Source organism: Acidovorax sp. LjRoot117, assembly GCF_964252695.1.
Taxonomy (GTDB): domain Bacteria; phylum Pseudomonadota; class Gammaproteobacteria; order Burkholderiales; family Burkholderiaceae_C; genus Acidovorax.
The window spans coordinates 57672-111748 of sequence record NZ_CAXUPO020000013.1 but is presented as its reverse complement, the minus strand read 5'-3'; the positions used below and the strand labels follow the sequence as shown (position 1 = coordinate 111748).

Below are 54077 nucleotides of genomic sequence, written 5' to 3'. Positions count from 1 at the left end.
GCGTGCCGGACGGTGAGCGTGCGCTGCATCAGGTTGAAGTCCAGTCCCTGCACGCCGGGCATGCCTTGAAGCTTGCCGCGGATCAGGCTTTCCTCAGTCGGGCAATCCATTTTTGCAATGCGCAGCAGTGTGGTGACCGTTTGCAGGTCCTGCCGCTCGGCCCGCATGCCGATGGAAACGAGCGCCTTCTCGATCGGTGTCGTCGAAGGGAGGGTGTGCTGGACGCCCAGCACCCGTTGCATCAGGTTGAAGTCCAAGGCAGTGACGCCTGGCTCCTTGCCCAGGCGGTTGCGGATCAGCGCTTCCTCCGTTGGGCAATCCATGTTCTCGATCCGGTACGTCACGCGCTCTCCGGCCGGCATCGCGGAGACCGGGGCGGGCGACTGGGGCTGCGGGGGTTGGGCCGCCGGGGATTCGACCAGTGCCGCAGTTGCCACCGGGCTCCCGGGGGTTGCGGTCTGCTCCTTGGCACGCATGCCGATCGAGGCCAGCACCTGCTCCATCTGCGCGCGCGCCTCGGCAAGGTGCTTCACTGACAGGGTGCGCTCGGCCAGATCAAAGTCCAGGTCCTGGACTCCCTCGACCGCGCCGAGGTACGAGCGAATGAGTTTCTCCTCGCTCGGGCAGTCCATGTTCTCGATGCGGTAGGTGGTCAGCACCGGGGCATCCCGGACGGCCAGCGCCTTCATACCCACCGCGTTCAGCGCCTGCGCCAGGGCATCGGCCGTTACCACGCTGTGCGAAACGGTGAGCTTGCGCTGCGAAAGATCGAAGTCCAGCCGCTCGACGCCGGGCATGCCCTCCAGCGTCCGCCGCACCAGTGCTTCTTCGTTGCGGCAATCCATGTTGCTCACATGGAAAACCGTGTTCTCGCTGCCGGCCTGCTCCTTGGCACAGCTGGCCTCTTGGCCGTTGTTGCCGCCGGTGCAGCCGCACGAGTTGGACGGGTCTTTGTTCATAGATTGCTCACTCTTCGTTGGCAGGGGCTTTCCCCGCATGCCATCATTGGACAACCTCTAGTTGATATAGAGTCAAGCTTTTGCGGAGAAGAATCATGCTGCGGATCGGCGAACTGGCCAAAAGGGCGGACTGCCTGGTGCAGACTGTGCGCTTTTACGAGTCCGAGGGATTGCTTCTCGATCCCGCGCGCAGCGAGGGAAATTTCAGGCTGTACGACGATGCCCACCTGCAGCGCCTGCTGTTCATCCGGCGCTGCCGGGCCAAGGACATGACCCTGGTTGAGATTCGGCAACTGCTGAGCTTCCGGGATCGGCCTGAGCTGGACTGCGGCGAGGTGAACTCCCTGGTCGATTCCCATATCGCTCAAGTGCGGGTCAAGATCAAGGAATTGCGCGAGCTGGAGCGCGAGTTGATCGATTTGCGGCGCTTGTGCGACTCCGCCCGCACCGCGCGCGAATGCGGTATTCTGAACAGCTTGAGTGAGCCCGCCTGAAGCTCAAGCGGCGCGCTGGGGAGCGGGGACGACAGGCAGCGCCCGCTTGTGGGCCGTGCGGCGGTACGTCTGCACGATCACCTCGGCGCTTGGCACGTCCACCTCCTTACCTTCCAGGAAGTCGTCGATCGCGTCGTAGCTGACACCCAGCGCGGCCTCATCGGGGCGCAATGGTCGCATGGTTTCCAGATCGGCCGTGGGGACCTTGTGCGCCAGCTGCTCGTCGCCCCCCAGCGCCAAAGCGAGGGCGCGAACGCGCCGCTTGGTGAGGCCGCCCAGCGGACTCAGATCGAACGCGCCGTCGCCGAACTTGGTGAAGAAACCCATCACCGCCTTGGCGGCATGGTCCGTCCCGACCACCAGCCCGCCCGTTGTGCCTGCGGTTGCGTACTGCGCGATCATGCGCTGGCGCGCCTTGATGTTGCCGAGCACGAAGTCTTCCTGCCAGTGGTCGTTGAACTTGAGTCCGCCTGCTTGCAACTGCGCGAGCATCGCGTCGGCGGCCGGCTTTATGTCTACTTCCAGTGTCTCGTCCGGATCGATGAAGGATAACGCCCGCCGCGCGTCAGCCTGGTCGGCCTGCACCCCATACGGCAGCCGCATCGCGATGAAGCGGATGGGCATCCCCGAGGAGCGCAGCTGCTCTGCCGCGAGTTGGCAGAGGCGTCCGGCGACGCTCGAATCCACTCCGCCGCTGATCCTAAGCACAAGCGATCCCGCCGTCGCGGCTCGCGCGTACTCTACGAGGAACTTCGTGCGCCTAGCTACCTCCGTTGATGCATCGAAGTGCGGGTCGACACCCAGCTCGGCGGCAATGCGGCTCTGTTCTGTCGTCATGAAGAGGAGATGTTATCGGCGCTGAAAAGTAACGGGGTCCAGCTCCGACGGCCACGTGCCGTGCTCCATCACGCCAAAGCGCCCGGTGCCGACGTTCTGCGGCGGGGTGCGGCCAAGCGCATGGCCCACGGGAGCCAGCGCGAGACGGACGACTTGGGCCAAGATCTCCGAATAGTCGCGAGTCCTCCAGGCCAGACCGAGCATCGATGCGTGACTACGCAGGTGCAGGCCCAAGTAGCACTGAGACACGATATGGCCGAGCTCTTGCGCACGCCATGCTCCGCGCAAATCGCCGGTGACCTCGCGAGAAGCAGCTAGTCCCGTCTCGCGCAGGAACGCGGCACGGGCGAGCCCGTAGTCGCCGGCTAAAGCGTCCGTCGACGCTGGCGGGCTGCGGAAGGGGTAGCCCAGCTGCGGGCCGTAGTCCATCGGAAAGTTAGTCTCCTTCAGACCCACTTCAGTGGCGCCCAGATTGTGCTTGGGCAGTCGAAAGGTACCGAACAGGTGGTCCCAGAGCATCCAGAACTCGCCGTAGTTGACCTGGGCGTCCTCGTACTCGCGCTTGTGATGCCAACGGTGGACTTCAGCGGCGCCGATCACAAAGCGCAGCGGCCCGACCCGGTAGTCCATGTTGGAGTGCTGGAAGGCCAAGTGCACGGCCAGCAGGCCGAGCCATGCTCCGACGGCCAATGCTGGCGCTCCCATCAGCACCACGGCAAGCAAGCCGGGCGCGGCCATCATTCCGGCATGCAAAGGGTGCCGGCGCTCTCCGTTGAGCCAGTAAAGACGTTCCGAGCTGTGGTGGATCGCGTGGAACCGCCAGAGCCAGGCCACGCGATGACTTAGCCAATGGACGCTGTAGAGGCTGAGATCGAGGACCGCGCCAACTGCGAGGGCCTGCGCCCAAAGCGGCCACTGATCTGGCCACAATGTCCCGGCCGACCACAGGGGCGCCAGGGCAGCAATAACGCCGTGGACGGTGAGGAGTACGACGAGGTTGATCACTGCGTGGATCGCGTCGCAGATGCTGTCCCGGTGGTCGCGGGCCCAGGCCTCATGAAAGGGCAGTCGCCGCTCCAACAGGGCGACAGAAGCGAGTGCGGCGGCCACCGTGAGCGGCACCGTGGGGAAATAAGGCCAGCCGGCCGCGAGCCCACCGAAGAGCACCACGGCGGTTGCGCCAAGGACCAGCGGGTAGCTGCCATACCGGATGACAGCTCCCAGGAAGGGGGATTTTTTTGTACTCATCTTATTCCTCGCGAAATCTGGTTGGGATTGGAAACCCTCTAGTTACGGTAGAGTCAAGCGAGCCTGATTAGAGCCCCCCGACAGGTCGAGGCTGCTGGCAATCCGCCCACGGAATGCACCTATAGTCGCGTCCGATGGCGTGCATCGCGCGCGCCGCAAATGCATTGCCGTTCCATGTTCACGCCATCTACTTCCGTCGCCGCCCGCCTTCTCATGCTGCTGTTTCTGTTGTGGGGCGGCGCGGCATCGGCGCAGCTCGGCGGCAAGAGCGTGGTCGTGACCGAGCGGACGCGCGCGGAACTTCTGGCCCATGCGCCCGAGGGCTTGGAGCCGGGTAAGCCGGTCTGGGTGGGCCTGCAGCTCGCGCATCAGCCGAAGTGGCACTCGTATTGGAAAAATTCCGGTGACTCCGGGCTCCCCACCAAGCTCGAATGGAAGCTGCCCGCCGGAGTGCTGGCGGGAGAGATCGCATGGCCGACGCCCGGCAAGTATTCGATCGGCACGCTAATCAACTTCGGCTATGAGAACACGGTGCTGCTACCGGTACCTCTGACCATCACGCCGGAATTCAAGCCTTCGGCCCTCGGCGGGACGCTGGAGGTCAAACTCAAGGCGCAATGGCTGGTGTGCCGCGAGTTATGCATTCCCGAGGAGGGCGAATTCTCGCTTGCGGTTTCCGCCAAGAGCGCTACGGCTTTGCACGGCGGCGTCTTCCAGGCAAGCTTCGCGGCACAGCCGAAGCCGCTCATGGGTCAGGCAACTGCCACGATCGATGGGAATGCCTTGCGGCTTCGAGTCAGCGGGCTGCCTGCGAGCCTTCGCGGCAAGCCGGTGGAGTTTTTTCCGGAAACAACGGAGGTCATCGAGACTTCCGCGCATTGGAGCCAAGCATGGGACGGCCAGGTCTGGACCGCGCAGGTCCCGCTCTCGCCCCAGCGAAGTCAGAGTCCCGATGTGATGCCGATTGTGCTGACACAGGGCAATGAAGGATGGAGCATTGACGCACGCGTGCAAGGCTCATGGCCTGCGACTGCCGCGCCGGTCGCTGTGTCACCGGCCCTACAAGAAGCGCTTCGCAAGAATGTGACTGCGGCGGCGGCGGAATCGGGCGCCGGGTTGACGTTCACGGCTGCCTTGCTGGGCGCTTTGCTCGGCGGGCTGATCCTGAACCTGATGCCTTGCGTCTTCCCGGTGCTGGCGATCAAGGTGGTCGGCTTCGCCCAGCATGCCAGCGACCAGCGGGCACGGCGCCTCGACGGGGCGGCGTACTCCGCCGGGGTGGTCGCGTCGTTCGCGGCGCTGGGACTGCTCGTCGTCGCGCTGCGCGGCGCCGGGCAGCAGCTCGGTTGGGGGTTCCAGTTGCAGATGCCTGGAGTGGTCGCCGCGCTGGCCGTGTTGTTCACGCTGATCGGCCTGAACCTGACGGGCGTGTTCGAGGTCCGCCAGCTCATCCCCACCCGCTTGGCTTCCCTACAGAGCAGCCATCCGGTGTTGAACTCCTTTCTGTCCGGCGTTCTGGGGGTGGTGGTGGCGTCGCCCTGCACGGCACCTTTCATGGGGGCCGCGCTGGGGTTCGCGGTAGGGCTCCCCGCCGTCCGAGCCCTCTTGATCTTCGCGGCGCTGGGCGCCGGCATGGCGCTGCCGTACCTGGTCGCGAGCTGGGTCCCGGCCTTTGCGCGGCTGCTACCGCGTCCAGATGAGTGGATGGTGACCTTTCGCAAACTGATGGCCTACCCGATGTTCGCAGCGGTGGTGTGGCTGTTGTGGGTGTTAGGGCAGCAAAGCGGCATCGATGCGGTCAGCGCCTTGCTGGTGGTCTTGGTTGCCACCAGCATGCTGGCATGGAGCCTGGGCTTGACGGGCCGCACGCGCGTGATCGTCAGTCTGATTGCAGTCGCGTGTGCGGCTGGATCCGCCTGGCTGCTCGCAGGCCAGATTGGCACAGTGCAGTCGCAGAAGACTGTGGCGGTGAACGATGGTACTTGGCAGGCTTGGGCGCCGGGCCTGGTGGAGCAATTGCTTGCGAGCGGCCGTCCAGTGTTTGTCGACTTCACCGCGGCATGGTGCGTCACATGCCAGTACAACAAAAAGACGGTGTTGCAGAACCCGGTGGTGCTGGCGGACTTCGCAGCCAGGGACGTTGCCCTGTTGCGTGCCGACTGGACGCTGCGCGACCCGGCGATTACCGCCGCACTGGGGAAACTCGGGCGCAGTGGCGTACCTTTGTACGTGCTCTACACCAGCAACGCTCCTGCGCGAGTTCTTTCCGAAATATTGAGCGCGTCCGAACTGCGCGCGGCGCTCTCAGCTTCGACCTTGGCGCCTTCGCCGAAAGGCCCGCAGGCGTCGCAGTAGCTATGTGATGCAGGTGCTTGACCCTCCAGCCACTGTAGGCTTCAAGATGTGTGGACTCTAAGGGACAAGCATGGCTGAACACGACGAAGACGACGAACTCGGTGGGTTGGACGCGAGCAACGCAGCTGACCGCAAAATCTTGCGGACCGTGTTGCTGATCAACCTGGGACAGTCCGCCGCTGGCATCGGCCTTGGCATATGGGCTGCCTCCACTGCGCTGATGGGCGCCGGACTGGACAACCTCGCCGACGCATCGGTCTACGCCGTCAGCTTGTACGCCGTCGGGCGGGCGGCCATGGTCAAGGTACGCGCAGCGCGTTTGTCCGGCTACTTGCTTATTGGCCTAGCCGTGCTGCTATTGGTGGAGGTTCTGCGCCGCTTCTCGGGGGGCGAGGAGCCGGTGGGTCCAGCGATGATGGCGATAGCTGCGGCGAACGCGGCTTTGAACCTGGTGTGTTTGAGGTTGCTGCGCCGTCATCGCGGTGAAGACGTTAACTTCAAGGCGTCGGCGATCTTCACGAACAACGACTCCATCGTCAACGGCTCCATTGTGCTGTCCGGGGCGCTGGTCATGTGGCTGGGATCGAATATCCCGGACCTGTTGCTGGGCGTTGTCGTAGCTGCAATTGCAGCAAATGGGGGGCGCGAAATACTGCGGGAAGCATCAGAAGCCCTTCCGGAATGACTTCGGCTTTTATGGGCACTACGCCGCCGGATATGCGAGCTCCTTGGAGGCCACATACTAACGCGCGTCCGCCCTTCAGAAATCTACAAATCTGAGGTGCTGTGGGCTAGCGATCGGCTGGTCAGCCGTAAGGGCGCGGTGAACCCATGTTGACTACCGACGGCGGGTATGGTTTTGATCAGATGGTGTCGGCGGGCTGCCAGCAATGCGGCAGCAACTCTTCAATCCGGCTGGCCTTGTGGGTGGGCAGCCGGTTGAGGACGTCCTTGTTTGGTTTAAGTCAGGTCACCACAGCAGTGTCCTGTTTGGCAAGTTGTCGATAGGAGTTGGCCTCAACGGGCGGGAGGTACCCGATGGGTTCGAGCAGGCGATGGTGGTTGAACCATGACACCCATTCCAGAGTTGCAAGCTTCACAGCCTCCTTGGTCCGCCACGGCGCTCGGCGTTGAATCAGCTCGGCCTTGTAGAGTCCGTCGACGGTCTCGGGCAAGTCGTTGTCGTAGCTGTCTGTCGCCCTTGCTGCCCACAGATGGCTCGATGCCGGCTTCGGCCAGCCGCTCTGTGTAGAGAATGCTGAGGTACTGAGATCCCCTATCGGAGTGACAGACCAGGCTCCCGTCGCACTCCGGTTGCCGGGCGTACACAGCTGTTCCAGCGCATCGAGCACGAAGTCCGTGCGCATTGAACTGCTCACTCGCCAAGGGGGAACCCTGCCAGCCTCACGAGGCCTCGGTGTTCAGCCGGCCGCGTTTTCTCGGCTTTCTCATCAGCACATAGGCCGCAGGAATCACGAACAAGGACAACAGCGGCGCCGTCACCATACCGCCCAGCATGGGGCCGCGATGCGGCTCATGACCTCCAAGCGTCCCGCTGCACCATGACACTTTCTGGTTGAGTTGCGCAGCACCTTGCTCTGGTACGCCTTGATCGCCGTTGCCATGAGCGGTGTTCTGGGCTGGCTGGCGGCACACCAAGGCCTGGCGCCGCTGCGAGCAATGAAGGCCAAGGCGGTTGCCGTGTCCGGGCATCAGTTCAGCGAGCGCATGCCGGTTCAGGCGGTGCCGGTCGAGATGGCCGATCTGGCGGGCGAGCTCCACGGCATGCTGGACCGATTGCAAGACGACTGTCACCGGCTGTCGGAGTTCTCGTCAGACCTGGCCACGAACTGCGCAAGCCGATCAGCAACCTGCTGACGCAAACCCAGCTGGCGCTGTCTGCCAAACGTGATGCGCCGACCTACCGCAACATCCTGGCATCGAACGCCGAAGAGCTGTAGCGCATGGCCCGCATGGTGTCGGACATGTTGTTCCTGGCCAACGCCGAACGCGGCATGGTGCTTCCGGGGCGCGAGCGATTTGCCATGGCACTAGAGGTCCAAGCTCTGATGGAGTTCTTTGACGCGGGGGCAGAAGAGAAGGGAGTTCGCCTGACCTTGTCGGGTGACGGCGAACTCGATGGTGACAGACTGATGTTCCGTCGTGCCATGGGCAATCTGCTGTCCAACGCTGTTCGGCACAGTGACCCGGGCAGTCCGGTGGAAAAGACGGTCCACCGAGGCGAATACGTCCTGTCGATCCACGTCATGAACACCGCCGACGTTCGGCGCTGGGGGCCAGCACCCCCGGTTGGCATATCTTCAACCCATTTTTTAAGCGCAAGATGGCCCCCTGTCGCTGCAGGCGAGCAAGTGCCCGGTAAAGCGCTTCGTGAGTAAGACCGATGTCTTCGGAAAGATGCTTCAGCGTTCCTTGTTGAGTCCAAAAACCGGACGCGTCACAGTGAAGTCCTATGAATTGCAGAATCCGCTCCTCGGCTGAGCGCGTCTGCTTTATCTCCAGCCTGGTCCGAAGTCCTTGAACGCGCCGTGCCAACTCGGCCGTGAATGTCCACAACAGCTCGGGCGACTTGCGCAGTTGGTCGACCAATGCCTGCTTGCGAAAAACCAGTACCTCCGAGGATTCCAGTGCTACCGCGTCGCAGTGGTATATGGCTGAGAAAAGTGAAGCTTCGGCAAAGAACTCGCCTTGCCGCACTGTGTGCATCGTGGCTTGACCGCCAGTGAGGGTGGTGCGAATTAGGCGCACACAGCCGGACCGCAGGCGAAAGACGCCCGCACTTGCAGCGCCCTCGCGAAAAAGCATCTGCCCCGAAGCAAGACAACGCAGCGAGGGCGTGACACCAAACGCTCTGTCCGAAGGCGCGATGCAGTCCTCTGCATCTTCAGGTGATGAAGTTTCCATATGACTGCAATCATATTCATCTGGCAAAAATCGAACGAAGATTTTTGGGCACCAACTCCCTTCAGATCCCATATGAAAACGCTACTCGCCTATTTCCTTCTGGCTGGCACTGCCTCCGTTGTCGCAGCCCAGTCCCACAAGCATCCTGATCCAAACCAACCTGCTCAGCTCGCTCCGCACACCGCACCCTCGCAATACGCTGGCTATAAACAGCGCGAAATCAAAGCACTTTCTCCGTAGCAAATCGAAGACTTTCAAGTTGGACGAGGCATGTCGCTCGCACTTGCAGCCGAACTCAATGGCTTCCCCGGCCCCGCCCACGTTGTGGAGCTGGGCGAAAAGTTGCGTCTAACGAAAGACCAAGAGCGAGAAGCGACGGCGCTTACAGAGCAGATGAAGGCCGACGCTCAACGATTCGGCAAGGACGCAATTGAGACCGAAAGGGAATTGGATCGCCTCTTCAGGTCAGGGCCGCCCAGCGAAGCCAGCGTGACTCAGGCAGTTGAACGCGCTGCGCTCGCGCAAGCTTCGCTTCGCGCTTCGCATCTGAACTACCACCTGCGGACGGTCGCAATCCTCACGCCAATGCAAGTAGCGCGCTATCAAGAACTGCGCGGCTATGTAGCGCCTGCCAGCGCTATTCCAAAACACAGGGCAAATTGATGCTGCTGCCCAGCAGGCCTGGTGTTTCCGTCATCGACCGGTACGCAACCGCAAGGCGTTCGCGATCACTGACGCCGAACTCAGGCTCATTGCCAAGGCTGCGATCATCGGCGACAGCAGCCAGCCGGTGAAGGGATACAGCAACCCAGCGGCAATCGGTATGCCCAGCGCGTTGTAGAGGAAGGCAAACATCAGGTTCTGTTTCATGTTGCCTACCGTCGCTTCAGACAGCTCACGGGCTATGGAGATACCTCGCAGGTCCCCCTTTACCAAGGTGACTTGGGCGCTGTTCATCGCCACATCGGTACCCGTGCCCATCGCGATCCCCACATCTGCCTTGGCAAGGGCGGGCGCGTCGTTGATCCCGTCACCCGCCATGGCAACAACACGGCCTTCGGCCTGCAGCCGGGACACCAGGGCCAGCTTGTCCGCAGGCTTGACCTCGCCATGAACCTCATCAATCCCCAGCTTTGCCCCCACCGCCTTGGCGGTGGTCATGCCGTCGCCCGTGGCCATGACAATGCGCAGCCCCGCCGCATGCAAGGTCGCCAGCGCTTCCGGCGTGCTGGCCTTGATGGCATCCGAGACCGCAAGCAGGCCTTGAAGCTGGCCATCGGCCGCCAGGTACATCACGCTGGCGCCTGTGGCGCGCAAGGCCTCTGCCTGCGCAAGCAGCGGGTTCGCAGAAACCCCGACCTGCTCCATGAGGACTGTGTTGCCCAGGGCGAGCTGGCGTCCAGCGACCTGTCCGCGCACCCCGATGCCAGACCCGGACTCAAAGTCCTCGGGCTTGTCCAGGGCCAGCCCCTTGGCGCGGGCCGCTTGGACAATGGCATCGGCCAGCGGATGCTCGCTGCCTTGATCCAGACTGGCTGCCAGGCGCAGAACCTCATCCTCGGACAGACCGGGCATGGCAACAACCCGCTCGAAGGATGGTTTGCCCTCTGTGAGCGTGCCGGTCTTGTCCACGATCAGCGTGTCCACCTTGCGCAGGTTTTCAATGGCTGCCGCGTCCCTGAACAGCACGCCGCTGGTCGCCCCCCGACCAGTAGCCACCATGATCGACATAGGAGTCGCGAGGCCCAACGCACAAGGACACGCGATGATCAGCACGGCCACGGCGTTGACCAGGCCATAGACCCAACGTGGCTCCGGGCCGAACAGGCCCCACGCGAACAGCGTGAGCAACGCGATGCCCACCACGGCCATGACAAAGTACCCCGCCACCTGGTCCGCCATGCGCTGCATGGGGGCCCGTGAGCGCTGCGCCTGGGCCACCATTTGAACGATCTGCGACAGCATGGTCGCCGAGCCCACCCGCTCGGACCGGATCACCAGTGCCCCGTTGGTATTGAGCGTGGCACCGATGACAGCGTCCCCAGGTCCTTTGACGATGGGCACAGGCTCGCCAGTGAGCATGGCTTCGTCCACCGCGCTGCTCCCCTCGACCACCACGCCATCCACCGGCACCTTCTCACCGGGACGTACGCGCAAGAGGTCTCCCACATGGACATGGGACAACGGGACATCACTCTCCTGGCCGCTGGCATCGATGCGCCGCGCGGTCTTGGGCGCCAGGCCTAGCAGCGACTTGATGGCAGCCGAGGTCTGCGAGCGTGCTTTGAGCTCCAGCATCTGGCCCAGCAGCGTGAGCGAGATGATGACAGCGGCGGCCTCAAAGTACACCGCCACACGCCCCATGGCCTGGAACGAGGCAGGAAACACGCCGGGCGCCACGGTGGCTACCACGCTGTAGACAAATGCGGCGCCCGTGCCCAAGCTGATCAGCGTCCACATGTTGGGACTACGGTTGGCAATGGACTGAGCGCCGCGCACAAAGAAGGGCCAGCCAGCCCACAGCACGATCGGAACCGTCAGCACGAGCTCAATCCAGCTCTGTGTGGCCATCTCGAACCACTGCAGCCGGTGTCCCACCATGGCCAGTACGGTGACCACCACGGTCAGTGGCAGCGTCCACCAGAAACGATGCCGGAAATCCACGAGTTCGGCGTTTTCTCCCTCCTCCAGCGTGGGCAGCATGGGCTCCAGCGACATGCCGCATTTTGGACAGTTTCCGGGATGGCCCTGCTGCACCTCTGGGTGCATGGGGCAGGTGTAGATGGTGCCGGGCTGAGCTGCTTCAGGCTCGGCCCCAGACGTGCCATCAGCGCCCGGTACGTACTTCTGCGGTGCCTCGACAAAGCGCCCCTGGCACTTCGCGCTGCAAAAGTAGTAGTTGTGGCCCTCGTGGAGCGCGGTGTATTGGGACTGGGCAGTCACCGCCATACCGCAGACGGGGTCTTTCAACGCCGTGGAGGATGGAGGTTTGTGACCTTCATGAGGAGGATGCTTGTGGTGAGCATGATCGTGTGGCGCTGCTGTAGCCATGGTGGTAGTTCCTGAAGATGAGTATCTTGTCCTGCGCGGGAGTACTAGCGGTCTGATCCGCCGCCATGCGAACCGTGGCTCCCATGTCCGTGGAAGAGGTGCATTAGCGGGCAGGCCAACAAGAGCAGGTAAGGCCAATAACCTGCGATATGCGACCAGTGCTCTCTGAGCAGGAAGAATGCCCCGATCAGTCCAAGCATGATCACTGCACCGATCAACTTGTTGCTGCTGCCTGAAGGCTTTGTAGCGCCAGAATGCTCAGTGGTGTGGCTGTGGTTCATGGTGTTCTCCAACAAAGGTCACAGGTGGTGGACCTCGTGGGAACGATAGGGCTTAACACGGTGGGAGTGTCAAGCATGAACATCCGCCACCCTTGATTTCAATCAACGGCCCGGACTGCAACAACATCGACTTGCACAGACCTGGATTTCGACGATTCAAAGACCCAGGGCTGCGACATCGGACCGAGGACTACTTGGCGGGAGCGGCAGGTGCCTTGCCACTGCGGGCCAGAAATGCGTCCAGTTCAGCGATTTCCTTTTTCTGCGCTGCAACGATGTCCTTGGCCATCTTTAGCATTTTGGGATCCTTGCCAGCCCGCAACTGGGCCTGGGCCATGTCAATCGCACCCTGGTGGTGGACCCGCATCATCTGGGCAAAGTCCACATCAGGGTTGCCCGACATGGGCACAGACGCCATCTTGTCGTTGTTCTCTTTCATCATGGCCTTCATGTCCATCTTGCCCTGAGGCATCGATTGATCCATGCCGGCTCCCTTCATGCCGGAATGGGGTGCGGTCTGGGCCTGAACAGACAGGGGCGACAACAAGCTGCAAGCAACGAAAGCGGCAGCGGTGAGCGAGTGGGAAGCGGGGAACTTCTTCATGGTGTTCTCCAAGTGTTGAGCAACGTGATCAAGCGGCACGCGCCATGGCGTCGCACTCCTGGGCGCACTTGAGACAAGCCTGAGCACAGGACTTGCAGTGGTCAGCTTCATGCTTGGCGCACTCCTCGGCGCAGGCCTTACAGATTTGCGCACACAGCGCGCAGATGGCAGCCGCGTGCTCGCTGTTGCGCGCCATGGCGTCAGCCGCAAAGCCGCAGATCGCCGCGCAGTCAGCGTCCAGTGCGATGCAGCGCGCCATCATCTTCACATCCTCCTCCTGAAGGCACGCGGCGAAGCACTGGTTGCACGCCGTCGCGCACGCCTGGCAGGCCTCGATGCACGACATGAAGCGGTTTTTGGTATGGTTCATTGGGTTCTCCTGAGGGTAGGTTCAAGGGCTTTATGGATCAACTTGAATCCGCGCGATTGACTGCGCGGTGCAAGGATCTTCCGCCGCTCAAGGCAGGTCGCGCTGTAGGTTGTCACCGACGATTGCCCTCGCAAACGAGTCATTTGCGCCGCATTGCCCTCGAACATTACGCAGAGATATCAGAGTCGTAATCACGGCGTCACATTGCGGCGAAATTCTCGTGTCCAACGTTCAATGCCATGGACGTGCCTCGCAAAAAAAAGTGCAGGCAGGGCATTGATCGGCGCTGCGCTCTCAGCGACATGGTGATGGCGCTCACACAGCGCTTCAATAGCAGCGCTCCGCTAGTACATCGGAGCTTCAGCCGCCTTGCTGCTTCGCTCCGGTGACCCACGGATCTCTCCTGTCAAAAGCGTAATCCGTCCGTCACCTCTAAGTCGGCGTGCGGTTTCTAGACTTCTTTCCGTGGCGCACAAAACGCCACCTGGATGGACCATACCGGGCATCCGGCGTCACAGGAGACCATCATGAAAGTTCGTACCGCAATCCTCGTCGCCAGCCTTGCTGCATCCGCTACAGCGTCGTTTGCGACATCCGTTTATCACGCAAGCCCTAGCCAGGAAGAAGGCGTCAGCCTGGCCGCAGACCATTTGGGCAACGCAGTCAGTCGCCAAGCGGTTGAAAACACCGTACTGGCCGCTCAGAAGGACGGTTCGCTGTACTGGATCAGCCGTGGCTATCCAGCCACTTATCCGCTCGTTCCGGGCCCCAAGCTGACCAAGACCCGCCAGCAAGTTCTGGATGAGCTGCAAACCTCCAAGCGCAATCCCGTGACCAGTGATGGCCTGCGTGACATCGGCGGCGAGGCAGGTTGGGTCAACGCCCGCCAACTGCCCTGAACCCTCTCAACGATCACCGGCACCCGCGTTCGCTCCAAAACCGGCCTGCGGTTGCACTTCAACCATCACCATTTATCCAAAAAGGAAACCCCATCATGAAACTCAAGTCCACGCTCATCATCCTTTCCCTCATCGCAGCTCCCGCGTTCGCATCAGACCAAACGGTCAGCAAGACGCGCGAACAAGTACTGGCTGAATTGGCGCAGGCTCAGCAAAACGGCGAGATGCTTGCCCCTGGCGACTCGGGGATGACTCTCAAGCAAATCAACCCGGGAGCCTATCGCTCGACTACTTCGACTCAGGCTAGCAAATCCCGCGAGCAAGTGCGGGAAGAATTGGAGCAGGCTATCCGTACGGGTGACATCATGGTGGCCGGTGAATTCGGAGTCAAACGCAATGAGTTGATGTCTGGTCGCTATCCGATCGTGGCAGGCAAGTCGTTGAAGACGCGGGAACAAGTCAAGAGTGAGTTGGCACGCGCCATCCGCGAAGGAGAAATCATCGCTGTGGGCGAAGACGGCCGCAAGCTCAATGAAATCTATCCTGACCGCTACCACGCAGCGCACCATGCAGCTGTGGCCGCCACCTCGGACGAATCCACCAAGGCCCCTGGGTTCTAAACAGGTTCTCCGGGCGGTCGGCTGCTGATCTGGAGGGGTCTTTCGAAACAGGCCCATCTCCAGTTGGCTCGCCATGCACGTCTGCGGTGCCAGCAGCAAGTGCGTGCGACATCTGCTTTTGCATTGCTCCGACCTCCGAGCATCAGACCTGCATGTTCATCACATCGGTGTAGGCCTGAACAATGCGGTTGCGGCTCTGAAGCGTGGCCTGAAACGCGATGTTCGACTTGACTCCAGCGAGCATCGTTTCTTCAAGACTGACCGTGGGATTGCCGAATGTGACCTCGCGGCTTAGGCGACCAGACTCACTCTGCAACTGGCTTGTGGTTGAAAGCGCCTGCTTCATCGCGTCCAGAAAACCGCCTCCCTGGATGCTCGGTGCTTTGGGCACAGAGTTTCCCAGCGAACTGACAGGCAATAGTGCATCCAATGGCTTTGTCGTGACGTTCATGCCGAGGCTTTCTGGGGCGAAGAGTTTGCGAAGTTCTGCCTCGAAATCTGTACCGAGGCAACGCCCAATCGTAGAGATTGGAGTTCGATCTGTAGCTTTCGCAACGCAAGGCGCCACCCGTCAATCCCACCGTTCGGGATAACAGAAACTTCATCTTGCCGACATCGCCGTGGGTCGCCGCATCCCTGGGGCCCAAAGAGCCGAGCGCAGCGAAGCGCGCCGCACGAAATAGCCGTGGCTCACAGCCGCTGCGAAATCTCCAGCAGCGGCTTGATGCTGGACCCAAAGCGACTCATGGAGGCGTGGTTCTGCTCCAGCTGGCTGTAGGGCAGATAACGGATCCCCAGCTCCGACACCCTGGAGAAGGCGGGCCTTTGAAGTTGCTCAGCGACCTTGTCTCTGCGATTGTCTGGAGCCACCAGAAACAGGGCGCAGTTGCCTGCAACCGGCGTGCCCAGGGCCAGATCGAGCATGCGTACGATGCCCGAATAGATGGACGTGGTGTGTTCGACTTCGAATGCGGCGGCGAATTGCGAGGTCTGGGGATCAACCCATACAACATCGATCAGTCGCACGGACTCCAGTCCTCGGTCCAGGCTGGCGGGCAACTGCGCCATGCATCCATCTCCCAGCAACCCCCCGCCATAGGCGCGGCCCCGGTCGTTGGACGCGATCCAGACCTCAAATCCGAGCGCCTTGCCCAGGTCGCGCAGCGAGGCCTGGACACCCGTGTGGGTCGCATCACTCTCGGTCGCTTGGGACAGTTCCCGTTGCAATGCGGTGGATTCCTGGCGCACACGTTCAAGGTCTTCTTGCCAGAGAGCTGTCGCCGCTGCATCCATTGCTTGTGGCGGCGCTGCATATCGGCCACTGCCAATGTCAAACATGAGTCCTGCAATCGCGCCCAGATCATTCGACAGTTTCAGCCGGTACTGCGCGTTCAGGCGCAGCAAGCCTTCTCGCATCGAGAGATAGTGGTCCCAGCGTCCGAGCTTCACGCGCCCCCCGGTCACCGCGTTGAAACCATTGACGATGGCCGTGTTGAAGGGGGAGACCAGCGTTGGGTGGATGAAATACAGCAAGTTGGCGACTGCTGGGCCCAAGCCTTTGATGCCAATCGCATCAATGCGCTGTATGGCGGCCACCACGTCTTCTGCGCAGTCGCAGTGATCGCAAGTGTGAAGAAGATCTGCGAAGGCGAGCTGGTTGCTCGCGTTCTCGTAGATGTCCGGAATCCGCAGCTTGGGTTTCCAGAGGAACGCGTGGTCCGCTCCCTTGAAAATCTGGCGCTGCTCTGCCACGGAACCCACGATCGTCTCCAGCGAGGATCCTCGGTAGGCGTTGCCAAACGTTCCGCCCCGTATGTCCTGCACCACCTGCGCGATGCCTCGGCGGATGGAGCGGAAGTTCTTGATCCTCTGATCCCACAGGAACCAGGTGTTATAGGTGCTGCTCGGGTCTGCCTTCCAGCAGTCTATGAGGGTTGCCAGGGGGTCATGCATCTGTCGTGAGGTGCTTGCCAATGCTCTGTGCACTGGGGAAATACATCGAAAAACAAGTCCTGCCATCCGCCGAACTCACAGAAATCCGTCCCCGGTGTGCGTGAACAATCGCCTGGGTAATGGACAAGCCCAACCCCGCTCCGTCCGAGTCCAGCTGCTTGCGCGACTTGTCCGCCCTAAAGAAGCGGTCGAACAGGCGGGGGATCATCTGCGCCTCGATGGAAGGTCCAGTGTTGACGACGTCCACGGTGGTTCCGTGCAGGCCCCCCTGGATGTCCACGACCACCAGCTCGCCTGGTGGGGTGTAGCGAATGGCGTTGGACAGGAGATTGCTGAGCGCCCGGCGCAACATCAACCGGTCGCCTGTGATCTCCGCCGTCCCGATCAATTGCAGTCGGACTTGCTTCTCTTCTGCCAAGGCCTCGTAGAAGTCAAACAAAGCCTGAGCTTCATCATGGACCGCGATTCTTTCCGTGCTGGGAAGAATGAGACCGTGGTCAGCCTTGGCCAGGAACAACATGTCAGCCACCATGCGGGCCAGGCGCTGGTACTCCTCGGCGTTGGAGGCCAGTATGTCCTGGTACTCCTCAGAGGAGCGAGCCTGGCTGAGTGTGACCTGCGTCTGTGTCATCAGATTGTTGATCGGCGTACGCAGCTCGTGAGCCAGGTCCGAAGAAAACTCGGACAGGCGGTCGAACTCCTCCTTCAGGCGCCGGAGCATCTCGTTGAGGGTGGTCGCCAGGTCGGCCATCTCCACCGGAAACTCCTGGGTTGGCATCCGCTCATCCAGTCGCTGTGCCGTGATGGCCATAGCGCGGGACCGCATGGCGCGAAGGGGGGCCAATCCATTCTTTGCGGCCCACCAGCCCAGGACCCCGGCCACCAGTGTTGCCAATGCCACGTAGCCCACAAGCACCCAAATCAATTCGTACATGAAGTGCTTGTGGTGAGCAATGTCCACGGCCACCCAGACCTGCAGCGGCGGCTCTGCGGAATCAGGCAGCGTCACGGCTTCGGACATTCCCCGGTACTCACGGTCCTTGATTCGCCACGAGGCGACCCCCAAGCGGGAATGCTGGGTCCGCACGCTCAAGTCCGCAGGAAACTCAAAGTCTTCCGTCGAGTACAGCGATTGACCATTGCGAAGCACGGTGACGAAGAGGCCCTCATGGCTGTGCAAAACGTCATCCAGCCGCGTCTTCAGATCCTGCGGCGACTTCGATTTGCCGATGACCTCACGCGTCAGGTGAACCTTGTCACGCAATGCATCGCGGTCAAGCTCCACAAAATGTCGGTCGATGGAAATCGCCACGAGAGTCCCCAAACCGATCAGCACCAGGGCGGACGCCAAAGTAAAAAAGACCGTCAGCCGTGTCGTGAGCGAGTACCGGGCTTTCACGCATTCTCCTGCGGCGCTTCAAGCACATACCCCATGCCTCGCACCGTCTGGATCAGCTTGGCGTCATAGGCATCGTCAATCTTGGCCCGAAGCCTGCGCATCGCCACCTCAATCACGTTGGAATCGCTGTCGAAATTCATATCCCACACCTGCGACGCGATCAGAGAGCGCGGCAGAACTTCCCCTTGGCGGCGCATCAGCAGCTCCAGGAGTCCGAACTCCTTGGCCGTGAGGTCGATGCGTTTGCCAGATCTGCTGACTCGCCGCCGCAAGAGGTCTAGTTCTAGATCGGCCACCTGGAGGACCGTCACCTCGGTGCCATTGCGACCACGCCTGAGGATGGTGCGCGCTCGCGCCAATAGCTCGGCAAAGGAAAACGGTTTGACCAGGTAGTCGTCCGCCCCCAGTTCCAACCCTTTGATCCGGTCTTGCACCTGATCCTTGGCCGTGAGAAACAGTACGGGCATCTCCAGGCCCCGGCGACGCAGATTGGTGAGCACCTGCCAGCCATCCATCCCAGGAAGCATCACATCCAGGATCACCAGGTCGTAGTCACCTTCCTGGGCCAGATGCAGGCCATCGACTCCGTTGTGAACCAGATCGGCGTTGAACCCTGCCTCACGCAAGCCTTGGCGCAGGTATTCGCCGGTTTTGATTTCATCCTCGACGATCAATATCTTCACGGGATCTCCCTGTCTGCGAATGACGGCAAGTGTGCCTGCAGATCGCGGGCTTTCTTTCAGATGACAAAGATGTAATTAAGCCGTTATGTCGGCGGAAGCCTTGGGATCACACAATGCGTTGCATCAAGAACGCATGGTGAACCTATGAAAATTTCCTGGCTTTCACGACCTATATCAACCCCCTGGCTGGCCGCCGCGCTAATAGCGCCGTCCCTGGCTCTGGCTCAGATGCCAGAGGGCGAATCCGCCAAGGTGGACTATCAGCTTTCGTACCGATCAGCCCTCTCGGGCTACGAAGCCTACAAAGAGCAATCCGTCCAGCCCTGGAAAGCGGCCAATGACAAGGTGGGCGAGATCGGAGGCTGGCGCACCTATGCCAAGGAAATGCGCCAGACGGCACCGGCAACCGGGCAGGAACAACCCGTGCAGGGCCATGATGCACACCACGGGGGCAAACAATGAACCGCCGCTTGCGCATGCCCCGCGCCCAACTCGTGATCGCCGTGGCCGCAGTGGCGGTGTTGTCTGGCTGCGCCAGTGTGAATCTGGAGCAAAACATCTCCAGCGCCAACGCAGCCGCAAGCGGTTTCACGGACGGCCAGCTCACCTTGGCCCGGGACCAGAACGAGCGCGATACCTTGCGTCAGCGCGCTTCGGATCTGCTGGCCAAGCCGCTCAGTCAGAAGGATGCTGTTCAACTCGCACTCGTCAATAGCCCATCCCTGCAGGCCATCGTCGCCCAGAACTGGGCGGACGCTTCCACAGCCGCCCAGTCCGGCCGCATCGCCAACCCCATCCTGAGCCTGGAGCGCGTTCGCCTGGGCAGCGAGACGGAGATCGGCCGCCTTCTGTCCTTCGGCCTGCTGGACCTGCTGACTTTGCCGACGCGCAAAGGCATCGCCGAGCAGCGCATCAAGCAGACCCAGTTGCGCCTGAGCAGCGATGTAGTGGACCAGGTCACTCAGGTTCGGCAATCCTGGGTACGCGCTGTCGCTGCACAACAGACGCTGATCTATACCCAACAGGTCGTCGCCAGTGCCCAGGCCAGTGCCGAACTGGCCAAGCGCATGCAGGCGGTGGGCAATTTCAACAAGCTTGACCGTGTACGCCAGCAAGCGTTCTACGCCGACACGGCGACCCAGCTGGCCAGCGCCCAGCACCAGGTCACGGCAGCTCGTGAGGAGCTGGTGCGGCTGCTGGGTCTGGACGAAGCCCAAGCCCAGCAGCTCAAGTTGCCTGAGCGTCTTCCTACACTGCCCAAGGAGCCGCTGTCCCCATCGGACGCGGGCCGTCAGGCGTCCAAGGGGCGGCTGGATCTGCAGATTGCGAAGGCCGACTACGACGCCGCCGCACGCGCACAAGGCTGGAACACGATTACGACCTTCACGGACATTGAGCTGGGGGTGCGGCGCGACTCGGTGTTTGATGCCGCCGAGAACACCCACTCCACGCGGCGCGGCTTTGAGATCAGCCTGCAGCTGCCCATCTTCGATTGGGGAGGCATGCGGCGCGACGCCATGAACGCGCAGACCCTGGCTGCGGCCAACCGCTTGGAAGCAACCGCACGGGCGGCGGGCTCGAACCTTCGGGAGAGCTACTCCGCATACCGCACGGCGTATGACATCGCGCGCCACCATCGCGACGAGGTGATTCCCCTGCGAAAAACCATCTCCGAAGAAAACCAGCTTCGCTACAACGGGATGCTGATCAGCGTTTTCGAGTTGCTTGCCGACTCCCGCGACCAGGTGAACTCGGTGATGGCGGCCCTGAACGCCGAGCAGCAGTTCTGGCTGGCGGATGCCGCCCTTCAGGCCTCTCTCATCGGCAAGCCAACCAGCGCTGGCGTCTCGGGCGGCGGTGCAGCCGCTGCCGAAGCCGGTGCAGGCCACTGATCCCCTCAAGGAAACCAACATGAATTCAAGAAGAGATTTTTTCCGGTTTGCTGGCATTGCCGGAGGGGCCGTGGCCGCAGCGAGTGTGAGCCGCGTGGCAATGGCCGCACTGCCAGAACCCGTGTACCAGACAAGCGCAGACACCATGGCGCCCCTGGTTCCCAACTCCGGGCGCCCCTACAACCCGGTGGTCACGCTCAACGGCTGGACGCTGCCCTGGCGCATGAACCAGGGGGTCAAGGAGTTCCACCTGGTGGCAGAACCCGTCGTGCGCGAAATGGCCCCTGGCTTCAAGGCCCACCTGTGGGGATACAACGGCCAGAGTCCTGGTCCCACCATTGAAGTGGTGGAAGGCGACCGCGTTCGCATTTTTGTGACCAACAAGCTGCCCGAGCACACCAGCATCCACTGGCATGGACAGCGTTTGCCCAATGGCATGGACGGTGTGGCTGGATTGAACCAGCCCGCAATCCAGTCGGGCAAGACCTTCGTCTACGAGTTCGTGGCACGCCGCCCGGGCACCTTCATGTACCACCCGCATGCCGATGAAATGACCCAGATGGCCATGGGCATGATGGGCTTCTGGATCACGCATCCGAAGACCAAGCATCCGCTGATTGATGAAGTGAATCGAGACTTTTGCTTCCTGCTCAGTGCGTATGACATTGAGCCCGGGGCCGCGACGCCCAAGGTTGCAGAGATGACGAACTTCAATCTGTGGACATGGAACAGCCGCATCTTTCCTGGCATCGACTCCTTGAACGTCCGGCTCAACGACAAGGTGCGTATTCGCATCGGCAACCTCACCATGACCAACCACCCGATGCACTTGCACGGTCACGAGTTTTTGGTGACGGGCACGGATGGTGGTCCTACACCCAAGAGCACCCGTCTCTATGAAGTGACCACCGACGTGGCCGTGGGCCAGATGCGCCAGATCGAGTTCCTCGCGGACGAAGAAGGTGACTGGGCATTCCACTGCCACAAGAGCCACCACACCATGAACGCAATGGGTCACGACATTCCCACCATGATTGGCGTAGACCACCGGGGCGTGGCCAAGAAGATCAACAACCTGATTCCCGACTACATGGTCATGGGCGAACGGGGCATGGCGGACATGACCGAGATGGAGATGCCCATCCCGGACAACACCATTCCCATGATGACCGGGGAAGGCCCGTTCGGGTCGGTCGAAATGGGCGGGATGTTCAGCGTCGTCAAAGTACGCCGCGACCAGAAACCGGGCGACTACAAAAATCCGGGTTGGTACAAGAACCCAGAGGGCACGGTGGCGTACGAGTACACCGGCCCGATGGCGGAGCCTGCCCGCTTCAAGGCCGAGGGCGGCCAATCCATGCCCCGCAAAGAGAAGTCCAGTTCGGACACTGTCGTCAAGGTCAAAAAGCCGTCTTCGCACAGCGGCCACTGATCGCCTCCTTTCCTCATCCACAACCCAAGGTAACTATGAAACGCACTCTTTCCCTGATCGCCGCCTCCGCCCTGGTGGCCCTGTCCTTCAACAGCTTTGCGGGCGGTACCCACAGCGGCGGTCACGGCCATGGAAGCGAGGAGTCAGCCATCGGCGAACCAGGCAAAGCCTCCAAAGTCAGTCGCACAATCAACGTGGACATGGCTGACACCATGCGCTTCACGCCCGCCGCGATCTCCGTCAAGCAGGGCGAAACGGTCAAGTTCGTGATCAAGAACAGTGGCCAGGTCAAGCATGAGTTCAGCCTGGGCACCGATGCCGAACTCAAGGAGCACTACGAGACGATGAAGAAGTTCCCGGACATGGAGCATGACGAGCCCAGCAAGGTGTCGCTGGCCCCCGGCAAGCAAGGCGAAATCATCTGGCAGTTCACCAAGGCTGGCGAAGTGAAGTTCGCCTGCCTGTACCCAGGCCACTACGACGCAGGCATGAAGGGCCAGGTCACGGTGGTCAAGAAGTAATCGGGGAATCCCTGCACGCAATTGAACAAGGAGCTCGTATGAAAAACGCAAACACTTTATTGATCGGCGCTATGTTGTCGCTGGTCACTCTCATGCCGCTGTCGGCCGTGGCGCAGGCCGCTGGAGACGCCGGAAAAGCCGCATCCACGACCGCAGCCTCCATGACCGATGGAGAGGTGCGCAAGATCGACAAGGACGCCGGCAAGATCACCATCAAGCATGGCGACATCAAGCACTTGGAGATGCCGGGGATGACCATGGTGTTTGCTGCCAAGGACAAGGCCCTGCTCGACAAGGCGCAGGTCGGCGACAAGATCCGCTTCATGGTGATCAACGAGGGCGGAAAGATGGTGGTCACCGCCATCGAGCCTGCCAAGTAAGCGCAAAAAGTGTCTCGATACGCCCTCAAGAAAAGGGGGCGTTCTTCTGTTCGCACGTCAACCTACCAAGGAAAAATCATGAGAACTCTCCTTATCGCCCTGGCCATGACCGCCGCATCGTCCGCATTCGCCGCTGGCGACACCCAAGAGGCCACGCCCTACACCAACTCCAAGGCGCAAGCGCATGGCGAGGAACACAAAAAGGCCCGTCCTGCGACCGGTGTGAAGCGGACCAAGGATGGCAGTACGGCGCGGGGTGAAGGCTCTGGCATCGCCGACACCAGCAAGGCCGAAGCCCGTGGTCAGGAAAAGGCCAATGCGCGTGAAGCCATGCCGCACAAGGAAGCCACTCCGGGCTCCACGCCTAAGTAATGCAAACGGGTGGGCCACAAGCGTGGCCCACCCAAGTACGGGCGGGCCGCAATCGTGGTGCAAGGTGATGGCTTCGCAAGCCCCCCTCAGGGCCTAGTTCAGTGCCCGCTCCGATGTACGTGGACTCCGCGCATCCACGTCATAAGGTCTAGATGGCTGTTCGTCGGCGTGTCGGTCACACCAGAGTGCGCTCTGGAAACCTTGGCTCCGCGCCGAGTCGGCTTGACGAAACTTGCGTTGTGGTTGGGCTTCGAGGGACTGTCCGCCGCCAGGTTGTCAAGAATTGCGCAGTTCGAGTGGTCGTCGCCAGCGCACACAGAAACCAACTGCTCCAAGGCTGATTTCATCTCGATAATCTCCCGCAGCTTCTCCTCCAGATCCGCCAGATGGCGCTCCGCAATCGCCTTTACCTGCCGACTGGTGCGGTGCGTGTCACCCCATTGGCCGATCAACTCCGCAATCTGGGGCATGGAGAACCCGAGGCGGCGCGACTGGCGGATGAAACGCAGTACCGAAACTTCGCGCTCACCGTATTTTCGATAGCCAGACTCACTGCGCTCAGCTTCTGGCAACAAACCTGTTTGCTCGTAGTGGCGGATCATCTTGGCCGATACACCTGCCGCTTTGGCCGCTTCGCCGATGTTCATGAGTGTGGTCATGGATGCTCCTGTGCAATGGAATAACACGGTAGCAAGGACTTTGGCCCTTACCACCGTGTCAATGTCAAGCGCTCCGAATACTACGTTTTGTAAAGCCTAGATCAGGCGGGCGGATATCCAGCCTCGGTCAGCGCCTCGACCAGTGTCTTGCGATCTTCCGCGCTTTGCACAGTGACCATGCGTTTGGACATGTCCACCTGCACTTTACATTCAGGGTCTGTCATCTGAAGCGTCTGGCTCACCATCCCAGCACAGTGTCCGCAGGTCATGTCGGGGAGTTGGAATTCATGCATTTTTCGCCTCTTGGAAAAAGTTAAGAGGCTTTCAGTCTCCGGTTTGCCACTGGGGCAAGGTCAAGTGGCCAGATAGATATCCAAACAAGGAGCGGCGGCTCGCTTGCGTCTCCCATCATGTCAACCCTGAAAGTTCGAACTCTGCCGGCTAACGCCGGAGTTGAACACCACATGGAGATTACTATGAACACCTCTGCCCATGAAGCGGGGCCGTCCGCCTCACTATCTATCGCACTCCTGAATCTTCCGATACTTGGCATGACCTGCGGCTCTTGCGTTGGACGGGTTGAAAAGGCCCTCAAAGCCGTCCCTGGGGTCCGTGAGGTGACCGTGAATATTGCTACTGAGCGCGCCTCCGTGGTTGCCGCCTCCACGGTGCCGGTCCCGGCCTTGGCTGCGGCTGTCGAAAAGGCTGGATACGCAATAGCGGAAGAGTCCGTGGAGCTTTTGATCGGTGGGATGACCTGCGCGTCGTGCGTGGGACGTGTCGAAAAAGCGCTGAAGGGTGTACCAGGCGTCAAGCATGCGGAAGTCAATCTAGCCACGGAGCGTGCGCAGGTTCGTTTCGATGCAGGATTGCCTCCCGAACGCCTGGTAGCCGCCGTTGTAAAGGCGGGCTATGAGGCGCAGGTGGCGGATACGAACACTCCCACTGAACACGACAAGCAGTCGGCGCCCTGGTGGCCTGTCGCTCTAGCCGCTGGTCTGTCCTTCCCCCTGGTATTGCCCATGCTTGGCATGCTGTTCGGTCAAGACTGGACACTCAACGGCTGGATTCAACTGGCCCTGGCCACGCCTGTGCAGTTCTGGCTGGGCGCGAGGTTCTACCGCGCTGGCTGGAAGGCTCTTCGTGCAGGCGCAGGCAACATGGATCTGCTGGTCGCATTGGGTACGTCGGCCGGGTTCGGTTTGAGCCTGTACCTGCTGGTCAAGCACGCTGAGCACGGCACACCCCACCTGTACTTTGAAGCCTCCTCTGTCATTGTCACGCTAGTGCTCCTCGGGAAGTGGCTGGAAGCCCGAGCCAAGCGACAAACCACCGAAGCGATCCGGGCGCTGCATGCGCTGCGCCCAGAAATTGCACGTGTGCGCACTGATGCCGGTGACATTGATCTACCACTCTCACGCGTGAAAGTAGGTGATACGGTGGTTGTCCGCCCAGGGGAGAGAGTCCCGGTAGACGGCTCGGTGATCGAAGGCGCAAGCCAGGTGGATGAGTCATTGATCACCGGGGAGAGCCTGCCTGTGGCGAAGCACGTCGGTGACAAGGTGACGGGAGGCTCCGTGAACGCGGAGGGCTTGTTGTTGGTACGGACGACTGCGATAGGCGCAGAGTCAACTCTGTCGCGCATCGTGCGGATGGTTGAGTCGGCGCAGGCGAAGAAGGCTCCCATCCAGCGGATTGTGGATGAAGTGAGTGCGGTCTTTGTGCCCGTGGTGCTCGGCCTTGCTGCCATCACACTGATGGGCTGGGGCTTTGCCACTGGCAACTGGGAACAGGCGATCCTCAATGCTGTCGCGGTACTTGTCATTGCGTGCCCTTGTGCGCTGGGTTTGGCTACTCCCACCGCGATCATGGCGGGCACCGGCGTTGCAGCACGCCACGGTATTCTGATCAAGGATGCAGAAGCACTGGAGGTTGCCCACCACATCGACACCGTGGCGTTCGACAAGACCGGCACCCTGACCGAGGGGAAGCCCACTTTGACGGCTGCGATGCCTGCCGAAGGCCTCCAGGATCAGTTACTGCCGTTTGCTGCGGCCATTCAGAACGGCAGCGAGCATCCACTGGCCAAGGCCGTGATGGACGCTGCACGCACCCAGGGTGTGACCGTTCCTCGTGCCACTGAGGTCACAGCGGTAGCTGGCAGAGGCATGTCTGCTGTCATCAAAGGACGCCAGATCCGCCTCGGGAGTACACGTTACATGGAGGAGTTGGATGTCAACATGGCCAGTCTGACCGGGGCTGCAGTACAGATGCAACAAGAGGGCCGCACAGTATCCTGGTTGGCTGACGTGACCGATGCGCCAGAAGTGATGGGTTTATTGGCATTTGGAGACACAGTGAAGCCCAGCTCACAACAGGCCATTGCCCAACTGCATGCTCTGGGCATCCAGACCGTCTTGGTCACCGGGGACAACAAGGGAAGCGCAAGCGCAGTAGCCAGCGCGTTGGGCATCGATCAGGTTCGTGCTGATGTGCTGCCGGAAGGCAAGGCGGATATCGTGGCGCAGCTCAAGTCAGGTGGCAGGCACGTTGCGATGGTGGGTGACGGCATCAACGACGCGCCCGCTCTGGCTGCGGCGAATGTGGGAATTGCCATGTCCACGGGCACCGACGTGGCCATGCATGCTGCGGGGATCACGCTGATGCATGGTGACCCCGCGTTGATCGCAGATGCCATCGACATCTCTCGGCGCACGTACGCAAAGATCCGTCAGAACCTTTTCTGGGCATTCGCGTACAACGTGGTCGGGATCCCCTTGGCTGCATTTGGACTGTTGAATCCCATGGTGGCGGGAGCAGCTATGGCCCTCAGCAGCGTGAGTGTGGTGACCAATGCGTTGCTGCTGCGTTCTTGGAAGAGGTAAGGACGAGCGCCAGATCCGACAACAGATCCTGTCAGATGCAGACCGCGTATGTCCATCGCAATCAGGCCGACTCAAGAGGTTCTGTGAACGTGCTGATGGTGCACATCTGGTGCGTGGGGGTGAGCGTGGGTCATAGGGTCATGGGTGTGCTTGTGACTGTGGCTGCTCTTCGGCATAACATCGTGCACATGTGAATGGTGCCCATCGTCGTGCCGGTGAGCATGTTCATGCTCCAGCACTTCGTGTGTGTGCTCGTGACCATGGCTTTCCGCCAAGTGCAGTGCCACTCCCGCCAGCATCAATATGCCGCCCAGCAGCATCAACCATCCCGCAGAGCGGTCCCCGAGGCCGAGAGCCACGGCAGCGCCAATGAAGGGGGCAAAGGCGAACACTGAGCCCGTCCGCGCCGCGCCAAACGCCCTCTGGGCCAGAAGGTAAAAGCGCAGGCTCAGGCCGTAGCCCGTGGCGCCAACGGCGAGAAGCCCGAGTGCCGCATACAACGACGGCAAGGGCTCACCCGTCGAAACAGCCAATGCTGCCGTCGCAGCGGCTCCCAAGGTGGCCTTGGCCATCACCACCTGGCTGGGGTCGCGCTCAGCCAGCCCGCGGGACAAGGTGTTGTCCACCCCCCAGGCGACCGTGGCCAGCAGCACGGCAAGCAGTCCCAGCAACTGCACGCCCCCTTGCAGGCCCTGGTCCAGAACGAGCGCCATTCCTCCTGCGAGCAGCAAGAGCATGGCGGCCCACACGCGGCGGTCCATGGTTTCGCTGTACAGCCACCAGGCCAGCGTGGCGGTAAATAGCGCCTCCAACGTAAGCATCAGCGATGCGCTGGCCCCGCTCGTGTACTGCAGGCCCCAGGCCAGGGCGACCGGGCCCAGGGCCGCACCGATCCCCGCCATAGCTAAGAGACGCCAGGCGTCGGATCTCTGCAACCTTGCCTCATGGGCTGCGGTTCGCAAGGACAAGGCTCCGACCACAGCTGCTCCTGCGTATAGAAGCGCGGCCGTCGTGAACGCCCCCAGCCCTGCACCCAGTCTCTGGACCGCAGGCGTGCTGATGCCGAAAAGAACCGCCGCCAGGAGGGCGAGAAAGCCACCGCGCAAGGCAGGGAGACGCAAAAGTTCACGCTTCATGGTGCAGGTGATTTCGTCATGAATCCTCGTGGTGATATTCTCTTGCTTGATGAACCCTGAAGTTCGTCAAGGTCAGGCAGTAAGGACAGTGGTCGGTTGCTCGGCAAGGAGAGGATAGTCAGCTTTCGGGAATCGCGGTCATCGGCCTATCCAAATTCAGTCTTCCCGGATACTGCAGAAAGTTGCCAAGAATTGTGGAGCACCACTCGACGCGGTCCGGCAGACACGCGCGTCCACCGGAATACTGAGCAGACAGTCGGCCAATGCTGATTGCGAGTCAGCAAGCTAGTTGAGCAGAAGCAAAGACTTTGAATTCGATCAGGAGCATCGTCTTCTCCCCTCAACTCGAAGGGAGACCATCATGGGATCCGAAGTCAACACCCCTCGCTATGAGCCTTGGAACAAGGGCAAGCTTGTCGGTCAGAAAGCTCCTTTCAAGCTCAAAGATATCTGGGCTCTGCGCGTGCGCCTTCAGATAGAAAATCGCGTTCGCGAGCTTGCTCTCTTCAACCTTGGCATCGACAGCAAGCTTCGTGGTTGTGACCTCGTCGCCCTCAAAGTTCGGGACATCTGCCACGGTGAGCAAGTTGCATCTCGCGCTGTCGTGATGCAGCACAAGACTCAACGCCCCGTCCAATTTGAAATCACTGCAGCTGCCCGTGAAGCTGTGCAGAAGTGGATCAAGGTCGCAGGGCTTAAGTCCGATGACTTTCTCTTCCCGAGCCGTATCCATGGCTCACCGCACTTGGGGACACGACAGTATGCGCGGATACTAGGTGGCTGGGTGGAGGAGCTCGGTCTTGACCCAGCAGAATATGGCACGCACTCTATGCGAAGAACCAAGGCAACGCTGATCTACCGGCGAACAAAGAACTTGCGCGCTGTGCAACTTCTTCTTGGTCACTCCAAGCTTGAGTCCACTGTGCGCTATCTTGGCATCGAGGTAGATGATGCGCTTGAAATATCTGAGCAGACTGAAATCTAGTCGACAGTTCAGTCGCCCCGGCGGCCGCACAACTACGCTCCCACGGGCGATGGTGCTCACATCCAATCACAGGTTAGGTGAGTTGGCATATTTCCGCTTCTAGCCGAACCGGTCATTCGCCAGCTCATACTGAACGACCGCAACCAGCCTGAAGCAGCCGTATTGACCATTTTTCAGCTGCATTCGTTCGCTTCATCCCATCCAAAGAAATCACCTCCCACTGGAAGCCCTCGCTTCTTATCTTGTGTGGGACGACCATCAGCGCCACCCCCCGAGCTGCGTTCACATCTGCTCAGTGACCCGTCCTGGAATAGGTTGACACCTATGCGAGACTGAGCCCTAGCCGCAGTTGGCTTGCAAGAGACGCCCGGTGCACCGCATCGGGCGTTTTGTATTCTAGGGACAGGTGGGGCCGTTGCTCGTTGTACATGCGCACTGACTCCCTCACCATGGTCCTGGCTTGCTCCAGGTTTGCGGGGCGGTGCAGCAGGAATTCCATCTTCAGGATGCCGTTGACCCGTTCCGCCAAGGCATTCTGGTAGCAGTCGTACCCATCGGTCATCGAGCAGGTGATCGCATGGCGAGCATGGATGCGCTGGTACTCCGCCGAACAGTACTGGATGCCCCGATCGGAGTGGTGCACCAGTCGCTGGCTGGTCTGCCTGTAGCGCAGGGCCATTTTCAGCGCCTGACTGACCTGGGCAGTTTCCAGCCCTTCATGTACGTGCCAGCCCACGATCTTGCGGGAATAGGCATCCGTTACCAGGCTCAGGTAAGCAGGCTTTTCTTTGGTAGGCAGGTACGTAATATCGGCCACCCACAGCTGTTCGCAGCCGCTAGGCGCCACCTTGGTCGCGGCCTCTTTGAGCAGGTTGGGATGACGCCGGAAGCGATGGTGGCTGTTAGTTGTCTTGTGGTACGACCGCTTGGGCAAGACCAGCATCCGTTCGTGACGCAGGAGGTCGAACAAAGCATCACGACCGAGCTTGATGCCCGCGTGCTGCAGCGGCGCCTTCAGGATGAAGTGCAGCTTGCGTGTGCCGATGCGCGGCTGTTGCCGCCGCTTCTCATCGACCATGGCCACCACGCTGGCCCGTTGCTCATCTCGCAGCCGCTGACAGGTCAGGGCCTTGTAATGCGCCTGCCGGCTGATACCCATGTACTGGCAAGCCCTCACAACGCTCAGCCCTTGGACAAGCTTTTCTTGGAGGACTTGCCAGCAGGCTTTTTTGTGACGGTTACCCCATGATCGCGCTTAAGCACATGGACCACCGCCTCGAAGAACTGCGCTTTCTCCTGCGCCTGCTTCAGCTGCACTTCCAGCTCCTTGATGCGCTGCTCGGGTGTCAGCGGCTTGACTGGCTCTTGCATGGATACGGCTCCTTTGGAGCCCGATGATGCAGTCTTCCAGTCTTGGCGGCCATGCTTGCGCAGCCAGACCAATACGGTCGAGGCCCCTTGGATACCGTAGCGCTCCTGAGCTTGCCCGTACGTCAGCTCCCCTCTTTCTACCTGATCCACCACCGCCAGCTTAAAGGCCAGCGTGTAGTCCTTCTGCGTTCTCTTAACCCATTGATCCATTTGACTTTCCTTTCCGATGAACAGAAAGGTGTCAACCTCATTTAGGACGGGTCACAGACCAAAAAAAGAAGCCACAATAAAAAAGGGACCAGGCCACAGCCTAGTCCCCTTCAACAAGTAGTGGCCAACGCCACATTCGCCAGGCCTCACCCCAGCCTGCACAACTCCATGTTTACCTTGACGAGCTCTGACTCGTGAACCCACCCGAGGGTGGAGTTCGGACCAAACTCGGCGTCATGGACTCCCTTCAACTGCACCCACTCCTGAAACCGCCCCACCACCCGCAAGGTAAACCCCTTCATCAGGATCATCTTGGGCTTGGTGTCCTCGTACGGCACAGCAGTCTCAAATACCCGCGTGCCTACAAACACCGTACGGTTCTTCACCTCCTTGCTCAGCGGCCGCACGCAAGCCGAAGTCTCCGGCTGTGGTGACTGCGCCCATGCGCCTTGCACCAGCAACGCACACAAAAGGCCGCCAGCTAGCAATAGGGCAGGGCAGGTAACTCCCTGGAGGTGCCTAGGAATTGCTTTCGTTCCAACATCTTGAACCTGCTTATTTCTTGTTGTCTTCATTGCATAGCTCCTTTCCGCGCCAGATCAGCGCCCGTGTTTCTCAACACACTCGATCAAAGCCTTCGCAAAATCTGCCTGCAGGGTCTGCAGCGGAATCCCACCCCGGCTCTCCGCAAACTCATCCAGGTTCTTGAGGTCGTAGCGCTCACCCATCTTGTCCACCGCGCACTGACAGGTCTTCTTGCTACTACCTCCATCGGTACAGCCCTTGACCATCATCCTTTCAGTCTTGGAGCCAGAACACCCGGCCAAAGCCAATGCGGCTCCCAACGTGATTGCTGTGATCACACCCCTGGACCCACGGATCCAGCTTTGCAGACCCACTAGCTGCGCCCCCGTCATTCCGAATCGCATAACCCCTCCTTGTGTAAAAAAACGCACGCCCAGCCCTCCAGGCGCGCTCATCGTTCTGTTCCCAACTCAAAGCCCCTCACCGCTTGCCACTATCGGCCATCCCAATCAGCAGCCAGAGCACGATCACTCCCAGCCCGAACCAGAAGCCCAGCGAGGCAAAGAACAGGTAGACCATCAAACACCCCAGAATCAGCTGAGCCAAGAACGCCATGGCACTCGCTCCTTCCTAGTGCTCAACTGGCCATCACAAACGCCACCATGGCCACGATCAGCAAGCCCCCGATGAACTTGCCCAGACCCGGCAAGACCACCACCGGCCACACCAACCCCTGACCCAGGTGATACGCAAAACTCCGGTAGGGCTCATCCCCCCAGTTGTTCGCATAAACCGCGTACAGCAGCCCGATCAAGAAATACCCAACCAAAACCCAACGACCCCACGCAAACCGCTTCATGGCAACTCCTCCTAAAGTTGAAGCACTAACCACTCAAAATCTCCACGGAGCGCGCAAAAGGTGATGCAAACTCCGTAGATGCAAAGAAGGCAAAACCGCATCCTCCGGCGGTGTCTGCCAAACCCACGCCCCCGACCCATCTGCCCGACCCGGGCAACGTGCGCGAAGTCCTCGCGTACTGGATTCGGCTACTGCGTGTAGAAAAAGGCTGGTCCCAAGAGCGCCTGGCCCACGAGTGCGAACTCGACCGCACCTACGTCTCTGCCGTAGAGCGCTGCCGCTGGAATATCGCCCTGGCCAACATCGAGCGCCTCGCACAGGCCTTGGGCGTGGAGCCTTGGACCCTGCTCAAACCTCCAGAGCAAGCGACCAAGCCCGCGCGCAAAGCCGCCCGAAAGCCGACTGCCAAGGTTTGATCCTGCGATCAAGAGGGAAGGGACCAGCACCTTCATTGCGAAGTCACCGGCTTCCCATCCCGCGTGAGCGACCCCTGCTGATACACGAACTCCACCAACTTCTGAGCCGCCTTGCGCTGCTCTTCCTCGGGCTCGAACGGCCCTGCAAACCCCAGCATCCGAATGGACAGCCTGGGAGCCTGATTCGGCTTCTCCTCGACCACGGCAAACACCAGGTCCGAGCAGGACCCGAACTTCGGAGACACCTGCACCCCCTGGGCCGACACCGCCAGCACCTGGAACAGGGCAGGGCAGGCGGTCCCCGACCCACTTTGCAGCAACAGCACATCCTCTGCACCCACCGGCGCATGGCGCACGATGCGCACGGATTCCTCCTGAGGCGATAGAACGGTTTGCCCGTTTAAAACAACCGAAGAATCTCCCTCCTGCACAGCCACAACCCCAAACCGGGTCTTGACCTGCATCTCAGGCTCCTCCAGCGCAGACTCCACGCGGGCAGGTCCGGCATCAATGATCCCCAGCCAAGCCGACGGCGAAACACTGAACCCCAACTCACCCAAGACCTTGGTGGCCGGTGCCTGACTGTCCAGCGGCCTGGCCCGTACCCCCTCGACCAGACACGGCATGTTCTGCACACACTGCGACAAAAGCCGTTCGCCCAGAGCACTCTTTGGATCGAACACAAACGCCACGAGATCCCCCGTCTCCGGGCTGACCTCGAACACCGCCCCCTGCTCACCCCGGCGATCCAGCACCCCTGCGATCTCCAGAAACCCCGACACCGTCTGCACCGGCAACTCCGGCGCCTCGGCCTCCTTGCGTTGGCAACCGGCCAGCACGCCGACCACACCCAACGCCACCAACGAACCTGCCGCCAGGCTGCGCGTAAGCCGCAAGCTTCTTCTCATGGATTGCATAAAACTCCCTCTCTGATGCTAAATGATATGTGATGCAAATGCATCAATTGAACGCCAACCAAAGACCATCGGTTGACCGATTGCTGAACGGGCAGGGATGGGGAAGTGGCTGCGAGATCTTTGCCGCAGCTCAGCCGCTACCGTGTGAGATGTTCCATATGGAGCGAGAACATCCCTGCCCGTGACCAGCTTCCCCCGTGGACCTGCACAAACTCCGTTGCCTTGGTACGATCCAAAGCGCACGCAACGAAGACCCCCACCAAGAACAGATCCCCTGAGTGAAGAACCTCAGCGCCTCCATCTCGATGAACCCGTCCACCGCCAGGAACTGCTGCGGCTACTGTGGTGCCACCAGCTACCACCGCGTGCTCGCACGCGATGACGCCGGAGTCATGCGCTACACCGAAGCCCTGCGTTGCACAGGTTGCGGCCGGGAATACGCCAACCTGCAGGTATGGCGCCAGGGCGACACCCAAGACGCCACGACTCCTCCCGTTGCAACTGCCAACTGAGCATTCCTGGGCTCCGGTTCGCGTAGAGTGCTTCCTGTGCCTAAAGGGTCCTCCTTGGACCCAATCACAACACTCCAGCACTCCAGCACTCCAGCACTCACTCCCAACGCACCCCCATGTCCAGCTACGCCGAACTCCTCGCCCAGAAAAAACTCCTCGACGAACAAATCGCCAACGCCAAGAAGGCCGAGTCCGAACAGGCCCTCCAAACCGTCCTGCAACTCGTTCAGGAATTCGGCTTCACGGCCCAGCAGGTCTTCCCCTGGAAACCGAGCAAACCCAAGAAGAAGGTGGAAGCAAAGTACCGGGATCCCGAGACTGGTGCCACCTGGTCCGGCCGGGGTAAGCCGCCCCAGTGGATTGCAGGCAAGGAGCGCACTCCCTTTGTGGTTGCCTGATCGGCATCGCAAGAGAGCCAGCCAGTGCGGATGCACTGTCTGAGCTCTCGCCAGGTCACTGGGGGCTCTGGCCTTTGCCGGGAGACAGTGCGATCGCTGAGAGGACCATCCCGCAGTCCAGGTTGCCCTCCAACGTACGCGCCGACCACACGCTACGGAACTCCGCCACTCGCATAGCCGCCTCGTGGTACGGATAGGCCCCCGGAGCCAGACACTGGTTGTGCCCCAATCCCCATCCAGGATGCACCTGCGTATCCAAGACCAAGAGGCCAGAAGCTTCTGTGCACACCACACTGCCTGATCCATCTCCTGCCGGACTCCAAGGCCCTTCCACACCGACCACGAGCATCCATTGAGGAGGAGGGCAGGGCCGGCGAGGGGCTCCCCGCACCTCCCTGGCAATCGACTGCCAGAGCAACAGCACCAGACCCCCACGGTGTACTGCTGCGTGGCACAGCGCCAGCAAGTCGGAAGGCGCTTGCTCCCAGACCAGCTGAGCATGGAATCCTGGCAGGAGCCGCTGCGCATGGCGCAACACGCCGGCCGCACTGGTCACAGTGGGTATCGCAACCCGCTGGCCGGTGAGCAAGGCCACCGCCTGCTGCAGCACCACCGCCCCCGTGCGATGGGGTGGTGCTCGATGTCTCACCAAAATCCCCGGCAACACCTTGGCACCCGATTCAGAATCGGGCCCACTGCGATAGCAAGGCACCGTCTCCATCACCAGTCCTACCGCATAGCGCCGAACCAGCCCTTCAGGCCCCCGCATGGGAAGCCCCTGGATCACCCGTTGCGGTGGAACGCACTCCCAGAGCCTCCTGCTTGCGATGCAGCTTGCCGCGCAGCGAGATCGGCGCGGGTGCTTGCTCCGTTCCACCATCTCCATTCGTATCGGAATCCGGATAGAACTCCTCGACGACGTCCACCCCTTCCTCTTCCGATTCCTCGAACTCCCCTAGGGCCAAACCCTGGCGTGCCGCTTCATCGAGCGCCACCTGATCCAGACCCAGCGCAGCCTGTTGCTCGCGTTCCTGCCGTGTCAATGCCACGACCTGGGCCAAGCTGCTTCCCGCTCTCAGCGTCAGATCCACGTAGTAGATCGGCGTGCGGTGTGACAGCGTCGTGGACTTGCCCCGCAGCCGAAGCTCCAAGGGCAATCCCGCCAACAATCCACCCGACACAGCAAACAGATACCGCAGCCGAGCCGACAGCGTCCGGATGCTGTTGAAGCCCGTCGTCCGAAACACAAAGCTGCCCAGTTCATCGCCACTCATACCCGCCATACCTGCTTCGGTATTCCCCTCAGCCTCCACCCGCACATGCAGCCGTCCATACGGCTTGCAGTTCCCGTCTTGGGCCAGCGGACACACCGCAGGCGAAGGGCAGGGCAGGGACTGCATCCCCGACAGGGTCACCCGCTTGCAGCTTTCTCCATCTCCAACACACAGAGGTCGTCCCGTGGCCCGATCAAACATTGTGTAGTTCGCCCTGAGGCTCAGGTCCGGATCGTCAAACAGCAGCCGCACCGGAATGCTGCGCAGCTTGGTCCCCGGCTCCTTGCGCAACTGGGCATCTACCGGATGTAGCACCCACCCCTCCTTGTTCTGCACCTGGCTGGTCAGCGTGAACTCATCGTCCTTCTCAGGCAGGCGACGTCCTGCCTTCTCCACCACCCGCCCAATCGCAATGCGCCCGATCACGGGCGGTGTCAAAGCCAAACCTTTGAGCATGTGAATCTCCTTGTTGAATGTCAAAAAACCCCCCAAAACACAACGGGCCTCACCGTCACCGATGAAGCCCGTCAGGGGATGCGTTTATGAAAATGAATTGAATGAACCTGGGCCCCGATGTCCCCGGCCCACCTTCAGGTCTGCACCAAAAACCTCCGACTCCCCGGCTTCGGTACCGTGTAAGCCTTCACGATCTCCGGCTGCTCCTTGGCAAGCCGCGCCGTATCGAGCTGCGTCCCATCCCGGCTGCGTTTGAAACTCACCTCACCGTTCTCAAACACCGCCCGGCTCGAATCCCCCATACGCTGCTGAATCGTCTGCTTGAGCTGCGCTTCCAGGGCCGTGTTGGTCGCCAGCACCTCCCGCACCGCCAGCAGGTCAGAAAACACCGCCCCCATCACCAGGTCATGTTTGAGATTCAAGGTAAAGCCGGTGTCCCGGGGATACAGCGCCCGCAAAGCCCGGTCTGCCGAATCCGACCCATCGGCCGGAGGCGCCTGGCCCCGCTCCACATAACCCCAGAACTCCCGCTCCAGGGTGATGAGCTGAGCAATCAGCTCCTCATCCCGCTCGATGCGAAAGATCTGCAGCTCCTGGCCCCCGAGCAACACCGCCACGTCCGCAGCCTGTTTGCCCGTCACGGCCAACTGGTGCTGCACCTGCAACTGCACATACTCCGGCACCCCATCCCGCCAAAGCCAGGCCCCTTGAATGCCTGCGGTCTTGCACTCAAGCAACTGGACATCGGGTGCCCCAAGGACCTCCCGGTCGATATTGGCAAGCATCCATGGGTGCTCGGGATGCTGCAGCACCGCATTGATACGCCGCACCCGTTTGCCCGTACGGCGGGTGTAGTGCGCCGCCACAATGGGCTCTAGAAGAGCACCCCAGTACATCGGACTCAGATCGTCTGCACCCCCATCACCCGGCGGGACAGTGGGAGCACGACCGGTCTTCTCCATCCACAACTCCAGCATCGACTGGTAGGGATTGAGCCCCACCGCCGCCGCAGCATCCGAACTGCCAATGCCTCCTTTGCGGACCTGCAACCACTGATCGCGATCCAGGTCTTGGGTCTTGACCAGCCGAAGGGCAGGGCGGGGTTTGGTGGGAGATGAACCCACCGGTGAAACAACAGGTTGAACCATGCTGACTCCTTGAATGTGAAAAAAACGAATACCAGCACCGCCCCCAGAAAAACAAAGACCCCGGTCCACTGAAGGAGCCGGGGTCTATGCCGTTAAGGGCGATGGAGGTGAATGGATAAGGCGCGAGACAAAAAACAGGATGTGCCGCCAGAACGGCAGGCACCATCACGACGCCAACTGCAAGGCCTGCTCCAGAGCCCGCTGCTTGAGCGTGGCGCCCTGACCAAACCAGGCACTGTCCAGGCGGTATTCCTGACTGCGCGCCCGGCGCTCGTGGTCCACGAACTCGGTGATGGCGCACAAGAGGCCCCAGGCCGTGCCCTTGGCGGCAGCCAATTCCGCACCCCGGCCCTGGCCCTCGTACATGGCCTGCACCTTCTTGAGGGCGCGCTCATTGGTGAGACCTGCAGACGCATCGGCATGCCCATCCGTCTGGCACAGCACCTTGAGGAAGTAGTTCATGGACTCATGGCTCTTGACCCTGCGCTCAGACAAGGTCTTCATGCGGTACATGAAACCATCCCATTGCGAGACGGCAATGCCCAACTGCTTCTTGACCGCCTGCGCATCAAAGCTGGTGCTGTGGGGCACCTTGATCGCGCTCGATGTTCCGGACAGGGCAATGGAGAGGGTGTTGTTGCAGACCACACGCACGGTGGTGGGGGTGGCCGTGGTAGCCAAGGTCCCATCGCAGGACGTGGCCAACAGCAGATAGCCATTGACCACATCGTTGCCCTTGAGGGCTGAGGACTTGCCAGTGCGGGCCAGGGCCCAGAACTTGCGCCCAGCCTTCAGGACTCCGGCAGTCTCCAGCTCATAACCAGAGACTTCCGTCAGATCCCGATAGAACTCCAACACCTGCTTGGGCTGCACGACCTGGTAGCGGGCACTGACCACTGACAGAGGCGCCTTGGTATCGCTGCGGTACAGCACCTTCTGGTCGGGAAACTCCATGGGTTCGCCATAGAGGTCCGAGACAGAAGATGCGGTGCCAGAGCCAGAACCAGTACCGGCCTGCGTGGCCATGTAGCGCACGGGGGTCTCGCGAATGGTCCAGTCCATGCCCGCTTCACGGGCCCAGACATCGATGGGTTGTTTGGCGGGCAGTTGCTGACCCAGGTTGTGCCAGGGGGTCTCACCGACATAGGCCATGGTTTGAACGAGATGAGCCATTGAAATACTCCTTGAAGAAATGGAAGAAAGAACAAGAAAACGAAAGACCGACAACACGAAAACCACCCGCCCACAGCTGCGCCACTGCGTAACTCCGAAGAGCACACAGCTGGAACAAGGAACCAGGGCAGGGGAGTGAGAGAGGAAGAGAGAAACGAAAAGCCAAAGAAGCGCGAGGCCGAGGAATCAGCAGGACGAGGACCGCCGAAACACCTCACTCGCGTGGAGGGCTAAAGGTGTGGCCGCATTCCAGGCAGCGGTAGTTGGCGAGGCAGTTCTGATCGACGGCTTCACCGATCTTGCTGCCGACTTCGCAACCGATGGCGCCGCCCACCAGGCCACCGAGGGCGGCACCGGCGAGACCACCCAGGACTGACCCTGCAGGACCGGCGAATGCGCCGAAAGTAGCGCCCAGTCGGGCACCGCGCAGTGCACTCGCTGCGCCGCTGGCAGCGCCTGCGAGTGCGCCGACAGCGCCACCAGCAGTGCGACCGAGATCGCGGGATTCCAATCGTGGGGATTGGCATTGGGGACAGGTGAGCATGGAAATCTCCTTGAAAGAACATGCGGGTGAAAGAACCAGAAAACCAAGATAGACAGACCAACAGGCAGCCCCAAAAAGCAAAAGCCCCGGGTGCGTGAACACACGGGGCTGAGAGGGCGCGAGATCGCAAAACCGAGAACCAGAAAGACAGAGAACTCCGACCAGGACGGCATAAAGCCCGGCAACTCGAGATGAGCTTGCCGGGCTTTATGGGCGTTGTGCGACTGCCAAGGGGCAGACGGTGGTCAGGTCACTGGGGTGATATGTGACTGAAGAAATTTAGGATCGGGTACCCGAATTGCATTGAGTCCCACGGGGCACAACCGGAAAGATGTCCGATATGTTTGCATCTGCCCCCCATCTTCTGAAGCAGAATCGTGGCCTCATCAACCCGTGGAGAAACGTATGAAACCAGAACTTGCCGGCTCTGTCAAAGTGACTTACTTACGGCGTGATCGAGATGAAGACGGGGAACTGATAGAGCTCAAGGAAGGGGAGGAGCAATACAGGGGTGAGACGTGTACAGACGTTGTTGATGCCTCCGACTTCGTTTGGGAGAGCGGTGCGGGGCCGCACCTTGACGAGGACGGTACATGGTCGGGTTCCGCGTTGTTCAAAGCGTATTGCGACGGCTATTGCGTCACCTGTGAGATCAATATCGCCACCAAGGATCGTCTGCCCAAAAAGCTCACATTGAACGTCGAGAGTGAAGCGCTGGTCGACTTTGTTTGGGTCGACCAACTCACCGTTGCGTTGGTCCCTACGTCTGGTGTCGGTGCGTTTTAGAAACTCGTCGAGTAGTGACGTCGGGTGAGGCTCCGCGATCGTGCTGGAAACTGGGGTGATCTCGGTTTTTGTGCCGGATCGGAAGGTTATGGAGAAATCTCTTTTTAGAACAACTACTTAGCGTTGCGCAAAGGTGTTCCGCGAGTTCGAAATTCTTCCAGCGTTTTCCCGCGCGCGATGGCTTCGTTCAACCAAGAGGGTCGCCGCCCCTTTCCTGCCCAAGTATTCCCAACTGCATCCTCGTACAGGACAGGTTTGCCGGCTGGGGGTCTCCCGGTCTCTGAGGTCAAAGATTGAATCTTTCTTGCGTTGGCAGTGGTTGCTTCGAACAGATCGGCTGGCTCCAATTCGAACTTGGCGATTACCTCTTTCAACAGTGGAATGATTTCCTCGGCTTCACGGACTTCGCTCATCGCCTCTTCAAGGCGTTTCTTCATTTGAGTGAGTGTCTTGGGCACTGGGATCTCCATAACGGAAGCTTGGACGCAACTTTCTCCATTGTGATGGGGAGCGCCGATGAGAGATAGACCGCCTCTGGCAGTCTTCAACACAGTCTTGCGGTCATGCGTTGGTGTGGCTTTGCGGCGCCTGCAACGTATCCAGGCGGCGCATCAGATCCGCCGTCAGCTGCTGGCGCGCCGCGTCAGCCGCGCTTGTTGCTGCGAGTTGCCGCTCCAGCTCCAGATTGCGCTGAGTGGCCTGAAGCAGATCCGCCTGCAGACGGGCGAGGTCTTGCTCTCGACTCAAGGCCTTCGCAGTCAAATCTTCAAGTTGCTGGGGTACTTCGGCAAGGCCGAGGGCAGTTTGCTGCGCCGCCTGCAGCTGCGTTTCCAGGCTCTGGAGTTGCGACCTGGCCTGACCCAACTCCCGCGCGAGTGCCTGGTTCTGCTGGTGGTCGTTGCGCATCTGCTGCTGATTGGCCGAGACAGCCGCATTGGCCTTAGTCAGTTCCGTCTGCAGGTACTGCAGTTGCTGCTCGTGCTGGCGTAGCTCGCGCTCGCGCTGCTCCTTGGACGCTTCGCGGAAATGCTCCAGAGCCTCCCTGGCATGGGTGTGCTTCTCTTCCAGGGACTGGCTGTGTGCTTGGGCACTCTCAAGCCGGGTCTGCAGCTGGGTCGTTTGCTCGACCAGTTGGGCCTGCTCGATCGCCTTGAGGGCCAACTCCCTGTTGGCGTGCTCGAGGGATTCGCGTTCCCTGGCCAACTCCAGTTGGGTCTGCTCCAGCTGCCGCCTGGCCGCGGCTGTTTCGCTCTTGGAGGTCTCCAGGCTGGCCTTGTACTGCGCTTCCTTGGCGTTGAACTCCTCCATCAGTGCAACGACCCTCGCATTGGCATCAAACTCCAACCTGGTGGACAGGCGGCCTACCAATTCCGCGAGCTCATCGCTGATGCTGATTTTCGGTGCCGTAGCGGCGGCTTCCTCGTCCTCGATTTCCTTGAGGTACCTGTGGATGGTCACCTTGGAGCCGGTATTGCCCAACTCGACGCGCACCGCATCGATGGACGGGTACTTGCCTTGGCTGATCAGCCTATCCCTGGCTCGCAGCACCTCAGACTTGTAGATTCCGGCTCTGGCCATGGCATCCTCCGATTTTTTCGTACCGTATTACATACCATTATATTACATACTGGGTGTGGCAATGAAAAATTGGGATTTCACGAAAAATTCAGACTAGTTAATAAGGGTTTATCTGTTGTGATCACTTCAAAGCCCGCAAAAATGGGGGGGCCGCAGCATGTAACGCGATGGGAGGGGTGGTTTTTCAGTTGCGCGGTCGCGCGTTAAAAATCAGACATGGGGCCGTGGCATGCTATCGATATGAGCATCACATGCGATCTAAGAACCTGGGCAAGGCGGATCAAACGCGATGGAGTGACGCTGTGGTTTGCAGGAAAGAATCCACGCACCCCCTGGTACGCAAAGGCCCTTGGAGTGTTTGTCGTGGCGTACGCGCTCAGCCCGATCGACCTGATTCCGGATTTCATACCAGTGCTGGGGTACTTGGATGATGTATTGCTGCTCCCCGGCCTGATATGGGTCGCTATCAAACTTTTGCCGGCGGACGTCCTGGCTGAATGCAGAACACAAGCCGATGAGTGGATGGCTTCCAAAGCAGCAAAGCCGACCAGCAAAGTCGGCGCAGTCGTTGTTGTACTACTGTGGCTCGCTGCCTGCTTGGGCGCCTGGTATTGGTGGAAGTCGGGCATGACTGGCTGAGGGACGGACTTGCGCGAATCGCCTCGGGAAGGCGCTTGTCCGCCGCAGGCTTTGCGGCATAGGCCTTTGTGAACCTCCGTGGCTACGCTTAGACACAGTGCTGTCAAAACTGTAATGCTGCGGTCAGCGGCATGTGGGTGCCGGATTTCTAGACTTGTCTCCGAGGTGCAAGAAGGTTGTGCCTCCTGAATTCCCACCCGGGCGTTCAGTGCTCAAGGAGACCCCATGAAAGCTCGTTTCGCCCTCATCGCATTCAGCCTGGCAGCCACTGCTACGGCGTCTTTCGCTTCGACCGCGTTTCACACCAGTCCTAGCCAGGAAGAAGGTGCCACTTTCGTGCCATCTCACCTGGGCCGCACCGTCAGCCGTGAAGACGTCCAGCAAAACGTGCTCGTTGCGCAGCAAAACGGTTCGTTGCACTGGATCAGCCGCGGCTACCCCGCCACCTATCCACTGGTCAAAGCACCGGTGTCAAACAAGAGCAGGCAACAGGTTCTGGATGAACTTCAAGCTGCTCAAAAGGGCCCCGCCACTACGAATGGCGTGCGCGACCTGGGCGGCGAGATCGGCTGGGTCGAAGCCCACCAGGCGCCGTGACCGGCTGAGGGCCCTCGGGCCTGGCACACGCAATGCAATCGACTCCGCCCATCCAAGGCACAAATTTTCGCTTCCAACCATTGACCTTAAGGACCAACATGAAACTCAAGACCACCCTCATCATCCTCGCGCTGAGCGCAGCCCCTGCATTCGCTTTCGATGCCAGCCATGGCGCCCAGTCCAAGACACGCGAGGAGGTCAAAGCCGAGCTCTCGCAAGCCCTGCGCAGCGGCGACATCATGGCCGGCGGGGAAATCGGCGCCAAAGTCAGTGAGCTCAACTCCGGTGGCTACCAGTTGAAGACCCCGGTGCTGGGCAAGACCCGGGACCAGGTGCGCGCGGAACTGGAGCAGGCTGTTCGCAGCGGTGACATGCTTGCCGCCGGGGAATCCGGATCACGGCTCAATGAACTGCAGCCCAACCTGTATCCGTCCAAGATGGCGCAAGCAGGCAAGACACGCGAGCAGGTCAAGGAGGAACTGGCAGAGGCTATCCACACCGGGGACCTGATGGCCGCCGGCGAGGACGGCCGCAAGCTCAATGAAATCTACCCTGGCCAATACCACCAGCACCACGCGGGCTCGACGGCCGCGCAATCGGGCCACTCCAATGGCCGCGATCTCTGAACATCAGATCCAGAGCCCAGTCGCGCTGGGCTGGCCCGCCCTCACGCTCCGTGGTGGTGGGCACCAGCGCCGTTCACTCGTGCACACCGGGTGCGACCGGTGAGGTATCTGAATCGGCCGACTTGAGCTCGCCTGTGCTCTAGTTCATCTCACGTTTGACGAGGGCTGCCGAGCAATCCCAAACCTTGACGTAGACCGGCTCTCCAGCAACCACGGCTACATCTGCAGGCAGACGCGCAACGGTCCAGCGCGACCGACCCACCTCTCTCCACTGAACAATGGCGAACCGCTCTTGCGCACGATCTAACTGATCGGCCTTGCACCGGCGCTTGTAGAACGCCAGGTCCTGAGCAGTGGCTTCAACCCTGCTGACTTTGCCCACGCGCCAACCCTCCGCCCACGGTAGGGAGTTTTCATACACGGGGGTGGCGCAGCCGGCGGCGAGCATGGCCACGACACACAGCGCTGGCAGGCGCCACCTGTTTGCCCAGCGCTGTGCAAAGCAGGAACGGAGGGTGGTCGTCCACGCGGAAATCACACGGGTGCTTTCCAGTGATCCGCACCAGCATTCGAAGTGCCGGCGGCAGCCGTACCGCAGGCTTGGGTTTCCAACTGAATGGTGGTGTGGGTGATCTCGAATTGCTTCGCCAGCAACTGGTTGACGGCGGCCAGCATGGTGCCAGGGTCTGCCGCTTGCGGGTTGTACACGACGTGAGCGCTCAGGCTGGTCTTGGCGCTGCTGACCGCCCAGACATGCAGTTCATGCAAGGACACCACCCCTGGCAGGTCCAGGAGCGCACGCTTGAGCTGAGGCAGATCGATGCCTTCGGGGACGCCTTCGAGCAGGATGTTGAGCGTCTCTTTCAGGAGGATCCAGGTGCGCGGCAGCACCCACAAGCCGATGGCCACGGCAATGACGGTGTCGACCCAGTTCCACCCTGTGAACAGAATGACCAGCGCCCCCACGATGACCCCAATCGAGCCGAGCAGGTCGCTCCAGACTTCAAGGTAGGCTCCTTTGACGTTGAGGCTGGAATCCTTGCCTGAGGACAGAAGGCGCATGCTCACGAGGTTGACGATCGTGCCCAGTACAGCGATCACCAGCACCCCAGTGGTCTGGACTGCCGGCGGGTTGCTCCAGCGTTGCCACGCCTCATAAAGGATGTACGCCGCAACGCCAAACAGGAGTAAGGCATTGAACGCGGCGGCCAGGATCTCAAATCGGTGGTAGCCAAAGGTGCGCCGGTCGTCGACATCCCGGCGCCCGACCCGAATGGCCGCCAGCGCAATGGCCAGCGCCGCCACGTCGGTGAACATGTGTGCGGCATCGGACAGCAGAGCCAGGCTGTTGAGCATGACGCCGCCAATGACCTCTGCCAGCATGAAACCGCCGGTGAGCATCAGCGCGTAGCGCAAAGCCTTTTCGTTTCCTGCCGCTGGCAAAGCGTGGTCGGAACCTTTTCCCATGGTCTGTCTCCTCAGATTCAGTCTGGTGATGTCATCGACCGCGTTCAGTCCGCGGTCCTCGTCCGGCCTTGGCGCTCAGTGACGTCGCCGGTGCCGAGGCTTACCCGTGGTCCGGCACTTCAAGCGCGTTATTTGCCGGTCCCTCAGTCTCTTGGCCAGTCGCCGGCTGTACTTGGTTCGAACGTCCATCGGGGGATGGCGCTTGAGCCACATGTGCCGCAGCCGCCAGAACACAAACACAGAGACCAACAAGCTGATCCAGATCCAGAACAGCTTGGCGAAAAGCCCACCCTGGGCCGCCTGCATTGACATGGATCGCTCCTTTTTGCCTCTAAGGGCAAGGACATGCACAGCGCCGAGGGGCGGTACGGACCCGCCACTGCGGTGTCGTTCGCATGGACTGGAGCGATGCTTCGGGCGGCGTTGGTGTTACTTCAGCGTGAAGCGGACCGAGGCGACCGACTTGCCGGCCTTCGAGACGGCGACCACGGCTTTGGTACCGGCGGGGACCTTGAAGCTACCCGCGGCTTCCAACTTGCCCTCACCGGCTTGGAGTTGAACCTCCTGCTTCTCGCTGCCGGCCAGCAGGGTGACCTTGGCGGTCATCCCCGCCACGGCAACGGGTTTTCCGTGGTCGCGCATGAAGAGCTGCAGCTTGTCGGCACTGGCGACGAATTCGTACTCGACGTCCTTGGCTTCCGCCACAGCACCACCATGCATCGGCTTGACGTCGTGGCCGTGGTTGTCAGCCGCGATGGCTGCGCCAGAGATCGATACCGTGAGGGCGAGAAAGAGGTGGGAGAGTTTCATGGCAGTTCCTTTGGGGTTGGAGAAATGGGAAGGTCCCGCGATCAGCGGGACCGCCTTTGACTACACAGGCTTCGGTGCGTCCGGGTGGGAGGGCTCGGCAGACACGTCCTCGGCTTCTTCATCGGGCCTGTGGGCCAGCCGGTAAAGAATCGGCAGCACGAGCAGCGTGAGCAGCGTGGATGAAAGAATTCCACCGATCACCACGGTGGCCAGAGGACGCTGGACTTCCGCGCCGGTGCCTGTGGCGATGGCCATGGGAATGAATCCCAGCGAGGCCACCAGGGCGGTCATCAGCACCGGGCGCAAGCGGGTCAGGGCGCCATCCCTGATCGCTTCGTCCAGGCCGACACCGCCTTCCCTCAGGCTGCGGATGTAGGAAATCATCACCAGGCCGTTGAGCACTGCCACCCCAGAGAGCGCGATGAAGCCAACGGCCGCGGAGATGGACATCGGAATGTCCCGAAGCCACAGCGCCAGGATGCCCCCTGTCAATGCGAATGGGATGCCGGTGAAGACCAGCAAACCGTCCTTGGCATTGCCGAACATCGCGAACAGCAGCACGAAGACCAGCAGCAGGGAGACCGGTACAACGATCTGCAGGCGCTTGGTGGCTGACTGCAGGTTCTCAAAGGTGCCACCCCAGCTCGTCCAGTAGCCGGTGGGGATCTTGATCTGCGCCAGGCCTTGCTCGGCCTCTGCAACGAACGAGCCCACATCCCGTCCGCGCACGTTGGTGCTCACGACAATGCGGCGCTTGCCGTTCTCTCGGCTGACCTGGTTGGGGCCGGGTGCCAGCTCGAACGATGCGACCTCACCCAATGGGATGAAATTCGTCTTGGCTTCCGTGCCACCGGCAGACCGCGGCAACGGTATGGGTAGCCGCTTCATGCCTTCCAGGTCATTGCGAAGCGCCTCAGGCAGGCGAACCAGGATGTCGAACCGGCGGTCCCCCTCGAACATGGTGCCGGCCTCACGACCACCGATGGCCGTGGCCACGGTGTCCTGGATGTCGGCAACGTTCAGCCCGTAGCGCGCTGCCTTCTGGCGGTCGATGTTCACCGTGAGCATCGGAAGGCCCGTCGTCTGCTCGACCTTGACCTCGGAGGAGCCCTGGATCTTTTGCAGCATGGCGGAGACTTCTTCAGCGGACTTGTTCAACACGTCCATGTCGTCACCGAAAATCTTCACGGCCACGTCACTGCGCACCCCTGAGATCAGCTCGTTGAATCGCAGCTGAATGGGCTGGGAGAACTCGTAGTTGTTGCCGGGGATCTTGCCAATGACTTCCTGGATCGCCGCGAGCAGCTCATCACGGGTCTTTCGAGGCTCGGGCCATTCATCCATCGGCTTGAGCATGATGTACCCGTCCGAAATGTTCGGCGGCATGGGGTCCGAAGCAATCTCCGCAGTACCGGTTCTGGCGAAGATGCGCTCGATTTCGGGGAACTTCGCTTTCAGCGTCTTTTCGATCTGCTGCTGCATCGCCACCGACTGGGAAAGGCTGGTGCCCGGAATGCGCAGTGCCTGGATCGCGAAGTCGCCTTCATTGAGGTTGGGTACAAACTCGCTGCCCATGCGGGTCGCGATCAGTCCGCACAGGACCACGGCAACCGCGGCAATGGTGAGAACCAGCGTTTTGGCGCCCATCACGCGATCAAGCATGGGGCCGTACAGGCGCTTGGCGTGGCCCAGCAAAAAGTTCTCCTTCTCGCTGACCCGATTGCCGATGAAGAGGGCCACAGCTGCCGGGATGAAGGTCACAGAAAGGATCATCGCGCCCACCAAAGCGGCAACCACCGTGAAGGCCATGGGGTGGAACATCTTCCCTTCCACGCCCGTCAGCGCGAAGATGGGCAGGTACACCACCATGATGATGAGCTGTCCGAACAGCAATGGGCGGCGCGACTCCTGGGATGCCAGGAACACTTCATGAAAGCGCTCGGCCCGCGTCAACGGCCGGCCGTGGTGCGCCTGCGCATGGGCGAGCCGCCGAACGCAGTTCTCCACGATCACCACAGCTCCGTCAATGATGATGCCGAAGTCCAGGGCCCCCAGGCTCATCAGGTTGGCACTCACCTTGTAGTGGACCATCCCGGTGAACGTGAAGAGCATCGACAAGGGGATGACCATTGCCGTGATGACTGCGGCCCGGATATTGCCCAGAAAGAGGAACAGGATCACGATCACCAGTACCGCGCCTTCCAGCAAGTTCTTCTTGACGGTATTGATGGCCTTGTCGACGAGCACGGTGCGGTCATAGACCGTCACCGCGTGCACGCCCTCTGGGAGGCTCTTGTTGACCTCCAGCATCTTCTTGTCCACTGCCTGCGAGACGGTCCGGCTGTTTTCTCCGATCAGCATGAACACCGTGCCGAGAACCACCTCGCGCCCGTTGTCGGTTGCGGCACCCGTTCGCAGCTCCCGGCCAATGCCCACGTCGGCCACGTCGCGCACGCGCACAGGAACACCGTTGGCACTGCTGAGGATCACGTTGCCGATGTCCTCCAGCGACTTGACCTGTCCAGGGGCGCGAATCAGGTACTGCTCGCCGCGCTTTTCGATATACCCAGCGCCCACGTTGCCGTTGTTGCGGTCCAGTGCCGTGACGACGTCTTGCAGCGTCACGCCCAGCGAGGCCAGTCGTTCCGGGATGGGGGCGATCTGGTACTCCTTGGCAAAGCCGCCAATGGAGTTGATTTCGGTCACGCCAGGAACGTTTCGCAGCTGCGGCTTGATGATCCAGTCCTGGATCTCGCGCAGGTCGGTCGGGGTGTAGGGACTGCCATCGGGCTTCTTGGCCCCATCCTTGGTTTCGACGGTCCACAGATAGATCTCGCCCAAACCGGTTGAGATGGGCCCCAGGGCTGGCGTGATGCCGGCGGGCAGCCGGTCTCTGGCTTCCTGGATGCGCTCATTGACCAACTGGCGCGCGAAATAGATGTCGGTTCCGTCTTTGAAGATGACGGTCACTTGCGACAGTCCGTACCGTGACAGCGACCTGGTCTGCTCCAGGTTCGGCAGGCCGGCCATGACTGTCTCGATGGGATACGTGACCCGCTGCTCGGTCTCCAGAGGCGAATAACCGGCGGCCTGGGTGTTGATCTGAACCTGGACGTTGGTGATGTCGGGGACCGCGTCGATGGGCAGCTTCTGGTAGCTGAAGACGCCCAGCGCCGCCATGCCCAGGGCCGCCAGCAGCACCAGCCATCGCTGCTCGATCGAGAATCGGATAAGTTTTTCAAACATGTATGGGCTCCGGGATCAGTGCGTGTGTTCGGCAGATCCCTTGCCGAGTTCGGACTTCACGACGAAGCTGCCTGTCGAGGCGTAGGGCATGCCGGGCTTGAGGCCCGACAGGACCTCGATGCGCTTGCCATCGCTTCGGCCCAGCTTCACAGGTTGGGCGATGAAGCCGCCGTCGACCTTGAGGAAGACCACGGGCTTTTCTCCGACGTTCTGGACTGCGTCGGCCGAGATGGTCACAGGCGCTGCCGTTTCTTCGGACACCACCTCGACGTTGACGAACAGGCCGGGGCGCCAGGCGCCCTTGGGGTTATCAAGAACGACGCGGGCCTTGGCGGTACGGGTCTGCTCACCGATCAACGCGCCCACGAAAGCGACAGTACCCGTGGCGGAGGCATCGAAGGCGGTGGCCTTGATGGTGACCTTCTCGCCCACCCGCACCGACGGCAGATCCTTTGCAGGAACATTGATCTCAGCCCACACCGTGGCAAGGTCCGAGATGGTGAACACCGCCGCATCTTCCTTGACGGCCTCGCCAAGACTCAGGTGCTTCTCGATGACGATGCCGTCAAAGGGCGCGCGCAGTTCGATACGGTTCAGTCCGGACTCGGACGAGGTGGACAGGCCCAGCGCACTGAGCTTCTGATTGGCGTTGGCAACAGCGACCTCCGCTTCGCTCAACGCCTGCCTGGCCTGCAGGTAGTCCTGTTCGGCGGAGACCTTCTGCTCCCACAGCTTCTTTTCCCGCTCGTAGGTGGTCTTGGCCAGCGCCAGGCGCTTTTGCGCCGTCTGCAGCTCGCTGCGCTGCTCCGAAGCGGTCGGGCTCGCAATGGCGGCCAGAACCTGCCCCTTTTTGACGACCTGGCCCAGGCTGGCGCTGACACTCTCCACCACACCCGCCAGACGGGGAACCACGTGCGATGTCCGGTCCTCGTTTAGCCGGATCTCGCCGGGCAAAAGCAGCGCCGTCTTGATGTTGGCTGCCGACGCAGAGTCCACCGTAATGGAGGCGGCCTTGATCTGGGCATCGGTCAGTTCGATCTTTCCCTCTTCCTTGCTCATCACGAACATGAAAGGTTCGGTGGCCGTCTGCGCAATGATCTCGATGTCGAACGCGTGGGGTTCGGCGACGATCTCGCGGCTGACCAGGCTGTCCTTTTCTGCGGCAAACGTCAGGTTTTGCTTGTCGTCTGTGGGGCGGGTCACTGTTGCCGTGACCGTTACCGTGTTCAGGGGGAGCGGCTTGTCCTTGTCGGACAGCCAGATCCGCAGCCGAGGCTCGCCACCGTCTTCGGACAGCAATGCTTCCAGGCTGAAGTCGCCTTCCTTGAACACTGTGCCACCGTGGGGGCCCTTGGCCTGGCTCTTTTCATGGTGCTCGCCATCGGCGTGGCCTTTGTCGTCGTCGTGGCCTTTTTCACCGCCTTTGCCGTGGTGTTCTCCATCACCGTGCCCCTTGGCCTCGGTATGGCTGCCGTGGCCGTGGCCATCGCCCTCGGCGGCGACTGCAGTGGGCTTGCCGCCGCCTTGTAGGATGAAGGCTCCTGCCCCGACCCCTAGCGCGAGGACAACGGCAATAGCGATGAGATGCTTTTTGCTGATGGAGGATGTGCTGATGTTCATTGTCATGCTCAGTTGTGCGTTGCGATCAATCCGGAAACCGTGCTGGCCCCAAGCAGGCGGTCGACATCCGCCGCCGCGCGGTGTGCCTCGCCCAGGGCTTTGAGGTACTGGGATTTGGCGGTGAAGTAGGTGCGCTGGGCATCGAGCACCTCCAGGAAGTTGAACTTTCCGTTCTCGAAGCCAATGGTGGCCGCGTCGTAGGCCGACTTCGCGCCGGGCAGAACGTCCTGTTGCAGCGACTGGATCTCCGCAGTGATGGTCGAAAGGCGTTCGCGCGCCTGCGCCACTTCGCTGTGCAGGCGTACCGTGGCCGCTTGCAACTCGTCGCGGGCCTTGTCCTCAAGCTTGAGAGCTTCCAGCAGGTTGCCCTGGTTGCGGTCAAACACAGGCAGAGGCACGGAGACACCAAACAGCAGGACGTTGCGTTGGGTCTCGTTGCTGCGCTGCATGCCGACGCTGACGGTGACATCGGGCACGCGCTTGCTTTGCTCCAGTGCAGTCAGGGCCTGGCGCCGATCCACCTCGATCCGCGCAAGGACAACGCCTGGCGAAGAAGAAATCAAGGGCTGAAGATCGGCGAGGGGCGGTACCGCGGGAAGGTGGTCGGCTTTGCCCTCGAGGACGGTGAACGGCGCGTTGATCTGTCCCAACAGCGCAAACAGGCGAGACAATGCATTGCGTTGTTCGCTGGCTGCCTGTGCGAGCTCGACGCGAACGCCGGCTTCCGCAACGCGGGCCTTGGACTCTTCCACAGGTGATACCTTGCCAGCGGCTACGCGCTTGGCTACGGTATCCGTTGACGACTTGGCCAATGCCACGCTGTCTTTGGCGAGCGCCAATCGCTCCTGCGCCGTCAGGACGTCGAAGTAGGCTGCGGCCACATTGGCTCGCACGGTGGCCTTCAGCTCAGCGAGCTGGGCCTGTGCCTGCTCGCGTGATTTTTCGGCCGCCTTGGTACGCGCTGCGCGCTTTCCACCCAATTCCACGGGGAGGTTGAGTTGCCAGCTTTGCGTACGTGTTTTGGAGCGTGCGTCTTCCAGCGAATAGGCAAGCTCGGGATTGGGGCGTGAGTGCCCTTGAAGAATCTGCCCTTCTGTTGCCTCCAACTGGCGGGTAGCGGCAGCCACCTCTGGATTCCCGTCCAAGGCCAACTCGATGGCCTTGGCCAGCGACAGAGGCTCAGCGGGAGACACCGCGGCAGTCTGGGGCGCCTGTACTCCACCGACTGTGCCTTGCGACATGCCCTGAGAAGAGGCCCCGCCCGAGAAGGTCAGCAATATGGCCGCGGCACCTGCTGCGAGCCTGAATTTCGTGCGGCCGCCCCATGCGTGCGGCTTTCCTTGAAGGTAAATACCCTTGAACATCCGATTCTCCAGTGATTTCAAAACACGAGGGAATCGGCGGGGTGGCAACCGTGCAGCTGCCTGGCAACTCGTCAGTCAGTGCAGCCGCGACACGCACAACTGCAGCCGCCAAGGGGCGGTCACGACTGACTGAAAGAAGGAGAGATGCCCCCGCCGATCAGGCGAGGACGGGCCACTGTGGGCGGTCGGGAGGTGTGGGCGTTACAGCCGCCAGGCGCTCGCCCGACGGTGAGTCCACGCGGCTGTCATGGGAGACGCGATGTTTGGCGCAGGACCAGTTGAGGGCCCCGATGCCGGCACCATGGCAAACCGAGCAGTCGACATCGGACATGTCGGTGCCTTGGCTGGTCTTGTCGGCTTGGCCGACCCCGCTTTTGGCTTCGTGCTTGTGCTCGTGATGCCCAAGGTGCTGGGCCTGGTCGGTCGAGTTCTCGTGCATGCAATAAGCAGCCACCGCGGACCAGCTGAACTGGAACGGGAGCAATGCAAGCATAAAAACGACGATCAGGCGGCGCATTTTTTGAGTCTAGCACGCGGTCAAGAAGACTTCGTGTGCCGATCAGCCGCCCGCGCCGTACAGTTCCTGGTTGCGCTGCTTCTCAGCGGCTGACATGTTCAGGTACTCCTGCTGCACCTGCTCACGCGTCTTGGAGCCACCCGTTGCTTTGACAGGCAGTGCACCACCGCGAGACAAGATCGCCAGCGTACCGTCCTTGCGCGCGGCTTCTACAGACTGAAGCACTTCGCCACGGGACACGTTGCTTTGGACGTGGTCGGGATGGGTGGTCATTCCCACTTCGCCACCGGCTGGATGGTAGAGCGCCGAAGCAGATGCCAAGCCTGGGGCCGCAATGGCCAGGGCAATCAGGGAGAGTGCGAGGGGTTTGCGAACGGTCATGGTGTGGTCCCTTGATTCGAATGAGCCAGCGGCGATCTACCGCGGCTATGCCTTTCGACACAGGGGGTACTGTAAAAATCGGACCTCGACAAGGCGCCAACAGCCAGATGACAAATTCGTAATCTACGAACAGGCGGCATTCTTCGAGAATGGCACCATGAAAATTCTGCTCATTGAAGACGAGGTCAAGCTGGCCGAGTACCTGCGCAAGGGCCTCGGAGAGGTCGGTTATGTGGTGGACGTCGCCCATAACGGGGTGGACGGCCTACACATGGCCCTTGAAGGCGGCCACGATCTGCTGGTGCTGGACGCGATGCTCCCAGGGATCGACGGCTTCAGCCTGCTGACGGCCTTTCGCAAGACCAGGCAGACCCCTGTCTTGATGCTCACAGCCAGGGTCAGTGTCGAGGATCGGGTGCTCGGACTTCAGACGGGTGCGGATGACTATCTGGTCAAGCCCTTTGCGTTTTCCGAGTTGAGCGCCCGCATCCAGGTTCTGCTCAGGCGCACCCAAGGTGCGCGGGTCGCGGCAGAGCCCACGCAACTGCGTTTGGCCGACCTGGATGTCGACCTGGTGCGGCGCAAGGCGTCCCGAGGCGGTCAGCGCTTGGAGTTAACTGCCAAGGAGTTCCTGCTGTTGACCCTTTTTCTGAGAAGGAAGGGAGAAGTGCTGTCCCGCACGGAGATCGCCGAGCAGGTCTGGGACATGAACTTCGACAGCGATACCAACGTGGTGGAGGTCGCCATACGGCGCCTGCGTACCAAGATCGATGTGCCCTTTGACACCGCGCTTCTGCACACCATCCGCGGTATGGGGTACGTCATGGAAGAGCGCAACGGATGAAGGCCCTGATCCAACATCGCTCATTGCGCCAGCGGTTGTCGTGGTGGCTGGCACTTCAGAGCTTTGCCGGGCTCGGGCTGGTCTGTCTGGCCGTCTACCTGGTGACCGAATTCAACTTCCGAGATCGACAGGAGGAAACGCTGGCGCAAAAGGAAAACGTCATCCGGCACTTGCTGGTGGACGGCAAGGAGCACGGGGATTCGGAAGACCTTGCTCACAAGCTCGATGATTTCCTGGTAGGGCACGGAGATCTTTCGCTTGAAGTCGCGCAGGCCGATGGGGCCATCCTCTACGCCCATACCCGCAACCAGAATGCGAAGACGGTCTGGCGCCAGCGGCAGTTCGAAGTGGCACTGGCTTCGGGCCAGACGGCCTCAAAGAGTTTGCGCGTCCAGCTGTCGCTGGACATCCAGACCGACAACCAGTTGCTGCACCGTCTTGCAGTCACATTGCTGGTGGCAGCCATTGGCGGGGCCGTCGTGGTTTCGCTGGGCGGCTTCTCCCTGGTCAACCTGGGCCTGGCGCCCGTTCGAAGACTGGCCAGCCAGACGCGCGCCGTTTCGGCGGACAACCTCCACCAGCGGCTCGATGGCGCGGAGCAGCCCCTTGAACTCGTGCCGCTGATCGACCAGTTCAATGCACTCCTGGCTCGCATTGAAAAGGCCTACTCCCAGATGGAGGGCTTCAATGCGGACGTGGCGCACGAGTTGTGCACGCCTTTGGCCACGCTCATTGCCAACAATGAACTGGCGCTGCGGCGCCCCGAGCAAGCGGATATTCGCGAGGTGCTGGCGTCCAATCTGGAGGAGCTGCATCGCCTGACCGGTATCGTCAACGACATGTTGTTCCTGTCCCAGGC

The 54077-nt window shown here is 61.0% G+C and carries 58 protein-coding genes and 2 pseudogenes (2 of these 60 cut by a window edge); 25 read left to right on the top strand and 35 right to left on the bottom strand.

Annotated elements, in window-relative coordinates; genetic code table 11:
• Positions 1 to 959, bottom strand: partial view of a heavy metal translocating P-type ATPase gene (locus ACSQ3D_RS23920; RefSeq protein WP_015012941.1) — the beginning only. It extends 1966 nt beyond the left edge of the window; the window shows 959 of its 2925 coding nt (coding positions 1–959); it begins with the start codon at positions 957 to 959; its stop codon lies off the left edge, out of view.
• Positions 960 to 1054: 95 nt separating this feature from the next.
• On the opposite strand from ACSQ3D_RS23920, the gene cadR reads away from it, so the two are divergent.
• Positions 1055 to 1453, top strand: a complete 399-nt coding sequence (cadR, locus tag ACSQ3D_RS23915) for a Cd(II)/Pb(II)-responsive transcriptional regulator (protein WP_015012940.1) — start codon at positions 1055 to 1057, stop codon at positions 1451 to 1453.
• A 3-nt stretch (positions 1454 to 1456) separates the two neighbouring features.
• On the opposite strand, the gene nadE is transcribed toward cadR, so the two are convergent.
• Both nadE and ACSQ3D_RS23905 read right to left on the bottom strand, forming a co-directional pair.
• Positions 1457 to 2290 (bottom strand): ammonia-dependent NAD(+) synthetase, encoded by an 834-nt coding sequence (gene nadE / locus ACSQ3D_RS23910; RefSeq protein WP_015012939.1) that lies wholly within the window; start codon positions 2288 to 2290, stop codon positions 1457 to 1459.
• 12 nt (positions 2291 to 2302) lie between these two features.
• Positions 2303 to 3538, bottom strand: coding sequence for a sterol desaturase family protein (locus ACSQ3D_RS23905; protein ID WP_056419595.1), 1236 nt, complete (start codon positions 3536 to 3538; stop codon positions 2303 to 2305).
• 213 nt (positions 3539 to 3751) lie between these two features.
• Here ACSQ3D_RS23905 and ACSQ3D_RS23900 point away from each other — a divergent pair, with 213 nt between their 5' ends.
• Both ACSQ3D_RS23900 and ACSQ3D_RS23895 read left to right on the top strand, forming a co-directional pair.
• The gene (locus ACSQ3D_RS23900) at positions 3752 to 5893 is read left to right on the top strand and encodes a protein-disulfide reductase DsbD family protein (protein ID WP_051022651.1); all 2142 of its coding nucleotides are present in this window, start codon (positions 3752 to 3754) and stop codon (positions 5891 to 5893) included.
• Positions 5894 to 5963: 70 nt separating this feature from the next.
• A complete protein-coding gene (locus ACSQ3D_RS23895) occupies positions 5964 to 6578 on the top strand; it encodes a cation transporter (RefSeq protein WP_015012936.1) in 615 nt (204 codons plus the stop codon).
• Positions 6579 to 6858: 280 nt separating this feature from the next.
• Here the strand turns inward: ACSQ3D_RS23895 and ACSQ3D_RS23890 are convergent.
• Positions 6859 to 7296: pseudogene (locus ACSQ3D_RS23890) on the bottom strand (DDE-type integrase/transposase/recombinase); the annotation flags it as partial.
• A 166-nt stretch (positions 7297 to 7462) separates the two neighbouring features.
• On the opposite strand from ACSQ3D_RS23890, the pseudogene ACSQ3D_RS23885 reads away from it, so the two are divergent.
• Positions 7463 to 8095, top strand: a pseudogene (locus ACSQ3D_RS23885) (histidine kinase dimerization/phospho-acceptor domain-containing protein); the annotation flags it as partial.
• A gap of 63 nt (positions 8096 to 8158) precedes the next feature.
• Here ACSQ3D_RS23885 and ACSQ3D_RS23880 read toward each other — a convergent pair.
• The gene (locus ACSQ3D_RS23880) at positions 8159 to 8818 is read right to left on the bottom strand and encodes a Crp/Fnr family transcriptional regulator (protein ID WP_015012933.1); all 660 of its coding nucleotides are present in this window, start codon (positions 8816 to 8818) and stop codon (positions 8159 to 8161) included.
• Between ACSQ3D_RS23880 and ACSQ3D_RS23875 the strand changes: the two genes are divergently transcribed.
• Together ACSQ3D_RS23875 and ACSQ3D_RS23870 are read left to right on the top strand one after the other, a co-directional pair.
• Complete coding sequence (locus tag ACSQ3D_RS23875) at positions 8819 to 9058, top strand: hypothetical protein (RefSeq protein ID WP_148279919.1); 240 nt, start codon at positions 8819 to 8821, stop codon at positions 9056 to 9058.
• Between the two features lie 30 nt (positions 9059 to 9088).
• Positions 9089 to 9481, top strand: coding sequence for a Spy/CpxP family protein refolding chaperone (locus ACSQ3D_RS23870; RefSeq protein WP_015012932.1), 393 nt, complete (start codon positions 9089 to 9091; stop codon positions 9479 to 9481).
• Positions 9482 to 9511: 30 nt separating this feature from the next.
• Here the strand turns inward: ACSQ3D_RS23870 and ACSQ3D_RS23865 are convergent, their stop codons facing one another.
• From ACSQ3D_RS23865 to ACSQ3D_RS23850, 4 genes are all read right to left on the bottom strand, one after another.
• Positions 9512 to 11869: a heavy metal translocating P-type ATPase gene (locus ACSQ3D_RS23865; protein WP_056419605.1), complete on the bottom strand. Its 2358-nt coding sequence runs from the start codon at positions 11867 to 11869 to the stop codon at positions 9512 to 9514.
• A 44-nt stretch (positions 11870 to 11913) separates the two neighbouring features.
• Positions 11914 to 12150 carry a DUF2933 domain-containing protein gene (locus tag ACSQ3D_RS23860; protein WP_082493284.1) on the bottom strand — a complete coding sequence of 79 codons (237 nt, stop codon included), beginning with the start codon at positions 12148 to 12150 and terminating at the stop codon, positions 11914 to 11916.
• Between the two features lie 190 nt (positions 12151 to 12340).
• On the bottom strand, positions 12341 to 12754 hold the full coding sequence (locus ACSQ3D_RS23855) for a DUF305 domain-containing protein (protein WP_235504080.1): 414 nt from the start codon (positions 12752 to 12754) through the stop codon (positions 12341 to 12343).
• A gap of 28 nt (positions 12755 to 12782) precedes the next feature.
• Entirely contained in the window at positions 12783 to 13124 is a 342-nt protein-coding gene (locus tag ACSQ3D_RS23850; RefSeq protein WP_056419612.1) for a four-helix bundle copper-binding protein, read from the bottom strand.
• Between the two features lie 527 nt (positions 13125 to 13651).
• Here ACSQ3D_RS23850 and ACSQ3D_RS23845 point away from each other — a divergent pair.
• Both ACSQ3D_RS23845 and ACSQ3D_RS23840 read left to right on the top strand, forming a co-directional pair.
• The gene (locus tag ACSQ3D_RS23845; protein ID WP_082493285.1) at positions 13652 to 14023 is read left to right on the top strand and encodes a hypothetical protein; all 372 of its coding nucleotides are present in this window, start codon (positions 13652 to 13654) and stop codon (positions 14021 to 14023) included.
• 95 nt (positions 14024 to 14118) lie between these two features.
• A complete protein-coding gene (locus tag ACSQ3D_RS23840) occupies positions 14119 to 14643 on the top strand; it encodes a DUF4148 domain-containing protein (RefSeq protein ID WP_056419619.1) in 525 nt (174 codons plus the stop codon).
• Positions 14644 to 14785: 142 nt separating this feature from the next.
• Here ACSQ3D_RS23840 and fliE read toward each other — a convergent pair whose 3' ends face one another.
• The 4 genes from fliE to ACSQ3D_RS23820 all read right to left on the bottom strand — a co-directional run bounded on the left by fliE (position 14786) and on the right by ACSQ3D_RS23820 (position 18678).
• On the bottom strand, positions 14786 to 15094 hold the full coding sequence (gene fliE, locus ACSQ3D_RS23835) for a flagellar hook-basal body complex protein FliE (protein WP_015012923.1): 309 nt from the start codon (positions 15092 to 15094) through the stop codon (positions 14786 to 14788).
• Positions 15095 to 15333: 239 nt separating this feature from the next.
• A complete protein-coding gene (locus tag ACSQ3D_RS23830; RefSeq protein ID WP_056419621.1) occupies positions 15334 to 16596 on the bottom strand; it encodes a hypothetical protein in 1263 nt (420 codons plus the stop codon).
• A complete protein-coding gene (locus ACSQ3D_RS23825) occupies positions 16589 to 17995 on the bottom strand; it encodes a heavy metal sensor histidine kinase (protein ID WP_436128531.1) in 1407 nt (468 codons plus the stop codon). The genes ACSQ3D_RS23830 and ACSQ3D_RS23825 overlap by 8 nt, the downstream gene beginning before the upstream one ends.
• Positions 17992 to 18678, bottom strand: coding sequence for a heavy metal response regulator transcription factor (locus ACSQ3D_RS23820; protein WP_436128530.1), 687 nt, complete (start codon positions 18676 to 18678; stop codon positions 17992 to 17994). The genes ACSQ3D_RS23825 and ACSQ3D_RS23820 overlap by 4 nt, the downstream gene beginning before the upstream one ends.
• A 144-nt stretch (positions 18679 to 18822) precedes the next feature.
• On the opposite strand from ACSQ3D_RS23820, the gene ACSQ3D_RS23815 reads away from it, so the two are divergent.
• The 6 genes from ACSQ3D_RS23815 to ACSQ3D_RS23790 all read left to right on the top strand — a co-directional run bounded on the left by ACSQ3D_RS23815 (position 18823) and on the right by ACSQ3D_RS23790 (position 23275).
• Positions 18823 to 19140 (top strand): hypothetical protein, encoded by a 318-nt coding sequence (locus tag ACSQ3D_RS23815; protein WP_436128529.1) that lies wholly within the window; start codon positions 18823 to 18825, stop codon positions 19138 to 19140.
• Positions 19137 to 20570: a TolC family protein gene (locus tag ACSQ3D_RS23810; RefSeq protein ID WP_436128528.1), complete on the top strand. Its 1434-nt coding sequence runs from the start codon at positions 19137 to 19139 to the stop codon at positions 20568 to 20570. The genes ACSQ3D_RS23815 and ACSQ3D_RS23810 overlap by 4 nt, the downstream gene beginning before the upstream one ends.
• Positions 20571 to 20589: 19 nt before the next feature.
• A complete protein-coding gene (locus tag ACSQ3D_RS23805; protein WP_436128547.1) occupies positions 20590 to 22002 on the top strand; it encodes a multicopper oxidase family protein in 1413 nt (470 codons plus the stop codon).
• 35 nt (positions 22003 to 22037) lie between these two features.
• The gene (locus ACSQ3D_RS23800; protein WP_056419630.1) at positions 22038 to 22523 is read left to right on the top strand and encodes a cupredoxin domain-containing protein; all 486 of its coding nucleotides are present in this window, start codon (positions 22038 to 22040) and stop codon (positions 22521 to 22523) included.
• Positions 22524 to 22561: 38 nt separating this feature from the next.
• Positions 22562 to 22903, top strand: a complete 342-nt coding sequence (locus tag ACSQ3D_RS23795) for a copper-binding protein (protein ID WP_056419633.1) — start codon at positions 22562 to 22564, stop codon at positions 22901 to 22903.
• 78 nt (positions 22904 to 22981) lie between these two features.
• A complete protein-coding gene (locus tag ACSQ3D_RS23790; protein ID WP_131798401.1) occupies positions 22982 to 23275 on the top strand; it encodes a hypothetical protein in 294 nt (97 codons plus the stop codon).
• Positions 23276 to 23373: 98 nt separating this feature from the next.
• Here ACSQ3D_RS23790 and cueR read toward each other — a convergent pair whose 3' ends face one another.
• Both cueR and ACSQ3D_RS23780 read right to left on the bottom strand, forming a co-directional pair.
• Positions 23374 to 23934 carry a Cu(I)-responsive transcriptional regulator gene (gene cueR, locus ACSQ3D_RS23785; RefSeq protein WP_063459138.1) on the bottom strand — a complete coding sequence of 187 codons (561 nt, stop codon included), beginning with the start codon at positions 23932 to 23934 and terminating at the stop codon, positions 23374 to 23376.
• 101 nt (positions 23935 to 24035) lie between these two features.
• Positions 24036 to 24227 (bottom strand): heavy-metal-associated domain-containing protein, encoded by a 192-nt coding sequence (locus ACSQ3D_RS23780; protein WP_056419638.1) that lies wholly within the window; start codon positions 24225 to 24227, stop codon positions 24036 to 24038.
• Between the two features lie 183 nt (positions 24228 to 24410).
• On the opposite strand from ACSQ3D_RS23780, the gene ACSQ3D_RS23775 reads away from it, so the two are divergent.
• Positions 24411 to 26819, top strand: coding sequence for a heavy metal translocating P-type ATPase (locus ACSQ3D_RS23775; RefSeq protein WP_056419913.1), 2409 nt, complete (start codon positions 24411 to 24413; stop codon positions 26817 to 26819).
• A gap of 71 nt (positions 26820 to 26890) precedes the next feature.
• On the opposite strand, the gene ACSQ3D_RS23770 is transcribed toward ACSQ3D_RS23775, so the two are convergent.
• Complete coding sequence (locus ACSQ3D_RS23770; RefSeq protein WP_056419640.1) at positions 26891 to 27955, bottom strand: DMT family transporter; 1065 nt, start codon at positions 27953 to 27955, stop codon at positions 26891 to 26893.
• Between the two features lie 361 nt (positions 27956 to 28316).
• Between ACSQ3D_RS23770 and ACSQ3D_RS23765 the strand changes: the two genes are divergently transcribed.
• Positions 28317 to 28940 carry a tyrosine-type recombinase/integrase gene (locus ACSQ3D_RS23765; RefSeq protein ID WP_082493247.1) on the top strand — a complete coding sequence of 208 codons (624 nt, stop codon included), beginning with the start codon at positions 28317 to 28319 and terminating at the stop codon, positions 28938 to 28940.
• Positions 28941 to 29262: 322 nt separating this feature from the next.
• On the opposite strand, the gene ACSQ3D_RS23760 is transcribed toward ACSQ3D_RS23765, so the two are convergent.
• The 5 genes from ACSQ3D_RS23760 to ACSQ3D_RS23740 form a co-directional block, all read right to left on the bottom strand.
• Positions 29263 to 30521 (bottom strand): IS3 family transposase gene (locus ACSQ3D_RS23760; protein ID WP_436128527.1). Its coding sequence is split into 2 segments (ribosomal slippage): positions 29263 to 30173 and positions 30173 to 30521, totalling 1260 coding nucleotides; the frame shifts between segments, so codons are not numbered across the junction.
• A gap of 146 nt (positions 30522 to 30667) precedes the next feature.
• Complete coding sequence (locus ACSQ3D_RS23755; protein ID WP_156371541.1) at positions 30668 to 31096, bottom strand: hypothetical protein; 429 nt, start codon at positions 31094 to 31096, stop codon at positions 30668 to 30670.
• Positions 31097 to 31120: 24 nt separating this feature from the next.
• Positions 31121 to 31315 carry a hypothetical protein gene (locus ACSQ3D_RS23750; protein ID WP_056419652.1) on the bottom strand — a complete coding sequence of 65 codons (195 nt, stop codon included), beginning with the start codon at positions 31313 to 31315 and terminating at the stop codon, positions 31121 to 31123.
• A gap of 211 nt (positions 31316 to 31526) precedes the next feature.
• Entirely contained in the window at positions 31527 to 31661 is a 135-nt protein-coding gene (locus ACSQ3D_RS23745; protein ID WP_268753247.1) for a hypothetical protein, read from the bottom strand.
• A 22-nt stretch (positions 31662 to 31683) separates the two neighbouring features.
• Positions 31684 to 31905, bottom strand: a complete 222-nt coding sequence (locus ACSQ3D_RS23740) for a hypothetical protein (protein ID WP_056419655.1) — start codon at positions 31903 to 31905, stop codon at positions 31684 to 31686.
• A gap of 110 nt (positions 31906 to 32015) precedes the next feature.
• On the opposite strand from ACSQ3D_RS23740, the gene ACSQ3D_RS23735 reads away from it, so the two are divergent.
• Positions 32016 to 32321: a helix-turn-helix domain-containing protein gene (locus ACSQ3D_RS23735; RefSeq protein WP_082493256.1), complete on the top strand. Its 306-nt coding sequence runs from the start codon at positions 32016 to 32018 to the stop codon at positions 32319 to 32321.
• Between the two features lie 32 nt (positions 32322 to 32353).
• Here ACSQ3D_RS23735 and ACSQ3D_RS23730 read toward each other — a convergent pair whose 3' ends face one another.
• Positions 32354 to 33238, bottom strand: a complete 885-nt coding sequence (locus ACSQ3D_RS23730; RefSeq protein ID WP_056419660.1) for a hypothetical protein — start codon at positions 33236 to 33238, stop codon at positions 32354 to 32356.
• Between the two features lie 278 nt (positions 33239 to 33516).
• Here ACSQ3D_RS23730 and ACSQ3D_RS23725 point away from each other — a divergent pair, with 278 nt between their 5' ends.
• Complete coding sequence (locus tag ACSQ3D_RS23725; protein WP_108499592.1) at positions 33517 to 33750, top strand: hypothetical protein; 234 nt, start codon at positions 33517 to 33519, stop codon at positions 33748 to 33750.
• Between the two features lie 116 nt (positions 33751 to 33866).
• The gene (locus ACSQ3D_RS23720; protein ID WP_056419663.1) at positions 33867 to 34148 is read left to right on the top strand and encodes an H-NS histone family protein; all 282 of its coding nucleotides are present in this window, start codon (positions 33867 to 33869) and stop codon (positions 34146 to 34148) included.
• A 755-nt stretch (positions 34149 to 34903) separates the two neighbouring features.
• On the opposite strand, the gene ACSQ3D_RS23715 is transcribed toward ACSQ3D_RS23720, so the two are convergent.
• The 4 genes from ACSQ3D_RS23715 to ACSQ3D_RS23700 all read right to left on the bottom strand — a co-directional run bounded on the left by ACSQ3D_RS23715 (position 34904) and on the right by ACSQ3D_RS23700 (position 38743).
• Positions 34904 to 35878: a recombination directionality factor gene (locus ACSQ3D_RS23715; RefSeq protein WP_056419919.1), complete on the bottom strand. Its 975-nt coding sequence runs from the start codon at positions 35876 to 35878 to the stop codon at positions 34904 to 34906.
• 134 nt (positions 35879 to 36012) lie between these two features.
• Entirely contained in the window at positions 36013 to 37026 is a 1014-nt protein-coding gene (locus ACSQ3D_RS23710) for a YqaJ viral recombinase family protein (RefSeq protein WP_056419666.1), read from the bottom strand.
• A gap of 165 nt (positions 37027 to 37191) precedes the next feature.
• Positions 37192 to 38199 carry a DUF932 domain-containing protein gene (locus ACSQ3D_RS23705; protein ID WP_056419669.1) on the bottom strand — a complete coding sequence of 336 codons (1008 nt, stop codon included), beginning with the start codon at positions 38197 to 38199 and terminating at the stop codon, positions 37192 to 37194.
• Between the two features lie 214 nt (positions 38200 to 38413).
• Positions 38414 to 38743 (bottom strand): hypothetical protein, encoded by a 330-nt coding sequence (locus tag ACSQ3D_RS23700; RefSeq protein WP_082493259.1) that lies wholly within the window; start codon positions 38741 to 38743, stop codon positions 38414 to 38416.
• A gap of 405 nt (positions 38744 to 39148) precedes the next feature.
• Here ACSQ3D_RS23700 and ACSQ3D_RS23695 point away from each other — a divergent pair, with 405 nt between their 5' ends.
• On the top strand, positions 39149 to 39529 hold the full coding sequence (locus ACSQ3D_RS23695; protein ID WP_056419673.1) for a hypothetical protein: 381 nt from the start codon (positions 39149 to 39151) through the stop codon (positions 39527 to 39529).
• A gap of 113 nt (positions 39530 to 39642) precedes the next feature.
• On the opposite strand, the gene ACSQ3D_RS23690 is transcribed toward ACSQ3D_RS23695, so the two are convergent.
• Positions 39643 to 39987, bottom strand: a complete 345-nt coding sequence (locus ACSQ3D_RS23690; protein ID WP_158274163.1) for an H-NS histone family protein — start codon at positions 39985 to 39987, stop codon at positions 39643 to 39645.
• Between the two features lie 103 nt (positions 39988 to 40090).
• The gene (locus ACSQ3D_RS23685; protein ID WP_082493261.1) at positions 40091 to 41107 is read right to left on the bottom strand and encodes a DNA-binding protein; all 1017 of its coding nucleotides are present in this window, start codon (positions 41105 to 41107) and stop codon (positions 40091 to 40093) included.
• 240 nt (positions 41108 to 41347) lie between these two features.
• On the opposite strand from ACSQ3D_RS23685, the gene ACSQ3D_RS23680 reads away from it, so the two are divergent.
• From ACSQ3D_RS23680 to ACSQ3D_RS23670, 3 genes are all read left to right on the top strand, one after another.
• On the top strand, positions 41348 to 41746 hold the full coding sequence (locus ACSQ3D_RS23680; RefSeq protein ID WP_056419922.1) for a YkvA family protein: 399 nt from the start codon (positions 41348 to 41350) through the stop codon (positions 41744 to 41746).
• Between the two features lie 225 nt (positions 41747 to 41971).
• Positions 41972 to 42343, top strand: coding sequence for a DUF4148 domain-containing protein (locus ACSQ3D_RS23675; RefSeq protein WP_056419676.1), 372 nt, complete (start codon positions 41972 to 41974; stop codon positions 42341 to 42343).
• 98 nt (positions 42344 to 42441) lie between these two features.
• On the top strand, positions 42442 to 42969 hold the full coding sequence (locus ACSQ3D_RS23670) for a DUF4148 domain-containing protein (protein WP_056419680.1): 528 nt from the start codon (positions 42442 to 42444) through the stop codon (positions 42967 to 42969).
• A 534-nt stretch (positions 42970 to 43503) separates the two neighbouring features.
• Here the strand turns inward: ACSQ3D_RS23670 and ACSQ3D_RS23665 are convergent.
• From ACSQ3D_RS23665 to ACSQ3D_RS23635, 7 genes are all read right to left on the bottom strand, one after another.
• Entirely contained in the window at positions 43504 to 44436 is a 933-nt protein-coding gene (locus ACSQ3D_RS23665; protein WP_056419686.1) for a cation diffusion facilitator family transporter, read from the bottom strand.
• A gap of 429 nt (positions 44437 to 44865) precedes the next feature.
• Complete coding sequence (locus ACSQ3D_RS23660; protein WP_056419692.1) at positions 44866 to 45246, bottom strand: hypothetical protein; 381 nt, start codon at positions 45244 to 45246, stop codon at positions 44866 to 44868.
• A gap of 60 nt (positions 45247 to 45306) precedes the next feature.
• Positions 45307 to 48492, bottom strand: a complete 3186-nt coding sequence (locus ACSQ3D_RS23655; protein ID WP_056419696.1) for a CusA/CzcA family heavy metal efflux RND transporter — start codon at positions 48490 to 48492, stop codon at positions 45307 to 45309.
• Between the two features lie 15 nt (positions 48493 to 48507).
• Positions 48508 to 50118, bottom strand: coding sequence for an efflux RND transporter periplasmic adaptor subunit (locus ACSQ3D_RS23650; protein WP_056419698.1), 1611 nt, complete (start codon positions 50116 to 50118; stop codon positions 48508 to 48510).
• A 2-nt stretch (positions 50119 to 50120) separates the two neighbouring features.
• The gene (locus ACSQ3D_RS23645) at positions 50121 to 51476 is read right to left on the bottom strand and encodes a TolC family protein (RefSeq protein WP_056419702.1); all 1356 of its coding nucleotides are present in this window, start codon (positions 51474 to 51476) and stop codon (positions 50121 to 50123) included.
• A 157-nt stretch (positions 51477 to 51633) separates the two neighbouring features.
• The gene (gene czcI / locus ACSQ3D_RS23640) at positions 51634 to 51993 is read right to left on the bottom strand and encodes a cation efflux protein, CzcI family (RefSeq protein WP_056419705.1); all 360 of its coding nucleotides are present in this window, start codon (positions 51991 to 51993) and stop codon (positions 51634 to 51636) included.
• 42 nt (positions 51994 to 52035) lie between these two features.
• Positions 52036 to 52374 carry a DUF4148 domain-containing protein gene (locus ACSQ3D_RS23635; RefSeq protein WP_056419708.1) on the bottom strand — a complete coding sequence of 113 codons (339 nt, stop codon included), beginning with the start codon at positions 52372 to 52374 and terminating at the stop codon, positions 52036 to 52038.
• Positions 52375 to 52531: 157 nt separating this feature from the next.
• Between ACSQ3D_RS23635 and ACSQ3D_RS23630 the strand changes: the two genes are divergently transcribed.
• Positions 52532 to 53218 (top strand): heavy metal response regulator transcription factor, encoded by a 687-nt coding sequence (locus tag ACSQ3D_RS23630; protein WP_056419925.1) that lies wholly within the window; start codon positions 52532 to 52534, stop codon positions 53216 to 53218.
• Positions 53215 to 54077, top strand: the 5' portion of a protein-coding gene (locus tag ACSQ3D_RS23625; RefSeq protein WP_082493263.1) for a heavy metal sensor histidine kinase. It continues 475 nt past the right edge of the window; 863 of the gene's 1338 nt are visible here — the first part of the coding sequence; it begins with the start codon at positions 53215 to 53217; the stop codon falls past the right edge of the window. The genes ACSQ3D_RS23630 and ACSQ3D_RS23625 overlap by 4 nt, the downstream gene beginning before the upstream one ends.

What these genes read in the sequence shown, in the direction of transcription:
- ACSQ3D_RS23795 (WP_056419633.1), top strand. Translation starts at nt 22,562, where the DNA reads ATGAAAAACGCAAACACTTTATTGATCGGCGCTATGTTGTCGCTGGTC.
- ACSQ3D_RS23895 (WP_015012936.1), top strand. Translation starts at nt 5,964, where the DNA reads ATGGCTGAACACGACGAAGACGACGAACTCGGTGGGTTGGACGCGAGC.
- nadE (WP_015012939.1), bottom strand. Translation starts at nt 2,290, where the DNA reads ATGACGACAGAACAGAGCCGCATTGCCGCCGAGCTGGGTGTCGACCCG.
- ACSQ3D_RS23780 (WP_056419638.1), bottom strand. Translation starts at nt 24,227, where the DNA reads ATGCATGAATTCCAACTCCCCGACATGACCTGCGGACACTGTGCTGGG.
- ACSQ3D_RS23740 (WP_056419655.1), bottom strand. Translation starts at nt 31,905, where the DNA reads ATGAAGCGGTTTGCGTGGGGTCGTTGGGTTTTGGTTGGGTATTTCTTG.
- ACSQ3D_RS23810 (WP_436128528.1), top strand. Translation starts at nt 19,137, where the DNA reads ATGAACCGCCGCTTGCGCATGCCCCGCGCCCAACTCGTGATCGCCGTG.
- ACSQ3D_RS23755 (WP_156371541.1), bottom strand. Translation starts at nt 31,096, where the DNA reads ATGAAGACAACAAGAAATAAGCAGGTTCAAGATGTTGGAACGAAAGCA.
- ACSQ3D_RS23680 (WP_056419922.1), top strand. Translation starts at nt 41,348, where the DNA reads ATGAGCATCACATGCGATCTAAGAACCTGGGCAAGGCGGATCAAACGC.
- ACSQ3D_RS23675 (WP_056419676.1), top strand. Translation starts at nt 41,972, where the DNA reads ATGAAAGCTCGTTTCGCCCTCATCGCATTCAGCCTGGCAGCCACTGCT.
- ACSQ3D_RS23865 (WP_056419605.1), bottom strand. Translation starts at nt 11,869, where the DNA reads ATGGCTACAGCAGCGCCACACGATCATGCTCACCACAAGCATCCTCCT.
- ACSQ3D_RS23800 (WP_056419630.1), top strand. Translation starts at nt 22,038, where the DNA reads ATGAAACGCACTCTTTCCCTGATCGCCGCCTCCGCCCTGGTGGCCCTG.
- ACSQ3D_RS23695 (WP_056419673.1), top strand. Translation starts at nt 39,149, where the DNA reads ATGAAACCAGAACTTGCCGGCTCTGTCAAAGTGACTTACTTACGGCGT.
- ACSQ3D_RS23880 (WP_015012933.1), bottom strand. Translation starts at nt 8,818, where the DNA reads ATGGAAACTTCATCACCTGAAGATGCAGAGGACTGCATCGCGCCTTCG.
- ACSQ3D_RS23765 (WP_082493247.1), top strand. Translation starts at nt 28,317, where the DNA reads ATGGGATCCGAAGTCAACACCCCTCGCTATGAGCCTTGGAACAAGGGC.
- ACSQ3D_RS23775 (WP_056419913.1), top strand. Translation starts at nt 24,411, where the DNA reads ATGAACACCTCTGCCCATGAAGCGGGGCCGTCCGCCTCACTATCTATC.
- ACSQ3D_RS23870 (WP_015012932.1), top strand. Translation starts at nt 9,089, where the DNA reads ATGTCGCTCGCACTTGCAGCCGAACTCAATGGCTTCCCCGGCCCCGCC.
- ACSQ3D_RS23655 (WP_056419696.1), bottom strand. Translation starts at nt 48,492, where the DNA reads ATGTTTGAAAAACTTATCCGATTCTCGATCGAGCAGCGATGGCTGGTG.
- ACSQ3D_RS23745 (WP_268753247.1), bottom strand. Translation starts at nt 31,661, where the DNA reads ATGGCGTTCTTGGCTCAGCTGATTCTGGGGTGTTTGATGGTCTACCTG.
- ACSQ3D_RS23805 (WP_436128547.1), top strand. Translation starts at nt 20,590, where the DNA reads ATGAATTCAAGAAGAGATTTTTTCCGGTTTGCTGGCATTGCCGGAGGG.
- ACSQ3D_RS23855 (WP_235504080.1), bottom strand. Translation starts at nt 12,754, where the DNA reads ATGAAGAAGTTCCCCGCTTCCCACTCGCTCACCGCTGCCGCTTTCGTT.
- ACSQ3D_RS23720 (WP_056419663.1), top strand. Translation starts at nt 33,867, where the DNA reads ATGTCCAGCTACGCCGAACTCCTCGCCCAGAAAAAACTCCTCGACGAA.
- ACSQ3D_RS23875 (WP_148279919.1), top strand. Translation starts at nt 8,819, where the DNA reads ATGACTGCAATCATATTCATCTGGCAAAAATCGAACGAAGATTTTTGG.
- ACSQ3D_RS23660 (WP_056419692.1), bottom strand. Translation starts at nt 45,246, where the DNA reads ATGAAACTCTCCCACCTCTTTCTCGCCCTCACGGTATCGATCTCTGGC.
- ACSQ3D_RS23715 (WP_056419919.1), bottom strand. Translation starts at nt 35,878, where the DNA reads ATGCTCAAAGGTTTGGCTTTGACACCGCCCGTGATCGGGCGCATTGCG.
- ACSQ3D_RS23770 (WP_056419640.1), bottom strand. Translation starts at nt 27,955, where the DNA reads ATGAAGCGTGAACTTTTGCGTCTCCCTGCCTTGCGCGGTGGCTTTCTC.
- ACSQ3D_RS23860 (WP_082493284.1), bottom strand. Translation starts at nt 12,150, where the DNA reads ATGAACCACAGCCACACCACTGAGCATTCTGGCGCTACAAAGCCTTCA.
- ACSQ3D_RS23830 (WP_056419621.1), bottom strand. Translation starts at nt 16,596, where the DNA reads ATGCATGACCCCCTGGCAACCCTCATAGACTGCTGGAAGGCAGACCCG.
- ACSQ3D_RS23850 (WP_056419612.1), bottom strand. Translation starts at nt 13,124, where the DNA reads ATGAACCATACCAAAAACCGCTTCATGTCGTGCATCGAGGCCTGCCAG.
- ACSQ3D_RS23685 (WP_082493261.1), bottom strand. Translation starts at nt 41,107, where the DNA reads ATGGCCAGAGCCGGAATCTACAAGTCTGAGGTGCTGCGAGCCAGGGAT.
- ACSQ3D_RS23790 (WP_131798401.1), top strand. Translation starts at nt 22,982, where the DNA reads ATGAGAACTCTCCTTATCGCCCTGGCCATGACCGCCGCATCGTCCGCA.
- ACSQ3D_RS23635 (WP_056419708.1), bottom strand. Translation starts at nt 52,374, where the DNA reads ATGACCGTTCGCAAACCCCTCGCACTCTCCCTGATTGCCCTGGCCATT.
- ACSQ3D_RS23665 (WP_056419686.1), bottom strand. Translation starts at nt 44,436, where the DNA reads ATGGGAAAAGGTTCCGACCACGCTTTGCCAGCGGCAGGAAACGAAAAG.
- ACSQ3D_RS23845 (WP_082493285.1), top strand. Translation starts at nt 13,652, where the DNA reads ATGAAAGTTCGTACCGCAATCCTCGTCGCCAGCCTTGCTGCATCCGCT.
- fliE (WP_015012923.1), bottom strand. Translation starts at nt 15,094, where the DNA reads ATGAACGTCACGACAAAGCCATTGGATGCACTATTGCCTGTCAGTTCG.
- ACSQ3D_RS23815 (WP_436128529.1), top strand. Translation starts at nt 18,823, where the DNA reads ATGAAAATTTCCTGGCTTTCACGACCTATATCAACCCCCTGGCTGGCC.
- ACSQ3D_RS23840 (WP_056419619.1), top strand. Translation starts at nt 14,119, where the DNA reads ATGAAACTCAAGTCCACGCTCATCATCCTTTCCCTCATCGCAGCTCCC.
- ACSQ3D_RS23900 (WP_051022651.1), top strand. Translation starts at nt 3,752, where the DNA reads ATGCTGCTGTTTCTGTTGTGGGGCGGCGCGGCATCGGCGCAGCTCGGC.
- ACSQ3D_RS23670 (WP_056419680.1), top strand. Translation starts at nt 42,442, where the DNA reads ATGAAACTCAAGACCACCCTCATCATCCTCGCGCTGAGCGCAGCCCCT.
- ACSQ3D_RS23710 (WP_056419666.1), bottom strand. Translation starts at nt 37,026, where the DNA reads ATGGTTCAACCTGTTGTTTCACCGGTGGGTTCATCTCCCACCAAACCC.
- ACSQ3D_RS23750 (WP_056419652.1), bottom strand. Translation starts at nt 31,315, where the DNA reads ATGATGGTCAAGGGCTGTACCGATGGAGGTAGTAGCAAGAAGACCTGT.
- ACSQ3D_RS23700 (WP_082493259.1), bottom strand. Translation starts at nt 38,743, where the DNA reads ATGCTCACCTGTCCCCAATGCCAATCCCCACGATTGGAATCCCGCGAT.
- czcI (WP_056419705.1), bottom strand. Translation starts at nt 51,993, where the DNA reads ATGCGCCGCCTGATCGTCGTTTTTATGCTTGCATTGCTCCCGTTCCAG.
- ACSQ3D_RS23645 (WP_056419702.1), bottom strand. Translation starts at nt 51,476, where the DNA reads ATGTTCAAGGGTATTTACCTTCAAGGAAAGCCGCACGCATGGGGCGGC.
- ACSQ3D_RS23630 (WP_056419925.1), top strand. Translation starts at nt 52,532, where the DNA reads ATGAAAATTCTGCTCATTGAAGACGAGGTCAAGCTGGCCGAGTACCTG.
- cadR (WP_015012940.1), top strand. Translation starts at nt 1,055, where the DNA reads ATGCTGCGGATCGGCGAACTGGCCAAAAGGGCGGACTGCCTGGTGCAG.
- ACSQ3D_RS23705 (WP_056419669.1), bottom strand. Translation starts at nt 38,199, where the DNA reads ATGGCTCATCTCGTTCAAACCATGGCCTATGTCGGTGAGACCCCCTGG.
- ACSQ3D_RS23730 (WP_056419660.1), bottom strand. Translation starts at nt 33,238, where the DNA reads ATGCAATCCATGAGAAGAAGCTTGCGGCTTACGCGCAGCCTGGCGGCA.
- cueR (WP_063459138.1), bottom strand. Translation starts at nt 23,934, where the DNA reads ATGACCACACTCATGAACATCGGCGAAGCGGCCAAAGCGGCAGGTGTA.
- ACSQ3D_RS23650 (WP_056419698.1), bottom strand. Translation starts at nt 50,118, where the DNA reads ATGACAATGAACATCAGCACATCCTCCATCAGCAAAAAGCATCTCATC.
- ACSQ3D_RS23905 (WP_056419595.1), bottom strand. Translation starts at nt 3,538, where the DNA reads ATGAGTACAAAAAAATCCCCCTTCCTGGGAGCTGTCATCCGGTATGGC.